The organism is Bacillus sp. Marseille-Q1617 (genome assembly GCF_903645295.1).
GTDB lineage: Bacteria > Bacillota > Bacilli > Bacillales > Bacillaceae_B > Rossellomorea.
On the sequence record NZ_CAHJXM010000001.1, the window covers coordinates 1,405,071 to 1,462,741 of the forward strand.

Consider the following 57,671-nt stretch of genomic DNA (forward strand, 5'->3'; position numbering starts at 1 on the left):
ATCAAAAATCAGCAGCTTTAAACAGAGTCTACTGAAGTAATGTATGGTAGACAGTACCCTTTTTTAAAAAAGATAAAACGTATGAATAAAAAAAGAACAATTCCCGTAGCGGGAATTGTTCTTATGATGAATTATATTTTCACATCAACTTTAGCATTTTTCTTTAGCTCTTCAACGTGCTGTACAAGTTTTTCTTGTTTCTTTTGCTGTTCAAGTTGAGTCTTGATTTGCGGCTTCACTTCTTCAAACTTAGGTGCTTTTTGATCTTTGCCCTGCTGGCTGGCAAATTGGTCATAGAATTTCTTCATTTCTTCTTCTGTTACTTCATCCACTTTAATCTCTTTTTCAACGTAGTTCGTGTATTTGATGTTTTCAGCAACTTGAGTTTTTAATTCATCCATTGAGAATCCGGCGTCTTTCATAGCCTTTTCGAATTCTTTCTCACTCTTGTATTGTTTTTTTACTTCATCAAGCTGTTTGTTGATTTCTTCGTCAGTTGCCTTATACCCTTTCTTGTCTGCCTGCTGCATAAGAAGAGTTTGACCTACAAGGCTGTCGATTGTTTGTTTTTTGATTTGTTCAGCGGCTTTTTCACTCGTCGGGTCTTGTCCCATTTGTTGAAACTGCATTTGAGAGGATGTAAGGATGTTATTATAATCTTCACCCTTCAGCTTCTCGTCATTGACCACTGCAACCACTTTATCTTTGTCCACTTTTTGTTTATCCATTTTCTTTTGCATTTCTTCCATTTGCTTTGCCTGATCTTGTTGTTCTTTACTTTTCTCTTCTGTTTTTGGTTTATCTTCGGATTGCTTTTTTGCCTCTTCTCCATTTCCGCAAGCGGCTAAGGCAATCGTCATAATTGTTATCAATAAAGCGCTCATTAATTTTTTCATGTATCATTTTCTCCTTTCAAAGGCGATATAATTAGGATGCTTTCTATTAGATTGCTATTAGGGCAAGTAAACGATGACCGCTCCTTTCCGCTGCAGACACTTGCTTTCCGCGGGGAGGAACTCGAGCCTACTCGGCGTTCCGCCTGCGGGATCTCGACTTTTCCTCTATATCCCATCGGAGTCAAATGCCTTCTGCTACAATCCACTCTGTATTAACAATGTCGTTTGTATCAGCAATCATAATGAAAACTGCTAATTAAAAAATCACTTAATGCGCATTGTATATGATTCTTATGAATAAATAAACCTTTTTGACTCATTTAATCATATTGTAATCACCCTGAAACACTAGATTCGTTTATTTTATCCCCCAGCATCGCCATTCATTCAAAAAAAGGGGGCTGTTCACATCCGAATTCTTCCGGTGTAAACAGCCCGTCAAATATTGGGGACCAAAGAATACTGTCAAACAACCTTCTAATAGGATTATAGGATTTCTGCTTCCCGGTCTCAAACAACAAATTTCAATGTAATCTCGCTTTACCTCTGTTTTAGTCTTCCGATTCAAAGGTGTTCGCGGATTTTTGATGAAAAAGATAATTATAAGCATATTTGCTTTTAAGTGACGCAATGATTTCTGCTTGAAAAATCATAGGAATTAAATTATGATGAATGGGAACACAATACTTTGTGTTTTATGAGTAAATTCATAACTATATATTGATTAGTTCAATTAAATCTATAAGTACGGTGTCTATTTAGACTTAATAGGGAATCTGGTGAAATTCCAGAACTGTCCCCGCAACTGTAAGTGTGACGAAATAAGGAATTGCCACTATCTTAATAAAGATGGGAAGGCCTTAAAGTAGGTTGAAGCACGAGTCAGGAGACCTGCCGTAGTTATTACGTATGATCTTCTTCGGGAATTGGGAGGATATGCGAGGATAGAATAATAGATATCAATACATACGTCTGTTATATCATATCATCGTTATTCATTTAAGCCCGTCCAATTTAGAGGATGGGCTTTTTTTATATCCTCTCCCGCAGCTTGTATAGTACGAATGAATTGAACAGATCCGGGAGGAATGGAGATATGAAATTGATTGAAACAGAGAAAACATCTGAACTGGCCAGGCAGCTATGCGGGAAGCTAAAGTTGGATTTCCCCGAATTGGACATGGATGGATTTGAAGAGAAAGTGGAAGGGCTTCTTCAAGTGAAAAAGGAATTCTCAGTGGAACAGCTTTATCACCAAATGATCTTGTCCGCTGTCGAAAGAATTTCAGCAGAAGAACCACAATGGACTTATGCTGCTGCATGTCTGTACTTAGAAAGGCTTTATCGCTCCAGCAGTCAATCCAGGGGACTTGATCCTGCAAATCCATACCGCTCATTTTTTGATTTGATACAAAATCTTGTCCAGAAGAAGTTATATAATCCACGCTTACTGGCTGAATACACCCTGGAAGAAATCCAGCATTTGGAGTCCCTTTTGGATCCTTCTAAAGACAAGCTGTTTACCTATATTGGAATTGTTACACTTGCTGAGCGCTATCTAACGAAGTCACATGAAGGAAGAGTATATGAACTCCCTCAGGAGAGGTTTATGGTGATTGCGATGACCCTCATGATGGATGAACCCAAAGGGCAAAGGCTCTCGTTGATTAAAGAAGCTTACTGGGCCCTGTCCAATCTGTATATGACCGTTGCCACACCTACATTAGCGAACGCAGGTAAAAGCTACGGACAGCTCTCCAGCTGCTTCATCGATACTGTGGAGGATGATTTGAGGTGCATCTTTGACAGCAATACGGATGTTTCGACCCTGAGTAAAAACGGCGGGGGCCTTGGTATCTACTTAGGCAAAGTCCGGAGCAGGGGGAGTGACATCAAAGGCTTTAAAGGTGTGGGCTCGGGGGTCATTCCGTGGATGAAGCAATTAAATAATACCGCTGTGTCCGTGGACCAGCTCGGTCAGCGTCAAGGCGCAATTGCGGTTTACCTCGATGTCTGGCACAAAGATATTCATTCTTTCCTGGACGTTCGGTTGAACAATGGAGATGAACGGCAGCGTACCCATGATTTGTTTACAGGTGTCTGCCTTCCTGATTTATTTATGGAAGCGGTTGAAGAAAGAGATGAGTGGCACTTGTTCGACCCTCATGAAGTAAGGAGAGTCATGGGCTTTTCTCTGGAAGACTTTTACGATGAAGAAAAAGGTCAGGGTTCATTCAGGGAGAAGTACTGGCAATGTGTGAATCATCCGGAACTTTCTAAGAAAACAGTACCTGCCATTGACCTATTCAAACGAATTATGATCTCTCAGCTGGAAACGGGAACACCTTTTATGTTCTACCGGGATACTGTAAATCGCCAGAATGCCAATGCTCATAAAGGGATGATTTACTGCAGCAATCTATGTACGGAAATCGCTCAAAATATGAGCCCTACTTATTTAGAGGAAGAAAAGATAGAAGACGGGAAAATCATTACTTCTAAACATCCAGGTGATTATGTCGTGTGTAATCTCGCGTCCCTTTCCCTGGCTAAGGCTGTTCAGCACAAAGTATTATCCCGGACGATCAAGATTGCTGTAAGACTTTTGGATAATGTCATCGACCTTAATAATATACCTGTACTCCAAGCCCAATTGACAAATCAGCGGTATAGAGGAATCGGGCTGGGTACGTTTGGGTGGCATCATTTACTTGCCGCGAAGGGCTTAAGATGGGAAAGCGAGGAAGCCGCAGCGTACTGTGATTCACTCTATGAAGAGATTGCGTATCATACAATTGAGGCAAGCAGCGATCTTGCAAAGGAGAAAGGAGCGTATCCATATTTTAAAGGTTCAGATTGGGATACCGGGAATTATTTCGATAAAAAAGGATATAAAGGTCCGCTTTGGGAGCAGTTGAAAACGGAAGTGTCATACACCGGGATTCGGAACGGGTACCTCATGGCTGTTGCGCCGAACTCATCAACTTCTCTCATAGCAGGCTCAACAGCAAGTATCGATCCTTTATTCAGGCAGTTATACTCGGAAGAAAAAAAGGATTATAAAATCCCAGTTACTGCACCGGATCTTACGGCTGAAACGAAATGGTATTACAAGACAGCATACCATCTGGATCAGCATTGGAGCATCAAACAAAACAGCAGGAGACAGACGCATATCGACCAGAGTATTTCATTCAATCTCTATGTTAGAAATGACATCAAAGCGAAGGACCTTCTGCTTCTTCATCTTGACGCATGGAAATCCGGCTTGAAAACGACCTATTACGTGAGATCCACATCCGATTCTGTCATTGAAGAGTGTGAAAGTTGTCATAGCTAATAAGGGGGAAAAGGAACATGATTACACTGAATAAAAGAGAACTGCTTGATGCAGCAGCTCCAAATAAATCGACTTCCATAATAAACGGGAAGAGCTCCAACGTCTTAAACTGGGACGATGTCCGCTTTAATTGGGCGTATCCCAAATATAAAAGAATGCTGGGTAACTTCTGGACGCCGTTTGAAATAAATATGTCCAAAGACATCAATCAATTTGAATCACTATCTAAAAAGGAGCAGGATACTTTTCTGAAGGTAATAGGTTTGCTTGCCCTGCTTGATAGTGTTCAGACAGATTATGCTGGTAAGGTCGGAGACTTTTTGACGGATTCCAGTTTAAATGCATTGATGATCATCCTCGCTCAGCAGGAAGTGATTCATAATCATTCCTACAGCTATGTGCTCTCAAGCATCGTACCGAAGCATAAACAGGATGAAGTGTTCAATTATTGGAAAACAGAACCGATCCTACAGAAGCGAAATGACTTCGTGGTGAACGGTTATAAGGACTTTGCAGAAGCACCTACAGTTGAAAATCTATTAAAATCGATCGTTTATGATGTCATATTAGAAGGATTATTTTTTTACAGCGGATTCGCTTTCTTTTATAATCTTGCCAGGAATCAGAAAATGGTTGCCACGAGTACAATGATTAATTATATCAATCGGGATGAACAGCTCCATGTCGGCCTGTTTGAAAAAATATTCAAAGAAATCCTAGTGGAGTATCCAACTTATAAAACAGAAGAATTATGGGAATTCGGCCAACAGACATTCATGCAGGCTGCACATTTAGAAATAGACTGGGCAAAGGAAATCATCGGAAATGAAATAGACGGTCTACTCATGTCTGAGCTTGAAAGCTATATAAAGTTCATGGCAAATAAAAGGGCGAAACAGCTTGGGTTCAAGCCTCCCTTTGAAGGACATCAGAACAACCCGTTAAAATGGATCATTGCCTATCAAGAAGTGGATTTGGGGAAAACGGACTTCTTTGAGCAAAAATCAAGGCAGTATACGAAAACGACGGATGTTAATGGTTTTGATGACTTGTGATACCGGCGCCCGTCTCTAATTCATGGATTCCAAAAACTCTCTATTGGTAGTTTAAAGATTCCTCTAACGGGAATATAGAAACTATAGCTAAGAGAGGAGAGATTTAACAAATGGCAAATCAATCTACAGACAGAGTGGAAAACAAAGTAGACGACACATTATCACGGATGTCGGAGGATAAGAAAGAAGATATCCTGTCAAACTTCGATCACTTCAAAGAGTACTTAGGAAACAAAGTGTCCCTCGCTGATAAACTTGGCATGAACGAAGAACAGCAGGCGAAAGCTGCACAAAAAGTAGGGGATTATCTTGCTGCACATGAAGAACCCAAGAACAGGGAAGAAAAGTTATTATATGAATTATGGAAAGCAGGTAACAAAGACGAACAGCATATGCTTTCCCACATGCTTGTGAAGCTTGTGCATTCAGAATCTTAATGGATGAAATCAAAAAGGCGCTTCAAATAGAGGCGCCTTTTTTTATGGTGAAATTCATTCTCCATCAGTTTAATGCATAGGAAGCAGAGTGGGCTCAAGGCGAAGAAACAGATCGGTAATCACTCTGTGCTGTCTTCAATAGATATCGTTTCCTCCAGCTCAACCATTACATTTCCTTTGATTGCCCTAGTGATCATACACGAATGTTCAGCTTTCACAGCAAGCTTCTTAGCTGTGTTGCAGTCTTTTTCTGTACATTCTTTAGATAAAACAAGTCGGGGGCGGTGAATAATTTTCTTGTATGTGATGATTCCTTTTTCACTGTCAACGATTCCTTCAGAATCCATTGTAAGTGATACTTTAGGTATCCTGCTTCTTTCAAGCATCGCAGCAAGTGTGATGATATAGCAGGTCGCTGCAGCGCCGAGAAGCATTTCATCTGGATTTGTCCCAATTCCCGGTCCATCCATTTCATGCGGAATGGAGATTTTTGTATGAATGGTTGCAGAATTCAGACTCCCGATATCATTACGCATTCCGGGCCAATCCGTCTTCACGAAGAACGAGTGTGATGGCATATGACTAATCTCCTTTTGCATCAATTGAGTGTATGTGACTAGAATATCCCAACAGGTGAAAATGGGCAATGGAAAAGACCCTGCAAAGCAGAGTCCCGTTCATCACCTGATATGCTAGAGGCTGGTTCTTACATTCCAAAGCTCAGGGAAGAATTGGTGATCAAGCACCTTCTTAAGATAACTTACACCGCTTGAACCGCCGGTCCCTTTTTTATGGCCGATAATGCGTTCAACTGTTTTCATATGTCGGAAGCGCCATTGCTGAAGCCAGTCTTCCAAGTCGATTAGTTTTTCCGCAAGCTCATATAAATCCCAATATTTTTCGGTATTACGGTACACTTCTGTCCAAGCAGCCAGAACAGAATCATTTTCTTTATAAGGAGTAGTAAAGTCCCGTTTCAATACACTTTCATCAATCTGGAATCCGGCTTTCGAAAGGGCTTGTACAGACACATCATATAAAGAAGCTGACTTGTATGCTTCTTGAAGATGAGATAATAATTCGGGATCCTTCTGATAGATCTTCATTACATGGGGCGTCTTATATCCCAATGCAAATTCGATCATTCTATATTGATAGGATTGAAACCCGGATGCCTGACCCAAGTCATCACGAAATTGTATATATTCAGATGGAGTGAGCGTGGACAACACATCCCATGCGTGTATGATTTGGGATTGGATTTTTGAAACACGAGAAAGCATTTTAAATGCAGGTGATAATTCGCCCGCTTCGATGGATGCGATGCTCGTTCTCAATTCATGAAGAATCAGCTTCATCCACAATTCACTCACCTGGTGAATGATGATGAATAGCATTTCATCGTGATGCCCGGATAGTCTTTTCTGGCTGGATAATAGTGTGTCCAGGTGCAGATAATCTCCATAGGTCATGTTGTTGATAAAATCGGTATGAACACTTTCATTTCCTATGGAATGGTTTTGTTCTTCCTTCTTTGACACGTTCATCTTCCTTTCGGTTTAGCTGAGTATTAATGTGTGGAGTCGTTTACTATTTAACACTTCGAGATAATGAAAGGAAATCCTTTTTTTAAATTGATTCCAAATCTCCTGAACATATATGATTGAATTCAGGAACTTGGGGAAAATAATAGTATCCTTGTTGATTAAGGAGCAAACCGTAATGAAATTATTACATTATCCAAAAGAGGTCGTTGTCCGGTTCTTCAGAGAACGTTTCTTTGATCAATCAGCCCAATTGGCCTACTATTTGCTATTATCCATTTTTCCTTTTTTACTTTTTGTGTTTTCGTTGTTAAGTTATCTTCCTATTTCCGAGACGAATGTATTGCTCTTAATCAAGCCATTCGCCCCAGAGAAATCGTATGCGATCATCCATGACAATATTGAAAGGATCCTCTATAACCAGCGGGGAGACGTACTATCCATCTCTATTTTCTTCACATTCTGGTTGTCTTCGATGGCTGTGCAGTCGATGGTCCGGTCATTAAACCAGGCCTACAAAATAGAAAGAAAAAAACCCTTTTTGATTGCGTTGTTCTACGACTTATTATTAACTGTGGGCTTCATGATCTTGATTGCTTTTTCCCTGGTTGTCCCGGTAGTGGAAGAATACATACGGCATGCGAGGTTTTCCAGTGGAAAGCTTCAAGGGGAATGGAGCGAGGCTTGGGTGATAGGGAAGTGGGGGTTGAGTTCAATATTTATGCTTTTACTATTCATTTTTCTTTATATGGTGGTTCCGAGCAGAAGGATATCGCTGCTCCATGTGCTTCCGGGTGCCCTGTTGGCCACTTTTGGATGGCAGGGGGTTTCTTGGTTATATGGGACTTATGTAAAACTGAATGATTACACTCAATTTTACGGTCAGCTGGGAAGTGTCATCACCCTCGTTGTATGGTTTTATATTTCTTCCACTATTTTGTTGATTGGCGGGTTGCTGAACGGCAGTGTGGCTGAGAGAAATTAAATGACTTCCTATAAAAACATACAATATGAAAAATGCAATGACCTGGAGACGTTCATCTTCAGGTCATTGCATTTAATTCACTGTATTTTCTTCTTTCATCATAGAAACGAGCTTTTTTGAAATAGCGAGAAGGATAAGCCCCAAAATGATCGCAACGGCTCCGATTGTGGCGAATATCTCCAAATAGCCCAAGGTGGCAGTTAATGATGCAAGTTGACCGGCAAGCAGACTCGCCACTCCTATGGCAGCCATCCAGACCCCCATCAGCAGTGAAGCGATTTTCACCGGAGCGACCTTACTGACTAAGGAGAGGCCTACCGGAGATAAGAACAATTCACCCAGTGTATGGAACAAGTAGGTAAATATGATGAACATGATGTTTGCACGAGTGACAATGTTCTGTTCGTCAGAACCAGTCTGCAAAACGGCAGGAATCAATATCATGAACCCCAGCCCCAATAGAATCATTCCGAGTGCCATCTTCGTGGTCATGTTTAAATCTCCTCGTTTCGAATTGGAGAGTCTTAACCAGACCCCTGAAAGGATAGGCGCAAGGATGATGATGAACAATGGGTTGACTGATTGAAACCATGCAACCGGGATCGTATAGCCAAAGATCTCCCTGTCGATAAAGTTCTTTGTATATAACGTAAAGGAACTGCCAGCTTGTTCAAATCCTGCCCAAAAGAATACGACGAAACAAGCAAGGATCAGAATGGCCCTTGTCCTTTGTTTTTCTTTTCCAGAAAGGGGAACGCTCTGATTTTCGTTAGATTCCTCGGCCAATTGTTTATTGGGTTTTAATCCCACCTTTCCTAAATATCTCTTACTGAAGAGGCTGAATATCAATTGACCTGTAATCATCCCCAATGAAGAAGCTAAAAATGCCCATTTGAATCCATAATGCATCGTTCCGTCATCAAGGGGTCTTAAAAACAGATCTTCTGCAAGGAACCCGGCAATCAACGGAGCAAAGAAGGCTCCTAAGTTGATTCCCATATAAAAAATGGTGAAAGCAGCATCTTTACGCTTATCATTTCTGGGGTACAACTCCCCTACAAGTGTTGAAATGTTTGGTTTGAAAAATCCATTCCCAATAACCAATAATGCCAGTCCGATATATAGACCTGCCTGTGAATGGGTGAGGAAGATAGTGAAGTCTCCGCACGCCATTGTAATCCCGCCAATCGTGATGGCTTTCCTTAAACCGATATATCTGTCGGTTAACCACCCGCCCAATATCGGTGTGAAATAAACAGATCCTGTATAAATCCCGTATATAGACAGTGCTTGAGCAGGCTCGACTCCAAGACCGCCGCTTACAAAGGCAGTAGTTAAGTAAAGAACCAGCAAGGCCCTCATTCCATAATAACTGTACCTCTCCCAAAGCTCTGTAAAAAATAAAAGGTACAGCCCTTTAGGATGTTTCCTGCCTTGAGGTAATGAATCCAGCTTTGAAGAATTCATCTCGAATCACTCCCTTTCATTTGAAATTCCAAATCCTAAACTATATCGTTTGTCTTTCTAAATGAAAATATGTTTATCGGTAAATGTTTTTTAGCAAATAAAATTTCAAAGTAATAGACCGCAATATCGATTAGGTTTATTTGTAGAAAAGTCAGAAAAGACGATATAATAAACAAAGGGAGGGAGTCAATATGAGTACATATCCAGACACAAAGAAAACAATTCAATTAATTAAAGAGCTAGTAGAAATTCCAAGTCCATCAGGTAATACGGATAAGATTATGAATTTCGTCGAAGAATATCTTTCAGATTTAGACCTTGACATGACAAGGAATCGTAAAGGCGCACTTATCATTACAATCCCAGGAGAGAATTCAGGAAGCCACCGCATGCTTACTGCTCACGTGGATGCCCTGGGAGCAATGGTTAAAGAAATCAAAAGTGACGGGCGCCTCCGACTTTCAATGATCGGGGGATTCAGATGGAATGCAGTTGAGGGTGAATATTGCCAAATCGAAACGTCCAGCGGCAAAACATACAGCGGGACGATCCTCATGCATCAAACATCCGTGCATGTGTACAAAAATGCAGGTGAAGCAAAGCGTGATGAAACAAACATTGAAGTACGTATTGATGAAAAAGTCAGAAATGCTCAAGAAGTAAGGGAGCTGGGCATAGAAGTGGGAGACTTTGTCTCATTTGACCCTCGGGCTGAAATCACAGGCAGCGGATTCATTAAATCCCGTCATCTAGACGATAAAGCAAGTGTCGGCATGCTCCTTCAAATAATCAGGCAAATCAAGAAACAGGGTATAGTACTTCCATATACAACACATTTCCTTATCTCAAATAATGAAGAAATCGGCTATGGAGGCAATTCGAATATCCCGCCTGAAACAATTGAATATCTGGCAGTGGATATGGGGGCCATCGGGGATGGTCAATCCACTGACGAATTTACAGTTTCGATATGTGCCAAGGATTCCAGCGGTCCATATCATTACGGGTTAAGAAAGCATCTTGTTCAGCTCGCAGAAGAAAATGGAATTGAATACAAAGTGGACATTTATCCTTATTATGGTTCGGATGCATCTGCCGCAATCAGGGCAGGGTTTGATATCGTGCATGGCCTGGTCGGTGCAGGAATCGATGCGTCTCATGCGTATGAACGTACACATGAATCATCCATACTTCATACCGAAAATCTTTTATGGCATTATGTACAGTCTAAAATGGTAATAGAATAACGTTCGAGTAAGTCTTCCTCACAGCTGAATTTAGCATGGGGAAGACTTTTTGTTTTAACATCGCCCGGAACGGGAACAACTGAGATAGATAGGGAATGAATCCAGGCAATTTAGGAGGTATTTCTCTTATCAAAGTCAGATTGATAAGGTAAAATAGAACCATTATCATACTAAGAATTAATGTGAGGGTACGAATAATGAATACATACAACCTTTTAGAAAGTATTAAATTGAAAACTGTATATGGAGAATTACCTTCCGAAGTGAAAGACATTTACGTCGATTCCAGAAAAGTGACGGACGGAAGTGTGTTTGTCTGCACGAGGGGCTACACGGTTGACGGCCATGATTTTGCCGGTAAAGCAGTGGAAAGCGGAGCGAGCCTTATTATTGCAGAAAAGCAGCTTGACATTGATTTGGGGAAGGCTGCCTTGGTCGTGGTGAAAGATTCCTTCAAAGCTCTGGCACAGCTTGCGAATAAATATTATGACTATCCATCAAAGAAATTGAACGTCTTTGGAGTTACCGGTACGAATGGAAAAACGACAGTGACGAATTTGATTCACTCGATTTTGAAGCGGGATCATCAAAAAGCCGCACTCTCAGGTACGATTGGGTTCAATTTAGACGGAGTACTTCTGCCGAGTGAGAATACTACATGCGATAACCTTACCAATCAGCAAATGCTGAACACAGCAGTCGAGAGGGATATCCAACATTTCATTCTAGAAGTTTCCTCTCACGGATTAAGCCTCGGAAGGTTATGGGGGATAGACTTTGACGTGGTGGCATTTACGAATCTCAGTCATGATCACCTGGATTACCATGAAACCATGGAGCATTATGGATATGCAAAAGGCTTATTATTTTCACAATTGGGCCAGGATCTTGAGAATCCTAAATACGTGGTATTGAATGCAGATGATGAGTGGTTCGAGCGTTATCACTATATGACTCCTCATGAAGTGATCAGCTACGGACTGGAAGCAAACGCAGATTTCAAAGCAGTAGATATCCACTATGATAACGACAAAACAACTTTCACCCTGCATTCTCCCGAAGGTTCATACGAGGTGGAAATGAAGCTTCTTGGCAAGTTCAATGTATATAACATCCTTACTGCGATGGCATGTTTATACGCCCGTGGAATGGAAGTAGATAAGCTGGTGGGGATTATCCGCGAATTGCCGCCTGTAAGTGGAAGAATGGAAAAGGTGGAGATGGATGCACCATTATCTGTTTATATCGACTATGCACATACACCGGATGCAATTGAGAAAGCAATCGAATCGGTTAAGCCTTTCAAACAAAATAAAATCATTTTCCTCGTGGGTACAGGAGGCAACCGTGATAAATCCAAGCGGCCGACAATGGCAGAAAAAGCTTCCATCGCAGACTATGTTATCTTGACGACCGATGATCCACGCTATGAAGAATACGACAGCATCCTTGGCGATCTGGAAAAAGGAATGCAGCATGACCAATACGCCCTTATCGGTGATCGTGCGGAAGCAGTAAAGCATGCCATAGAAATCAGCGAACCGGGTGATATCATCATCTTCGCAGGTAAAGGACATGAGGATTATCAAATTATTGAGAACACTAAATACCCGCATAGTGATAAGAATATTGCAATCGAGCAAAGCAAAATAAAATTCGCAGCTGCACGGTAAGCTGACTTTTAAAAGGAACCTGATTTAGGTTCCTTTTACTGTTTTCAACTGATAAAGTTTTCTAGACGGGACAGCAGGTTTTTGCTACATTTATATTATTACTAAATATGGAAAAGAAAGAATGGAAAATATGAAAATATCATTGTATTTAAATGATTATGAAACAGAAAAGTTATTCTCTTACTTAAGATGGCTGTTCCTGCTTGTCTCGGTCATGATTTTCTATGTCCCGCCATTTTCTATAAACCTTCCATCTCAAAAAGAACTGTTTCCTTATCTGCTGACTGCAGGAATTATCTATATGCTCGTCACGCAGGTCGCTCTTTATGGAATGAGGGACAATAAGAAGAACCTGCACTATATATTAAAAGCAGGTATCCTGTTTGATTACATTGCCCTGATCTGGCTTATGGCATTATCAGGAGGTATACATAGCCCGTTATATCCGATTTCAATCTTGTTTGTCCTGCATGCCACTATCTATTGGCGGACGAAAGGGGCTGTCATTTCGCTTTTCGCTTTTAATATTGCGTACATCGGAATGGGACTTCTCTCAGTGGATGTATTTCTCTTCAAACACTATTTCACAGTATTGATGAATTTATTTTTTCTCTGCATCATCGGTGTGTTCGGTGCATTGATTATGTTGAGGGAACGGTCTCATTATGTTCAGAAAGAAGCTTATCACTACCTGGTACATCAAGATTACCTGTCGGGTCTGTCTAATCACCGTTCCTTTCAGGAAAAGTTGAAAGAAAATGCAGCTTCAGGCAATTACTTCAGTCTGTTTCTTGGAGATATTGATGATTTCAAGAAGGTGAATGACAAGTATGGTCATCAAAAAGGGGATGAAGTGATAAAGGAAGTTGGTGAGATTTTTCAAGCTGTATCGTTACGTTATAAAGGGCAGGCATTCCGCTACGGCGGTGAAGAATTTGCCTTGATGCTTCCTGATATTGACGAAGAAGATCTTAACAGTCTTCTGGATGATTTATATGATCAAATGAGGGATGCACGCTCTCTTTCCATTTCGATGAGTTTCGGTCAATCATGTTCTAAAGAAGGAAATGATCCTGCAGAACTGCTTTTGTTTGCTGACCAAAGGCTTTATAAAGCAAAGCAGGCTGGAAAGAATAGAGTATTTCTTCAGAGCGGGGAAGTATACATTGGAAAGTTTGATCAAGACATGAAATTGGCTAAATAAAAAACGAGAGGCGCACTGCCTTCTCGTTTTTTAACTGAATAAGTTTTTTATGAAATGAACATACCTGCAATAGCAGCACTTAGTAATGATGCCAGCGCTCCGGCAATGACTGCTTTGATTCCAAGGCGGGCAATGTCCCCTCTGCGGTTTGGAGCAAGTTTACCAAGACCGCCAAGTAAGATTCCCAATGAAGAGATATTGGCAAATCCGCAAAGAGCGAATGAGATGATCGCAACTGTCTTATCCGAAAGGTTTCCGATTTCAGGTGCAAAAGCAGAGTAAGCAACAAACTCGTTGATGACAAGCTTTTGACCGATGAAGTTACCAGCCGTTACAGCTTCACTCCAAGGAACTCCGATAGCAAAGGCAAGTGGTGCAAACAGGTAACCTAGAATTAATTCAAGCGATAAATTTTCAGCACCGAATAATCCGCCGATACCGCCCAGAATTCCGTTGATCAGTGCAACCAACGCGATGAATGCAAGTAGCATTGCACCAATGTTCAATGCCAATGTCAGACCGACGCTTGCACCATTTGCTGCTGCATCAATGACGTTAGTGGATTCGGAATCCGCTTCCATATCGAATTCTGCAGGTTCTGGCCTATCATCTGTTTCAGGAACAAATAATTTTGCCATCACCAGGCCGGCAGGAGCCGCCATGAAACTTGCAGCAAGAAGGAATTCAAGAGGAACACCGAGCAATGAATAACCGATCAACACAGAACCAGCGACTGAAGCCAGTCCTCCTGTCATGACTGCGAACAATTCTGATTCAGTCATTCGGGAAAGATAAGGACGAACGACAAGTGGTGCTTCAGTTTGTCCCACAAAAATGTTTGCTGCAGCAGACATGGACTCGGCTTTTCGGGTGCCGAGAAGCTTTGAAAGTCCGCCTCCCAGGATTTTAATGAAGAACTGCATGATTTTTAAATAATATAGAACTGATATTAAAGCTGAGAAGAAAATAACAACAGGAAGAACATTAAACGCAAATACGAACGCGATGTTCGATTTCTCTGAATATAATCCTCCGAATAGGAACTCTATTCCTTCATTTGAGTAGTTAATGATCTGATTGACTCCCATTGTCAGCCATTCTAAACTGTTTTGTCCCCAAGATGTCTTAAGGACGAGGAATGCGAATAACAATTGAATCCCAAGTCCCCCTAGGACCGTTCTAAAATTAATTTTCTTTTTATTGGAAGAAAATAGGAAAGCGATTCCGAGAACAACCAATATACCTAAGATACCCCATAAATACTGCATTCTTTTCACCTCATAATAGTAATGTTACAAACTTGATGCTTTCGGTTTTTTATTTTACAATTCTTTCAGAAGTCTGACAACCTACAATTACACGTTTTTTTCAAAGATGTACGGACAAGTTCCTGATTAGTATGCACTACGACAGCGTTTTCATGAAAGGGGATTCAAAAATGAAAATCAGAAAAAATTTTATGGAAGGCTTGGAACAAAAAGTATATATTCACGAAAATAAGAAGGAAGAACTGATTTTAATAGCTATTCCAGAAATCGAATGGTCTTATTCATTTACATATGAGGATGACAATGTTCATAAGAATTTATTTGTTTCATTGAAAGGAAGAGTTTCTGAAGGCGACGCGGAAGTGATCAGCAGCAGAATCTTGCAGTGGACGAGGGAAATGTAAATATTGATTTATCATATTACAAAGCATATGATGAGAAGGGAAGAATGACGAGAAAGGAATTTATGAATGAAAAAAGACTTTAAAGAAGAGGTTCAGTCACGAAGAACCTTTGCTATTATATCTCACCCTGATGCAGGGAAAACGACATTAACGGAGCAGCTCCTATTATTTGGCGGAGCGATCCGCGCTGCAGGTACGGTTAAAGGTAAAAAATCCGGGAAGTTTGCCACTTCAGACTGGATGGAAATTGAAAAACAAAGAGGAATCTCGGTTACATCCTCGGTGATGGCATTTGATTATGATGACTACCGGGTGAATATCCTGGATACACCGGGACACCAAGACTTCTCGGAAGATACGTATCGGACATTGATGGCCGTTGACAGTGCCGTCATGATCATCGACTCCGCTAAAGGGATTGAGGCACAGACGTTAAAATTGTTTAAAGTCTGCCGCATGAGAGGGATTCCAATCTTCACTTTCATTAACAAGCTAGATCGTCAGGGACGTGAACCCCTTGAATTATTGGAAGAGCTTGAAGAAGTGCTGGGGATTCAATCATACCCGATGAACTGGCCAATCGGAATGGGGAAAGAATTCCTCGGGATCTACGATCGTTTTCATAATCGGATCGAACAATTCCGTGTAGAAGACGAGGATCGCTTCATTCCCCTTAATGAAGGTGGGGAAATAGATGGGGATCATTCCATGAAAGATAGTAATCTCTATAATCAGACATTAGAGGATGTGCTGCTCCTTAATGAAGCAGGTAATGAATTCTCCAGGGAACGAATTGCAACAGGAGAACTTTCACCTGTATTTTTCGGGAGTGCTCTGACGAACTTTGGTGTACAGACTTTTCTTGAGACCTATCTGCAATTTGCACCTTCCCCTCAGCCAAGAAGTTCGGACATTGGAGAAATCGATCCGGCAAGTGAAGAGTTCTCTGGGTTTATCTTTAAAATCCAGGCGAATATGAATCCCGCTCACCGCGATCGAATTGCTTTTCTTCGAATTTGTTCGGGGCAATTTGAAAGAGGGATGTCAGTAAATCTTCCCCGTATCGGGAAGAATATCAAATTGGCTCAATCCACTCAATTTCTGGCAGATGACAGGAGTACGGTAAATGAAGCGGTAAGTGGTGACATTATCGGGATCTATGATACCGGTACGTATCAGATCGGTGATACTCTTACAGAAGGTAAGAAATCCTTCCAGTACGAAAAGCTTCCGCAATTTACTCCTGAACTTTTTGTAAGGGTAACGGCTAAGAATGTAATGAAACAAAAGCATTTCCAAAAAGGGATCCTGCAGCTTGTCCAGGAGGGTGCAATCCAGTATTACAAGACGAGAACCGAGGATGTCATTCTCGGAGCAGTAGGTCAGCTTCAATTCGAAGTATTCGAGCACAGAATGAAAAATGAATACAACGTCGATGTAAGAATGGAGCCGGTTGGTTCTAAAATTGCCAGATGGATTGAAAATGAGGAAGATGTAAAAGAGTCGATGTCAAGCTCACGGAGTATGCTTGTAAAAGACCGGCATGAAAATCTGGTCTTCCTGTTTGAAAATGATTTTGCGATGAGATGGTTCTCTGATAAACATCCTGACATCAAACTATACAGCTTGATGTAAGCATAATAAAAAACATCCACCCCCTTCAAAGGCAAACGCCTGTGAAGGGGTTTTTGTATGCAATTTTTCTGAAGCTTATTTACTAGTAATGTATAGGTGAAAAGGTCTATTATGGAAGCAGAGGATTTTTTATAAGGAGAGATGGTTTTTTGAATACATTTTGTGCGAATTGCGGCACCACGATGAGTTTCTACCAATCAGGGAATCTGTATCTATTTAATAACAAGTACAGCGTAAATCCTATCGGGGAGGGAGTGCGCGTAGGCATGCATTCTTATTTATTACCTTATGATAATCTTGACTCCCTTTATAGGAAGCTTGAGGGAACCTCCCGAAAATTGATCGAAGAAGACTGGAAATGCAGCATTTCAGCTACTGAAGTACCAGTTGACTTCTACCCCGCAGAAGAGTTTCTGAATAAGATAAAGCACCGGGATATGATAGGGATGATTCAGACAGGGAATTTTGTGAGCTATTTACAGCCGATAATAGACCTCGATCATTTTGAATTGTTTGCATATGAGAGTCTTCTACGAAATGCTGACCCTTCATTAACGTTTAATCCTGGGGCATTGTTTGAAGCTGCGTTATTGACAGGCTTTCATTCCTTGCTTGATCAGCGGGCAAGAAGGACGGCAATAGAAAGCAGGATCGGTAATGTGGACAAAGGAGTGAAGAGCTTTATCAATTTTCTTCCATCTACCATTTATAATCCTGACTTTTGTCTGAAACATACTTTCGAAATCGTCGATAAATATGGAGTGGACCCTGAGGATCTGGTGTTTGAAGTGGTAGAAACGGAAAAAATAGAAGATGTTAACCATTTAAAGTCTGTTCTCGAAGTCTACAAACGAGAAGGGATGAAGGTTGCACTTGATGATGTCGGATCTGGCTTCTCAACGATAGAGATGCTCTCGTTACTTCAGCCCGATTATGTCAAAATTGATCGCTCCTATATATCAGAATGCGACATGAATACAGACAAACAACAATTTTTGAAGAACGTAATCCATATTGCACGGGAATTGGGGATTTCTGTACTGGCAGAAGGGGTTGAACGAAAAGAGGAATTGACATTCTGTAAAGCAGCCGGAGTGGAGTATGCACAGGGTTACTTGATCGGCAAGCCTGCATTACATGCAGAAAAACCTTTGGTTCCTTATTTTGTCTAAAGGTATATAACCTTCAAAAATTCTATATGGTAATACAAGCTCCATGATTTTATATTATGGAGTTATTTTAATTTTTTATTGACATCCTCGTGCGACATGTTAAAATTACTTATGAATAATACTTTAATGCATAAAAGCTTAAAAGCGTTTAAGTGCGAAACTATATAGTATTGTCTCGAACAAATCAGTAGGATATCTCTTGACAGCAGCCAGAGACTAAGCGGAAGGTGAGAGCTTAGGTCGGTGATGATCTGAATTACATTGTTCATATAAAGTTATGTTGCCGGCGACTTATTCAAATGAGACAAGCCTTTATGAAGCGGGAGTAATCAATTTTTAAGTCCTCATAAGAAGGATGGAGAGGTTGATGCTCCAATTAGGGTGGTACCGCGGAGAAACTCTTCGTCCCTATACCAGGGATAGAAGGGTTTTTCTTTTTTTCCTTAATCCCAACTTAAATGTATATCTCACACTTTAAGGGAGTGACATCCATATGTTAAATATCAAGCCTGTTCAGCAGCCTAAATTGATTGAAGCTATTGCTATTTTATTTATTATACTTGCGACTATCAGTATCAGCATCATCCGTCTGGAAGCAGTTCCGCATATTCCGATTATCATCTCTTTATTCTTACTGATGATTTATGGGTTCTTTCGTAAAATGAGATTTAAAGATATTGAAGAAGGGATGATTTTAGGTGCACAAGGAGGACTTGGAGCGGTACTGTTATTCATATTTATCGGCCTCTTAATCAGCAGCTGGTTGATCAGTGGCACCATTCCGACTTTGATGTTCTATGGTTTTGAGTTTGTTTCTCCTTATTTCTTTTACGCCATTGCATTTCTCCTTACGGCCTTGAGCGGAGTGATGATCGGCAGTTCCTTAACGACAGCAGCAACCATAGGTGTAGCTTTGATTGGGATTGGAGAAGCAATGGGGTTATCCATGGCCATTACTGCCGGCGCAATCGTATCAGGTGCATTTTTTGGCGATAAAATGTCACCACTGTCTGATACGACAAACCTTGCCTCGTCCATTGTGAAAGTGGATTTATTTACACACATCCGTAACATGGCATGGACGACAATCCCTGCATTCATTATTACTCTTCTCGTTTTCCTCCTTTTATCACCAGGGAAACAGGATGTCGATTTATCGAAATTACAAGCCATTCAAGATGGGTTGACTCAGTCAGGACTAATTCATTGGTACAGTTTCCTCCCTGTAGTCATGCTATTGATGTTGATTGCACTTAAGGTCCCTGCCTTGCTTGCTCTGTCTATAAATGTAGCGGTTTCTATAGGGGTTTCCATCTTTCACGTCTCTATGGATGTAAAGGAACTCTTTACCATTCTCTTTGCAGGGTATACTTCCGACACGGGTGTGGAAGCAGTTGATTCACTATTGAGCCGCGGCGGGGTGGAAAGCATGATGTTTACGATTTCGTTAGTCATTCTTTCATTAAGTCTGGGAGGACTATTATTTAAGCTTGGTATCATTCCTGTTCTGCTTTCCAGATTGTCTGTCGTGATCGGTTCAGCAAAACGTACCATTTTTGCTGCAGCTTTCTCTGCAATCGGGATAAATGTTGTCGTTGGTGAACAATATCTATCCATTCTATTGACTGGTGAAGCATTTCAGACTCAATTCAAGAAGCTCGGCCTTCACCCCAAGAACCTTTCAAGGACGCTTGAGGATGCCGGTACCGTTGTGAATCCTTTAGTTCCTTGGAGTGTATGTGGTATTTTTCTCACAGATGTCCTTGGCGTTCCGACTCTGGAGTACCTTCCGTTTGCAGTGTTTTGTATTGTCTCCCCATTGATTACGATTTTGTACGGATTTACGGGGTGGACAATTAAACGTGAAACAAAGGAAATGAATCCTGCAGTCAATCAATAACAAGTTGATCAGATGCATGTTTTAGCAATCAGTGATAATAAAAGACTGCTCCGCATCGAATAGACCAGATTTTAATGAAGTACATGTCTATTCATGCTGGAGCAGTCTTTTTTCTGTTGTTTGTTGATAAAGAGGAAAGTGACGACGGTATACGAACTTCCCCCACTGAATAAAGGTGATGTGGAGTACAGGTAAAACAAAAATGTAGAATGGTTCTCTTAAGTGAAGTATTCCCTGATCCACCATCAAGATTTCGATAGATAGCAGGAATGTGACTGACATGATGGTAAAAGGGAGTTCGCTGTTACGAAAATAAATGATAAGTGAGTACAGATAAGTGGTAAATAACAGATAGATAAAATTGCCTGTAATATTGTTTCTGATTTCTTCACTGAAAAACTGGACGGGTAATTCATATAGGCCCAATAGCGCAGACAATATCCATCCTCCTGTTTGGGTGAGTGTAAGCAGTGCAAAGAAAAGAGTCGTAAAATTGATATAGTGATATGTCACTTTACTCAATGATTTCCACCAAGCCTTTGAAAGGGTAACTGTCAACACCAAAAAAAACGTGGTGTAAGTCGATTTCCACCAATTGTGATGGTAAACATTAAGATATAAGAATAGTGTTTCAATCATAAAGAATAGACCAATAATAAGGAAGATCCATCTATTTCTTAGATGAAAAACCACTATGAAAATGGTTGCTGCAGGAACTGCGAAGGCCTGTGAACTTATAGACCCCAATATATTGTCATTATACTCGTTGGCTAAAATATGCGGATAATACTCATAACTTTCCAACAGGATGAAGATGACAAATTCAAACGAAAAGGCAAGCCCGCATATAAAAAGCCAAAACAGAAAGATCTGAGGAGATTTATCATGATTTTTCATCAACGTATAGGCTAGCAGGAACACACTGATGATCATTAAGGATACAAATGGAATCCAGTTTGGCATGATTTAACTCCTTCGTAAAAGTATAAACTTAGTCTTTACAAAAAGACGTAAATTATTTATTTGGTGACCAATGTGTGAACAATCGAAACACCAGACGCTTTATTATTGAAGGTTAATGGTTAAGGACTTATAGTAAAACTAACTGCAATTTGTCTTACATAGAGGCTTTTTCCATAAAGCGATTGAAAATACCATCGATAAAACAACAAACAAAAGAAAAAGCCTGCCTAGATGACTTAGAAAGGGGAGCAGCATCATTGAAAATCAGTGATTTTTCAATACGTCGTCCTGTATTTACGATTGTGACGATGTTGTTAATATTGATATTAGGGGGAGTGTCTCTCCTAAGGATTCCATTAAAGCTTATTCCAGATTTGAATCCTCCTGTAGGGGTGGTGGTTACCAATTACCCTGGGGCAAGTCCCGATGAGGTAGTGGAGAAAGTTACGAAACCCTTGGAAGAAAACCTTTCTACGTTACCTGGGATGAAAAACATTCAGTCCACTTCAAGGGAAGGCTCTAATTTTATTCTCCTGGAGTTCTCATGGACTACATCCATTGATGAAATTGAAAATGATGTGCTGCAGCGTATTGATCAATCTCCTTTACCAGACGGTGCCCAAGAACCTAGGTTCTTAAAGTTTGATCTCGCTCAGTTTCCCATCATTCAAGTATCCCTGAGAGAAGAAGGAGACGGCAATAATCTAAAGGCTCTTTCTGAGAAATTAAAATTAGAACTGACTCGTGTAGAAGGAGTTGCAAATGTTAATGTCTCCGGTTCCTTCAATGATGAGGTTGTCATAGAATTGGACCAGCAGGCATTAAGGGAAAATCGTATGAAACAGGCTGATATCGTGAATGCGATACGAGCGAACAATATTACATCTCCGGGTGACACCATTGAAACAGATGGACAGACCTTGACGACCCGCGTAATCAGTCAATTGAAAAGTGCAGATGAAATAAAGAAACTTGTAGTCGGAGTGAATCCTCAAACAGGGAAAGACCTTACATTGGAAGATGTTGCAACGGTAGAGCGAAAGGAAGAAAGTACGAACACTTCAACTCGGGCAAATCAGGAGCCTGCCGTACTATTCAGCGTTCTCCAACAATCCGATGCTAATACTGCCTCAGTCTCAAAAGAATTCCAAGAGGAACTGGCCCGGTTGCTGGAACAGGAACAGTATCAATCGATCAAAGCTAATATCCTATTTGATCAAGGAGATTATATATCTGATGCGATCGGGAATATAACCAATTCATTATTGATTGGTGGAGCATTTGCCATGTTAGTCTTATTCTTATTCCTGAGAAATGTAAAAAGCCCGCTGATCATCGGAGTGGCCATACCGTATTCTGTCATTGTCACATTTGTTCTCATGTTCTTTGCTGACTTTACATTAAATATCATGACGCTTGGTGCGCTGGCACTGGGAATCGGGATGCTTGTCGATAATGCTATCGTGGTCATTGAGAATATTTATAGACATCTTTCTTTAGGAAAGGATCCAAAGACATCGGCAAGTGAAGGTGCAAAGGAAGTCGGGGCTGCCATCACGGCCTCAACCTTAACAACCGTTGCGGTCTTCCTTCCGGTTGTGTTCATATCAGGATTATTAGGCGAGTTATTTACGGAGTTTGCACTTACGATATCATTTAGCTTGATCGCATCCTTAGTCGTTGCACTCACAGTCATTCCAATGCTTGCAAGCAGGCTGTTAAAGAAACCGAAAGGAAACCTTGAAGCAAGACGCAGGCGTTCAAAGACCCGCAAGCGATTCATTCAAAGCATTAAATGGTCCTTGCGCCATAGATTCGTCATATTAATGATCACCGTGGTGACCCTTGTGGCAGGCGGCTATGGATTGACTACTGTAGGCACTCAGTTCCTGCCCCCGACAGACGAGGGATTCTTCAATATGAGAGTCGAGTTGGAAAATGGTTCTTCAATTAAAGAAACGAATAAAACCGTAAAAGCGATTGAAAAAAATCTAAAGGGACAAAAAGAAGTAGATGTATTTGTAAGCCTTGTCGGGACGACCCAGGAGGAATCATTCAGGGGCTCGGAGAAAGGAAATATAGCTGAAATTTATGTGAAGATGAAACCACTTGAAGAAAGGGGTCGCTCCATCTTCGAATTTGCAGATGATATTAAACCCGAAATCGAAAAAGCAGCTCAGAGCGTCAATGATTCAGCTGAAATTTCCTTCAATCTGCAGTCTACTTCAGGTACGAGTCCTCAAACATTAACGTTCAATGTGCGGGACACAGACCCTGAACGCTTGGATAAATCAGTGGACCGCTTATTTGACTCACTGAAGGATATGAAAAACGTAACTGCTTTAAGTACTGACAAAATGGAAACGGTGAAAGAAATACAAATGAACGTAAATGAGGATGAGGCTCTGAAACAAGGTCTTACTCCCGCCCAGATCGGAAGTACCGTTCAAGATATTACAAGAGGGGTCATGGCCACTCAAATCGTAACAAAAGAATCGGATGTGCTCAGCGTCTTTGTTCAATATGACCGGAATATCACAGAAAATCTTGACTCATTAAAAAAACTGCTTATTCCAAATGGCAGAGGAGAGTATATTGCACTTGATTCAGTGGTGGACTTCAGTATTGAAGATGGACCTGTCAGTATACAAAGAATTGATCAACAGCATGCCGTTCAATTTGATTTGAAGTATTCATCATCTACCAATCTTGGAACCATATCACAGTCAGTGGATGAAAAGATCGAGGAGCTGAACCTGCCTGATGCAACCCAGGTTTCATTCAGCGGTGACAGAGAGCTGCTGGAGGACTCAATCGATGATATGGCCCTTGCATTGGGACTTGCGATCGTGCTTGTTTATTTGGTCATGGCAGCACAATTCGAGTCATTCAAGTATCCCTTTGTCATCATGTTCACTGTACCGCTCATGGTAATAGGAGTAGCTTTGTCCCTTACGATCACCAGAACGCCGATTAGTATATCGGCCATCATCGGAGTAATTGTTTTAGCGGGTATAGTTGTCAATAATGCGATCGTCATCGTGGATTACATCAATCAGCGTAAAGAAACGGCACCGAATAGTTTTGAGGCGATAGTGGAAGCCGTTCAGGATCGAACACGTCCGATTTTGATGACTGCCCTCACGACTATCCTTGGCCTCCTTCCGTTAGCGCTGGGAATCGGAGAAGGAACAGAAATCAACCAGCCAATGGGAATAGCAGTCATTGGGGGACTCGTCAGCAGTACTCTTTTGACCATTTATGTCATCCCTGTGGTCTACAGTTTCTTCGACAAAGAAACAAGACGTATGAAACGAAAAAATAAATACACATACAAATATTAAAAAATTCACCCTGGTCAATAGATTGAAAACGTCGATGACCAGGGTAAGCTTTTTTCATATTGTTTACATGACCGGAACACGGGTGAAGCCGGCGGGTCCAAAATTCAGTGAATGACTCCAGAATATCACAAGTCCTGACAATAAAAAGAATCCTCGTAATAATTGGGAGAAGAATGGTAAAAATAAACGGAGATACATCTCTAGGAGGACTCTCAAGATGTTACATTCCCTTGATTTACATAACAGCCGACTACAACGTTTTTATACACTACACCTTGTGATCATAAACCTCAAGGCTTACCTGAATAATAGGGGATCCTCATGAAGAAATCCATCACTAGAACAGAAGCGATCCTTTGGAGTATCGCTCTCCCGGGATTTCCTCAATTATTGGCTGGCCTATGGTTTAAGGGAACGTTATTTGTACTGCTTGAAATCATCATCAATGTTCAAAGTAATTTTAATCAGGCTATCATGTACAGTTTTTTAGGAGAAACGCATAAGGCTGCTGCAGTCATTGATTATCAGTGGCTTATGTTTTATCCATGTCTTTATATGTTTGCAATGTGGGATGCATACAAAATAGCCTTGATGGAAGAACAGGAATACGCATACTTACCCTTTGTACTATCAGCCTACTTTGTCACTGTCGGGCTTATGTATTCTCCAAAAGTATATGTGTTCGGGAAATTCATTGGACCCATATTTTTTCCTATGATGTGTGTCATTCCGGGTGTCTTCATAGGTCTTTCACTCCGTTCTCTTTTACTGAAGTTTCGGTGAGGCACAATTCTTTACGGACGTCTATATTTGAGATAACATGAATATATAGATAATATACGTTTTCTACCTGTCAAAGGGGAGTAGCTATAGGCTTCGGCCTAAACAAAGTCGTCATTTCATGGTTTATCCATCGGCTTTGTTGGCATTGTATACAATGCTAAGCAAGACCTTTGCCTTTTTAGGCAAGGGTCTTTTTTATATTTGAAAATTCCTTGCCTTATGGAAAACGAACAGTGAAATAGGAGGGACTTATATACTATGGATGCAACGATGTTATTGGAATACGGGTGGGTATTGCTTATCCTGGTGGGATTGGAAGGAATCCTGGCAGCCGATAACGCTGTGGTCATGGCAGTCATGGTTAAGCATTTGCCTGCAGAACAACGGAAAAAAGCTCTGTTTTATGGGTTGTTTGGTGCATTTTTATTTAGATTTCTTGCTCTATTCATGATTTCATTCCTGGTGGATGTGTGGCAGGTTCAAGCAATAGGGGCAATTTATCTTTTCTATGTTGCCATTCATCATTTTATCAAAAAGAAAAGAGATAAAGGTGTTATTGAGGGAGAGCCGGCAAATGAGAAAGGATCGGGTTTTTGGACTACAGTGCTTAAAGTCGAGCTTGCGGATATTGCATTTGCTGTGGATTCAATGTTAGCTGCCGTGGCTCTTGCCGTAACCCTCCAGCCTGCCGGATGGTTTAAAATTGGGGGAATCGACGGCGGACAATTTGCAGTGATGTTCCTTGGAGGGGTGATCGGACTGGTCATCATGCGATTTGCGGCAACCTGGTTCGTTAAATTACTTGAAAAATATCCGACGCTTGAATCCACCGCTTTTTTAATCGTTGGATGGGTTGGAGTCAAGTTGGCGGTGTTTACTTTAGCTCACCCAGAAGTAGCCATATTAGATCATCACTTTCCAGAATCCAAAGGATGGAAAGCGGTCTTCTGGAGCGTTCTGATTCTGCTTGCTGCAGGCGGATATTTACTATCCAAAAAGAAAGCAAAGAAAACAGAAGTGCATGATTCAGGAACCGGCACCGAATAATTAAAGAAAGCTGATGCAGCGGTCATTCGCAGTATCAGCTTTTTCTGATTCCTCCGTATTTTAAGGGGTTAATCAAAGAGGCAACCTAACACCCAAATGAGAAACTTTTATTTTTTTCTGTCAGCTACCCCCTCAAAAAAAAATACATAAACGTAATTCCTGTAATAAGGCGATCGCTTACAAAAAAATCAGAGGTGCTACATATGACAAAACAAAAACAATTAAAAATCATGAAATCTACACTGGCTGTATTGCTTGCAGGATCAGTTACTTTCTCAGGGACTTCGGCATTTGCTAATTCAGATAGTGAAAGTTATGACACGGTGAATGTAGAACAGAAAGAAACGGAATCCAACACCAACGTACAAGTGAATGATGAGGCGACGATCGACTCAGTGAAAGAAGAAGTCGAAAAATTAGAAGAATCTACTGAAGCGCCATCCTTATTACCTGGTAGTTTCTTTTACTTTGCTAAGCTTGCATTGGAAAAAGTAAAGCTTGCTTTCACAATGGATGACAGCAAAGAAGCAAAATTACTTGCTGAATACGCAGCTGAGCGCTTAGCTGAAGCAGAAGCTTTATTTCAAGCAGGACAAGAGGAAGAAGCAATCGAAGCAATCAACAAAGCAATCGATATGATGAATTCTTTCGAAGATAAGTGGACAGATGAAAATGCTGCAGACGAAGATACCGCTACTGAAGAGAAAGATGATGTAACGGAAGATGAGACTGAGACTGAAGAACAACCTGCGGAAGACACTGAGACAACCGACGAAGATACAACAACTGAAGACTCGGATGGAACTGGTGATTCAGAAGAAGATACAACAGACGAAAATAGAGATACAGAAGAAAATACAGAGGATACAACAACTGAAGATAAAGATGTTGAAGAAATGAAAGAGCTGATGTCTCAAAATATTGTGGCTTTAAGTGCTGCACTTGAAAAAGTGAAAAATCCTAAAGCAAGAGCTGCATTAGAGAAAAATATTGAAAAGAGCTATGCGAAATTAGCTGAGAAGCTTGCTAAGTTTGAAGAGAAATGGGCAAAAGAAGAAGAGACAGAGGAATCAAAAGAAGAAGAAACAACTGAAGTTCCTGAAGAATCAACAGATACTACAACAGAAGAAACCACAACTGGTGAAACTCCAGTAGAAGAACAGCCGGCTGAGGAAGAAGTTGAGCCAGCACCGGCACCGGTAAAGGCAGAGAAAAAAGAAGTGAAAGAAGAGCGTAAAGCAGCTAAGCAAGAGGCGAAGGAAGAGCGTGAAGAAAGAAAGCAGCAGGCAAAAGAGCAGCGTGAAACGATGAAAGAAGAAAGAAAGCAAGGCCAAAAAGAAGAGAGAGGCCAAGCTGAAAAGAATGAAAATAAAGGTCAAGGGCATGAAAAGAACGACCATGATAAAGGGCAAGGTCAAAAAGGGAACGGACATAACTAATTTTGCGGCTGTAAAGAAAAGGATGAAACATCTTGCAGGGTGACCAATCTTAAACATCAGTCTGAAGGGGAAAACTAAGGCGCAATACACCATAATTCAGTAAACTAAGTAATACTTAGTGGAAGCATATTGAGGTGAATTGCAGCTTAGTGGACCCCTTCCTCTCTATTTTCCATTGAAAAAAAGCAGCTTATTAGTATAATAGTTTGCAGGATGGGGTGAGACTGATGCTAAATTTATTACTATTCATACTAACGAAAAAAATGAAGAAGCCATCACTTGAAGAATTGGCAATTGACATTCAAGATGGTGACGAGAAGCTGCTTAATATGGTCATCAATGATTATAAGCCATTTATAAAAAAAACCGTTTCTTCAGTTTGCAAGCGGTATATTTATGAAAGCGATGATGAATTTAGCATCGGTCTTATTGCTTTTCATGATGCCATCTTTAAATATAATAACGATCGAGGAGCTTCCTTTATCAGTTTTGCAGAAGTAATCATTAAACGTAAGGTAATTGATTACATCAGAAAGAACGGGAAATTTCAGGATATCAGTATTGATAAGAATCTAATTGAAGATGAAGAAGATTCGCCAGGATTAACCATCGAACAGGTAGTATCGGTTGAGGAATACGAAAAGCAGGAGGACAGCCTGAAAAGAAGAGAAGAGATAATGGATTTTCAGGACCAGCTTTCTCATTATAACTTGTCATTTACAGATCTTGTTGAGCAGTCTCCGAAACATGAAGATGCGAGAATCAATGCAATTGAAATTGCAAGAACAGTCGTCACGTCGAATGAATTAATGAATTACCTCATAGAGAAAAAACGTTTGCCTATTAAAAAATTAGAAAAACAGGTGAATGTAAGCAGAAAAACAATCGAGAGAAATAGAAAGTACATAATTGCCATTTCTCTGATTATGATTGGTGATTATCTATATTTAAAGGATTACTTAAAAGGGCGGTTAGATATATGAAAAAAGGGATCATTATGGAAATTAGACGTGATGTACTCGTTATGATGACGCCGGATGGACAATTTATGAATGGAAAGAAAACGCCTAATAAGCAGTACTCGGTTGGTGAAGAAATCCCTTTCCATCCTGTAAAGAAAGACAGACGCGTAATAGAGAAGAGGAATTGGAAGGCGGCTGCCTCGATTCTGACAGCAGCAATCCTTATGATCACCCTCTTCTCCACGAGTTTCTTGCAAAGTGATAAAGCCTATGCATATGTCTCAGTAGACATTAATCCAAGCCTTGAACTTTCCTTAGACAGGGAGCAGCAAGTAATTGCCATAACACCATATAATGAAGATGGAAAGGTCCTGATAAAGAAGCTAGAGGATTGGAAGAATGAAGAGGTAAGCGATGTCGCAGAAGAAATTCTTCGTTTGAGCGAAAAGCTCGGTTATTTAAAAAAGGGCCAGAATGTGTGGATCACTTCCACACTTACGGAATTGGCGGAGGATGAAACATATTCAGCGTTGCTAAATGAATTACATGACTTCACTAATGAGTATAACAATCTGCATCCTACTGAAATTATCGTGAACGAAACTACAACTGATATTAGGGAAGAGGCTGTAGAGAAAGGTATGACAGCAGGTACCCTTCTTAAAGAAAAGGGTAAGCGAGACAAAAAAATCATAGTAAATCCTGATGAAAATATAGAAGAACCCGCTGTGAAAAAAGAAAAGGAAGTCATTAAGCCAGAAAATCCAGCAGTGTCTAATCAGTCCGATGAAAAAGAAGAGGCAAACGATGGCAAACAAAATAATGCCGCCTCGATTGAAAAAAGGAAGAATGAGGTTGGAAATGGTAATAATGCCGAAAAAAATAGAGGCAGCCAAGGAAATAACACTTCTAATCGAAATACATCTTCTCAAAAAGAGCGCAGTGAATCCGATAATCGCTCACACGATAATAAAAGAGACACCAATAACAGATCGTCAGATAAGCACCGGGAAAAGAATAGTAAGAACGAAGATAAATCAAACCGCAGCGATAATAAAAATCACGGTAACGGTTATGATACTGACATACCACGCAAAAAAGGAAATGAAAACTAAGATCGGATTAAATGCTTAAATACTCTAATCAATTAAGTACGGAAGGCTCATTCACCCCGAATGAGCCTTTCGCCGTTTACTTATATGTAATGTAATAGCCAGCCGGCGATTTCCGGCTAGCTTATCCATTTTATTTAGTTTGTCCGCCTGAAAGCTGAGATTGAGCTTGCTTTACAAGACGCTTTGTAATTTCTCCTCCAACTGAACCGTTAGAACGAGAAACAGTGTCAGACCCAAGCGTCACGCCAAATTCCTGAGCAATTTCATATTTCACTTGATCAAGATATTGTTCAACACCAGGCACTAATAATTTGTTACTGCTTCTAGCCATAATGAGTCTCCTCCTTTTAATAAAACGTGAAGCCATTTGCTTCCGTAATAGTAGTATTTGTATATCCACGGTCTTCATTAGTGGTAATATTTATTTCGGATACCAGGAATTTCTCGATTTAAATGCAGATGAGTATGCGGAAAGAGCTTGAAAGAAAGAATAAAATAAGGGAATCTGCTTTTTTTCCTTTCTTTCCATCTTCATTTTATTTAAGATAGAGAAAGTAAATGATTATTGTCTTTGAAAGGGAAGTACATATGTGGTTATTATTACGTTCTAAACTGAATAAATTGACACCTGCACAGGTGATTGTCACCTATTATCTGCTTGCAGTAACGGTGGCAACTATATTATTAAGCCTGCCCGCTGCCCATAAGCCCGGGGTGGACTGGAAGTTCATCGATGCTTTATTTACTTCTGTAAGTGCTGTGAGTGTGACTGGCTTGACTGTCGTGAGTACTGCCGACACGTTCAGCACCACAGGGATCTTCCTCCTGATTTTCGTCCTTCAGTTTGGAGGTATTGGCGTCATGGCGGTAGGGACATTTTTTTGGCTGCTGGTAGGGAAAAAAATCGGCTTAAAAGAACGCAGGCTGATTATGACAGATCAAAATCAGACCAATTTAGCAGGTCTGGTAAATCTTTTGAAACAGATATTGCTTCTGATAATCATAATTGAAATAATCGGAGGGCTCACTCTGGGTGTATACTTCCTGAGTTATTATCCCACTTGGCAGGAAGCGTTCATTCAAGGGTTATTCGCTTCGGTAAGTGCGACAACGAATGCAGGATTCGATATAACGGGGCAGTCGATGATTCCATTTAAACATGATTATTTTGTCCAATTCATAACGATCATCCTCATTACTATGGGAGCTATCGGATTTCCAGTTCTTATAGAGACTAAGGATTTCTTGATGAACAGTAAAAGGAGTAAGCATCATTTTTCTCTTTTTACGAAAATCACGACTCTGACGTTTGCTTGTTTATTAGTGTTCGGTACAGTAATGATCATCATCCTCGAATACAATCATTTCTTCAATGGTATGGTATGGCACGAATCTTTCTTCTACGCACTGTTTCAGTCAGCTTCTACAAGAAGTGGAGGACTTGCGACGATGAATGTTGCAGAATTCTCAACTACGACTTTATTGTTACTTAGCGGCCTGATGTTTATAGGGGCGTCTCCTAGTTCTGTGGGAGGCGGTATAAGAACAACTACATTCGCTTTGAACCTTTTATTTCTCTTCCATTTCGCAAGAGGTAATCAAACGATTAAAATCTTTAGAAGGGAAATTCATGAGCAGGACATTATCAAATCCCTTGTAGTTACGATTGTAGCAACAATACTGTGCTTTTGCTCAATCCTCATTTTGAGTTTGACGGAAAGTCATTCTTTGATTGAAATCATTTTTGAAGTTTCTTCAGCCTTTGGAACCACAGGTTTATCATTGGGTATTACATCAGAACTATCCACCATTGGTAAATGCGTCATTATGATATTGATGTTCATCGGACGTGTGGGCATCCTGTCCTTCCTCTTCATGATCGGAGGCAAGGAAAAAACGGCGAACTATCATTACCCAAAAGAGAGGGTAATCATTGGATGACAAAAAACGGTGTTGAATTTCAACACCGTTTTTTATATATAGAAAAACGTCATATTTATATGAGCCTTATTTTAAAACAGAATAAGGGACGTCAAAAATAATCCATAGGCCGACGATGACCGGGAAGGATGCGATCCAGGCATAAATCGGTTTTTTATGATGAATGACGAGCATGGTAAGCATCATAATGTTAAAGACGAGGTCCCAACCGAAATGCCAGCCATGGTGATAGGTCATCATGCCAAGAAGAAATGACAATCCCTCGGTTGTTCCGTAAATACCCGTCCATAAAAGGACCCATAGAATCCTTTTTGGCAGGGTCTCGGGGAGCCTTCCAATAAAGATAGCAACCGTGACTGTATATTGAATCATCATTTTTAACAAGGCAATGATGGTATGATTTAGTTTTAAGCTCTGTGAAAATGGATCGGCAGCATGAAATTTCCACATCGAGTATTCAAAAAGGAGGAATTGCGATAGTAAATCCCCAATAATAAAAAATAGTAATGTCGGATAGAAAGAGTGGAACTCCTTCCAATTACCGAACTTCCATCCTGCCAATGCATATGTGAGTAAAAAAACAATGGTCATTTTATTTCCTCATTCTATTTTTTTTTAGTCTTTGGTAATTACCTGCATTTATTCATTTTCTATGGTTATTGTTTCTAAAACAGATTCCTGAATGAGCATAAATACAAGTGGGAAAAGTAATCTCATAAAGGAGATGATATACATGGCAAAACGTAAAGCACAACATGATGCTGCTGAAAAAAATAATAAGACTCCATTAAAGAATAAACAAGAATCTGAATTTGCTGCAGAATTCACCCACGGTGAAGATGCAAGCAAAGGTAAAAACAGAAATTCCGCCAAAGGCATGAAAGGCAGAAGTTGATGAAGAAGAAAAAGGAAATTGTCCGGGAAGAATTTGGCCAGGAGTTTGGGGATATGAACGCAGCAAAGCTAATAGAAGCTTCACTAAAAGATAACAAGAAACAAAAAGAAGATAAGAAAAAGTGCTAGGCGGAATGCCGCTTAGCACTTTTCTTATTATCTATACGCTGTTTTAGACAGTTTCCTGACTAGTTTGATACATATTCCTTCTCAAACAAAAAGAGGGAGGAATGCCCGGTTGAAGGTTCAAAGTAGGCCAATACATATTGATTCCTTCCATCTTTTGAAATGATGGTTTCGAGCAGTGTGTGTTTATAAATTTCTTTTTCAGAAAGATTCAAATCAGTGAAGTCCGTTCCGGCAATATGGGGAAATTGTAAGAGCTCCTGATAAATGGCTGATCGCTCTTCCTTCGTCATTTCATGTATCCACCAAGGTTTACGCGGCTTGTATTTTTGATTTCTTAGGTAATCCACTTTCATTAGTCCTTCAATCACATTCATATCAAGCCTTTCGTGAGAAGAAAGGAATTCGTATAATCTTTTGAAAAGATCCTCGAGCTGATGGCCGATTCTGGACCATCCGCGTCCTTCCCAATACGACCCGAATTGTTGAAAGAAATCAAAAGGTGTTTCAAAACAAGTAGTGACAAGATATTCAATCGTTTCGTCCATCCTGTGGTCATTCCAATATTTCTCAAGCACATCCTCCACCTGTTTGATTCTTACGATATCATCAAATGATAATACATTATTGCCAAGGATTTCATATGGAGAGTGCTCCATGTAGGTGTATTGATGATCATTTGCACGTATTCTTAAACCGGTACCGCGTAGCATTTTAAGAAAACCTAATTGAAGCTCTTCAGGACGCAGTTCAAAAACATCGTTAAAGGTTTTTCGGAAAGAATGATAATCTTCTTCAGGAAGGCCGGCTATCAGGTCTAAATGCTGATCGATTTTCCCGCCGTCTTTTACCATGGTTACCGTTCTTGTAAGCTTTTTATAATTTTGTTTCCTCATGACTAAGTCGTTGGTTTCATCGTTGGTGGACTGCACACCGATTTCGAATCTGAATAAACCCTGAGGTGCTTCTCTATTTAGGAATTCAATGACCTCAGGCCTCATGATGTCTGCAGTGATTTCGAACTGAAAGACAGTTCCGGGTAGATGCTCGTCTATCAGGAATTGGAACATTTCCATCGCATAACTCCGGCTGATATTAAACGTCCGGTCAACAAACTTTATTGTCTTTGCTCCGTTCTTCATCAAGTAACGGATATCTTCCTTTACCTTTTCGCGGTCAAAGTACCTTACGCCGACTTCTATCGATGATAGACAGAATTGGCATCTGAATGGGCAGCCTCTGCTCGTTTCGATGTATGTCACCCTTTTTGACAAATAAGGTAGGTCTTCTTCAAATCTGAATGGGGAAGGAACATTGCGCAGGTCAATTTTGTTTTGCTGCGGCTTAATCACCGGTTTTTCATTTTTCATATAAGCAATTCCATGCACCTTGGACCAATCTTCCTCACCATTAACTTGTACAAGGAGCTGTTTAAAGGTTTCTTCCCCTTCACCCAGCACAATGAAATCCACATCGCCTTTTAAGCGTTCCAGCCAGTAAGGAACGTCATAAGTGACTTCAGGACCGCCAAGAACAATCTTTACTTCCGGGAGGATCTTCCGAAGTACTTGAATGACCTTGATGGTCTCCTCAATATTCCAAATATAACAACTGAATCCAATGACATCCGGCTTTTTGGAAAACAGGTCAGTGGCGATATTCAGGATCGGGTCTTTTATTGTGTATTCAGCCAGCTCAGCTTCATAGTCGGGTTCTATATAAGCTTTCAGGCAGCGAATGGCGAGATTTGTATGAATATATTTTGCATTTAACGTACTCAATACTACTTTCTTCATTAAAAATAACTCCTTTTTTACTTCACAATCCACGTTCGATGGATGATTTCTCTTCTTGATCCATTCTGTAATAACTTTTATCTGCGTATATGCAACTGCTCTACCCATTTTATCCGAGGTGGAGAGAAAGCTCAATATTTGTCTAAAAGTAATTCAAATTTATTGTTTAAATAAGAAGGATTTTAGAGGAAAGTTCCGAATATTATAGAGTATAATCGTAAGTTTGGACGAAATGTGTCTGAATAGATAAAATCATTCATTAATATGTATAAAAAAGGGACTGACCCATTGTATGTGGGGTCAGCCCTTTATCGGTGTAGGGTTAATACCATCCAGTTGTTATTACCTGGTTTTCATCTCTCTTTTTGAGAGGAGTTTTTGAAGTTTTGTTGATTTCAGTTCAATGATGGGCTGGGTAATGGATGTAAACAGCTTCGTTGAAAACACCATCGTCAATACGAGCGACACCGCCAGCAGCAGAATCAGACTCGAAGTGGGATCGATGTAATCCTTAATCTCACTTACCCTGAACAAACGGATGATAAAACCGTGAAGCAAGTATACGTAGAGTGTATTCTTTCCCCAATTCGTAAAGAATTGCTCTTTGCTTGGTACAAGTGTATAGAAACTGAAAATCATCACGATGTTAAGAGAATATACAATTGCCCTGACTCCTAAGCTGATGACATCATTCCATTCGAAATCTCCATAAGGCTTTGATCCAAGCAGCCATTTGTCTGAAAACTCCGGAACGAAGTACATCCCTAAGAAAACCAGTATGAACATGATCCCTGCAAATATACGAGCCTTGGCAGTTTTGAAGTATTCAAAATGCTCTTTCTTCATATAGTAGCCCAATAAGAAGAATGGGAAGAAAACGAATGTTCGCGATAAACTTAAATAAGTAGAGATTTCATCTACAAAACCGATCAACAGACCCAGGGTGAACGCTACAGATAATCCCATTAACGGTTTGAATTTAAACCATTTAATAAACACATACAACAGTGCATTCCAGCAGAACAGACTGATCAGGAACCATAATGACCAATGAGGATTCAATGGATCAAGTTCAAATGTTGATTTATCATATAGGAAATAGTAATAAATCGTATAAATCAGCTGGAATACGATATAAGGCAGAATCAGCTTTTTAGCGAGTTTTCCTATATAGCCTTCCTTATAAAATCCTTTCGCAAATAAACCTGCGACCAATATGAAAGCAGGCATATGGAAGGTGTAAATCGTTTTGTAAAGCGAGAGGATAATCGGATCGCTCTCAATATATGAACGGATTAAGTGACCAAATACCACTAAAAAGATCAAAATAAATTTTGCATTATCAAAATATGAATCACGTTGTTTCATTTATCATCACCGTCTTTTTGTCATAGGTATACGCTAATTTAATTTCTACCCTAGGATACAACGTGTAAAACATGAATTTCATTGTTAATTATCACCAATAACAGGCGGTACTATTCAAGCAAAACAGTAGTTAAGCCGAAAGTCGTCTTTTAACAAAATAGGGGGATGTAGAAATGACTAAAAGCAGCAAGCTGGAAAATCAAATATACAAGGAAGAATGTCATCCCATTGATAGGGAAATTTGCTTAGCATCACCAATGGCAATGTTTGTCATAAATGATGAAATGAAAATTTGTTACGCGAATGATCAAGCATGCCAGAAACTGAAGACTGAACTTTCATCGTTGACCGGCCAACTGTTCAGCAGCTTCTTTACTTCTGTACCATCCCCTATTGTTGCTCACTATCAGGAGGTATTGGAGTCTGGAAAATCTCTTGAAGACGAGACGTTAATGAATACTAAAGACGATAAAATCATACATGTTGAATTGATACTTCAAAAATCCACCGTTTCTACTAATGCATACCTGTACTTTAAAGATGTGACCACGTCCAAAGAGAGTGAACGGAAAGATCACCTGAACGTTCACCTGCTTTCGAATATCTTTCAGAATGCTTCCGAAGGGATCATCCTTTTCGATCTTGAAGGGAACATCAATGATGTGAATCAAGCGTTCTCAAAACAAGTTGGACTATATAAAAAGGAAATCATCAGACGGAACATCCGCTCGTTCATTCCTGAAAACTCTCATTATAAAATCGAAAAGATTAAAGAGCTTCTTTCAAAGAATAGAAAAGCGAGGGGAGAAATTCCGATTAAAAGGGAAAATGGAATCTCCATCGTAGAATTTACAACAAGTCCATTTGTTCACCATAAGCTTCATATGGCAATCCTCAGAGATGTGACGGAAAGAAGGCAAATGGAGATACAGGTGAAAAGAAATGAAGAATTATTCAAAGGTTTGTTTGAAGAAGCGATCGATGCCATCGTCCTATGGGACCAAGACGGGAGAGTTCTAAAAGCAAATGCCTCGGCTCTCAAGATTTTCGAGTGCTCCTTATCCGAGCTTTTATCAAAAAGAATAAAAGACTTTGTCTACCCGTTAGAAACACAGAAGTTCGATCTTGTGATGGATCATCTGTACAAAAGCGGGGCAGTAAGAGATGAAGTTCTCTTTCTGATGCCTAATAATCAATTAAAGCATCTGGAGTTCACATCTAAGCTTCATTCCGTTGATGGATATAATATGACGATCTTCCGAAATGTAAGTGAGCGATATCAGATGGAAAAGGAATTGAGGGAAAGTGAAGAGAGGTTCCGGAAAATTTTCGAAGGGTCATTAGATGGCTTATTCCTGACGAATCATAATTATGTAGTGGTTGATGCAAACCCTGAAGCAAGCAAAATACTGCATCTCGATAAAGATCAGTTAATCGGGAAAGATGTGCGCGAAATATTGAGCATCGAAGCCGATGACGACGCTTATCATGATTATTTGGTACAATTAAAAGAAGAGGGGCAGTCAAGTTTCTTGAAAACATTCCGCTCCCATGATGACAGGCTGCATTATATCGAATTATCATCTAAATATAATCTGCTGTCCAATCTCAATTTGACAATCATCCGTGACATCACTGAACAAATAGAGATGCAGGAACAATTGAGAAAGTCTGATACCCTGAGTGTGGTGGGGGAGCTGGCAGCAGGCATTGCACATGAAATCCGTAATCCAATGACTGCGTTAAAAGGATTTATTCAGTTGTTGGAAAATAGTGTGGGTAAAGATCATGAAATGTACTTTAATGTCATTACATCAGAATTGCAGAGAATCGAGTCGATCATAACGGAATTCCTTGTCCTGGCTAAGCCGCAGGCTGTCCAGTATCAGGAAACGAATCTAATAAAAATCATGAAAGACACCGTTGAGCTGTTAAGTGCACAGGCAACCATGCATAACGTTCAATACAATGAATTGTACCAGGAAGGGCTGCCGCCTATATTCGCAGAACCCAACCAATTAAAGCAAGTGTTTATCAATATCATCAAGAATGCCATTGAAGTTATGACGCAGGGAGGGGTCATAACCATTGCCATTCATGAAACCGATGATGATTTGATTCATATTGAAATTAGGGATCAAGGAAGCGGAATTTCTAGAGATAAGATCAAAAAGCTTGGTGAACCCTTTTACACGACGAAAGAACGTGGAACTGGACTGGGGCTGATGGTCAGCTTCAATATTATCAAAGAACATAATGGAAGAGTGGAAGTGGAAAGCAAAATAGGTGAAGGCACTGTTTTTCATATCTATTTACCAAAGATGTAAGGAGGTGAGCGTTCATGTCAGTCTGTTCGCTGTTTATGGAAAGTCCGATTGGAGTCTTGGAGCTCCGGGCAGATGAAGAAAAGTTGGTATCAGTAGAATTTGCTTCTGAAAATCAAGCTGCCACAGAGTCAGATCACCCATTATTGATAGAAGCTGAACGACAATTGAAAGAGTATTTCAGAGGACAGAGAAAAGAATTTACACTTCCTCTGAAAATAGAAGGAACTGAGTTTCAACAGGAAGTCTGGAAAGCATTAAGTGAAATACCATACGGGTCCACCTGCTCTTACGGGGATGTAGCGGCACGTATTAATAGACCAACAGCGGTCAGGGCAATCGGACAAGCCAATAAAGCAAATAAGTTCCCTGTCATCATACCTTGTCATAGAGTAATAGGTAAGAATAAATCATTAACCGGTTATGCAGGGAAGCAAGTAGATAAGAAAGAAATTCTGTTGACCCTTGAACAGTAATAGTATGAAGCATTTTTCTTCGGGAAAATGCTTTTTTTATTTGTCTCTGTGAAAGAAAGGCTGTTGCATATTTCACCTAATTAGATTAATATCTAATTAGATAAGTATCTAAGTAGGAGGTATTTAAGTTGCAGCTGGATAAACAAGTCGCATTTCATAAGACCATGGGCGATCCCACCCGTATCAAGATTGTTCATCTCCTGTCAGTTGATTCGCTGCATGCCGGCGCGATTGCGGGTAAACTGGGGTTGACAGCCCCTACCATTTCACATCATCTAAACAAACTGAAGGAATGTAATCTAGTTTACTCCAGAAGGGAAAAAAATACGATTTACTATTTTTTAAACAAAAAAGTGATAGCGCATCATGCAAGTGTTCTTGATCGCTTCACGAATCAAAGGGAAGGGGATTCTGAAATGCAAGAGAAAATAATGAAAGAGAAACAAAAAGTGATGAATAACTTTGTGGAGAAGAATGGGCGGTTTAAATCCATACCCGCTCAACAGAAGAAGAAGCTTTTCCTGCTGGAGCACATGGTGGAAGGATTAAAGATTGGAAAGAGGTACAGTGAAAAGGAAATCAATGAATACATCAAGCATTTTCATGACGATTTTGCCACATTAAGAAGAGAGTTTATCATCCATCAATTCATGTTCAGGGAAAATGGTATTTATGAAGTGAACCCAAGGGAAATGTGGGGATCCACTCCGTTATATAAGGGATGATTGCATGTAAAAACTTCCGGTGAGGGTAACGGGTTCTGTTTTGGAGTACAAAATGCAATCTACACCTCAAAATGTGGTAGTAATTGAAGTTGCATGTACATGTACAGCTAATCTTACCCGACAAAGTGAACAAAAGCGGGACTTCTCGAGTCAGATGAAAGGAACAGTAACATTGGATGATTAATTAAGGGGAGAAATTTCCCTTAATGAAGAATTTGAACTGAAAACCGTTAAAGTAAAGGAAAGTTTTACTTCTATTTACTTGAAAAACATTAAAATTAGGGATCTGTGCAAGATTTGAAGTAAATTTTCCCCTTATTTACCCCTATCCAAGCGAGCTTCAGCAGATTAACGGGATAATGTCCCCTTATTTATATTTTTAGTTACACTATAAAAGATAAGGTATCTGTTAATCTAAAAATCACCAGCCTATTCCTTGTTTAATAGGGATTTACCTAATTTTCACATCTTTCAACTTTGGAGACAACTAACACATTAGCCAGATTATAAAAAACATTGTAATTGAAGCGTTACAGAAAGTTCTGTAACGCTTTAATTTTAGTGCAGTTTCGGTAACAAATTAGAACACGAATTCCTTAAAACCCTTTTTCCAATGATTTTTATAGTTTATACCTTAAAACAGAACCCGTTACGGTGAGGGTAGGTTTTCTTTTAGGTATGGCAGATGGAATGTCTAATGCTTTCCTTATATGAAGGATACAGGATTCCCTTCTCAGTAATGATTCCAGTTATTAATTCATGTGATGTTACATCAAAAGCAGGGTTGTATACAACTGTTTCCTGAGGTGAAATCCTGTAACCATTAAGTTCAGTAAGTTCTTCAGGCGCGCGCTCTTCAATGGGAATAGCGTTCCCTGAAGGAAGGGTAATATCAAAAGTAGAAGAAGGAGCTGCCACGTAAAAAGGGATATCATAGTGCTTACACAAGATGGCGAGCATGGATGTCCCGATTTTATTTGCTGTATCCCCATTTGCAGCTATCCTGTCTGCCCCAACTATAACGGCTTCTACATTTTTCTCTTTTAACGTATGAGCGGCCATGCTATCTGCAATAAGTGTTACGTTTACACCTGACTGCTGCAATTCCCAAGTTGTCAAACGTGAGCCCTGAAATACCGGGCGTGTTTCACAGGCATAGACATGGAACGTTTTCCCTTTTTCACTTCCTAAATGAAATGGTGCCAATGCTGTTCCATATTTGCTGGTTGCAATAGATCCTGCATTGCAAATCGTCATGATGGTTGTCTTTTCATTTAGTAATTGAAGACCATATTCTCCGATTCGCCTGCACGTCACTTCATCTTCAGTATGAAGTTGAATCGCGGAGTGCAGAAGGATGGTTTTTGCTTCATTCACAGACTGTGCCCGTTGAATTGCATTTTCCAATGAATCCAATGCCCATCCCAAGTTTACTGCAGTGGGTCGGGAGGAAAATAAATATGCTTTATCCGCTTTAAATCTAACCATGAAATCAGACAGACAGTCTGTATCAAAATGATTCATAGATAATGCTATTCCATAAGCGGCCGTAATTCCGATTGCAGGCGCGCCCCTTACCTTCAACGTGACGATAGCGTCATAAAACTCATTTAAAGTATAAAGTTGTAGGTACTCGATTTTATGTGGAAGCTTTTGCTGGTTTAATATTTCTAAATGATCATCCCGAAACTGTAATGACGTCGGGATTGTGGGTGTTGTGCGTGTCATGATTGGCTCCTTAAGATGTATGACTTCGAATGAATTCTGTGAATTCTTCAATTGTTGAGTACGTTCGTCTTTTTAAAATCAATTCTCTCCCTAAAGAAAGACAGCTTCTTTTAGCCCGCAGCCTCTTTTCTTTATCTGAAATGGAATCCAGATCTGCAACATGTGCAAGACCGACAGTTCTCCTGATAAGCTCACATCCACTGAATCCTATACTGTCTTTAAAGGCTTTATCCAGTACATAATCCAAGTAGCCATCAACCTTAGTGTACGCATCTCCGCTTTCCTGCCAATGATTCGAAAACGTTTCTGAGAATACGTTCCATGTATTGGTGATATGCCGGATGATTTCATCTTTTCCTTTATCGTCCTCCCTTGCTATTACCTGGAATGTCAGGTTTGCAATAAATTGACCGATATCGAAGCCGATAGGACCATAAAAAGCAAATTCAGGATCAATCACCTTGGTTTGAAATTCATCAGCAAAAATACTTCCAGTATGCAGGTCGCCATGCAATAGCGCCTCACTCTCTGTAATAAAGCATTTCTTCAGCTTCGCCACTTCAAGTTTCAGACTGAAATCATTCCACAAATCTTTGAGCAGAGGGAGCAGTTCTTCTTCATAATCATTCGTTTCACTGTTGAAAAATGGATCGGTCAAAACAAGATCCTCCGTAATCTTGCAGAGTTCAGGGTTGGAAAAGGTTTTGACATATTCTTTTTTCTTAAAAGGATGCAGGGCATAGTCAGAAGTATGATAAAGAGTATTTGCCAGGAATGTTCCGATATGTTCAGATAAAAGTGGATAGGTGTCTCCTTTTATCAGTCCTGAACGGACAATTCCAAGGGAACTTAGATCCTCCATTATGGTAACAGCAAGTTTATCATCACTATAGAATACCTCGGGGACAAATTCACCGGCATATGTTTGCTGCAGTTTCAATGCATTTGCTTCGATTCTGGCACGATCGACCGTTAATGGCCAGCTCTCACCAACCACTTTTGCATAGGGCAATGCCTGCTTAATGATAATTCCTTTCTTTCCTTTTTCACTTATTTGAAAAACCAGATTTAAATTTCCATCCCCAATTTCACGGCAGGTCAATTCCGCTCCTTTTTCAAAAAAGTTTAAACTGATTGCTAAATCCAATGCGGTTTGTTCATTTAAAGATTGATAGCTCGAGACAGGAATGGTTGACATAATGGTTCCTCCTAAAATATTGAATTTTGGAGGCTTTTCATAAGTATAATAAGAAAAGCCTCTTTCATTGACGGAAAGAGGCTTAAAGATTGGATCTTATTCGCCTCTTATCTCTCAGAAAGGTGTTCTTTCTGTTGGAATTAGCACCGTGCCTTATGGAGTGAATCATCCGGCGCATAGTGCGCCCCGTTTCTCAACGGTATTACGGTCGGTTGCTGGGCTTCGCAGGGCCAAATCCCTCAGCCAGCTCTTGATAAGAGAATATTTAATTTTGTGAATATCAGCTGCATGCTGTTTGATTTGAATAGTACCATTTTTAGAAATAGTGAGTCAATGAATTTTTAGAAAAATATAAAATTAATAGAAATCTGGACGTCGATCTTGAAAAATAGGTATTTTTTTCCTGACTTCTTCGACTTCATTCAAATCGATTTCTGCGGTAAGCAATTCTTCGTAAAGGGTTCCTTCCGCTATGATCTCCCCCCATGGGCTTATGATCAGCGAGTTCCCCCCAAACTCATTCTTGGGGTCGCTGCCTGAACGATTACAGGCAATGACGAAACACTGATTTTCAATGGCCCTTGCCAATAAAAGGGTCTTCCAATGAGTGATTCTTTCTGCAGGCCACTGAGCAACCACGAACACCACTTTCGCACCATCGATGACATGTTTCCGGAACCATTCCGGGAAACGGATATCATAGCAGATCATACCGGCCATCTGAGTATCCATCAATGTGAATGAGCCATCTTCTTTACCGGGCAGCAGGTAGTGATGTTCATCCATCAATTTAAAGAGATGGAGTTTATTATACTGTTTGATTATTTTCCCGTCACAGTCAGATACGAGAAGGGTATTCGAAATACCCTCTTTTGTTTTGCTCGCAATCGATCCTCCGACAATATGAATGTTGTAGCGAGAAGAAAGCTCCGAAAGAAAGGCAGAAATGTCATGAGCATCTTCATCGGCGATTTCCCCGATTCTGGTTAAATCATAACCGGTCGTCCACAATTCAGGAAATACGACGATATTACAGCCTGCTTCACTCGCTTCTTTTACCCATTGATGAACTCTTTTCTTATTTTCGGTAGGAGCACCAAATGTAATATCCATTTGCGCTAGTCCAATTTTCGTTGACAAAGTAACACCTCTTTTTTAAGTCTGAATAAGATTATACTTTACAATCATTACTTTACGTTATATCATTTGTGACTAGAATTTGAAAGTAAATAATTTTCAAAAAAGTGTAGAAGGTGAAAAGATGACAACCTTTAAAAAAGCAGAACGCATTGACTCGCTGCCGCAGCAATTTTTTGCATCATTGACAGCAAAAGTCCAGAAAGTGCTGAAAGAAGGATTTGATGTGATTAACTTGGGGCAGGGGAACCCCGATCAGCCTACACCCCCGCATATCGTGGAAGCGCTGGTGAAAGCATCAAAATCACCAGGAAATCATAAATATTCCCCTTTTCGGGGTTTGGATTCCTGCAGGGAAGCCATATCTGTTTTTTATGAACGGGAATATGGTGTGGACATCGATCCTCATGAAGAAGTTGCAGTCCTGTTCGGAGGGAAGGCAGGGCTGGTGGAGATACCCCAATGCCTGTTGGACCCCGGTGAGACAGTATTGGTTCCGGATCCGGGGTATCCGGATTATTTGTCAGGGGTATCCCTTGCGGAAGCACGGATGGTAACGATGCCGTTGAAAGAAGAGAATCATTTTCTCCCGGATTATGAGAGGATTGCAAGAGAGGACATTGAAAAAGCAAAGCTCATGTTTTTGAACTATCCCAATAACCCTACAGGAGCGGTTGCCTCCCGTTCATTTTTCGAAGATACAGTATCATTCGCGAAACAAAATGATATCTGTGTCGTCCATGATTTTGCCTACGGTGCAATCGGCTTCGAAGGGAAAAAGCCTGTCAGCTTTTTGGAAGCAGAAGGGGCAAAGGACACAGGCATTGAAATCTATACGCTTTCAAAAACCTATAATATGGCCGGTTGGAGAGTGGGCTTTGCAGTCGGGAATAAAAGTGTGATCGAAGCCATTAACATTCTTCAGGATCACATGTATGTAAGTCTTTTCGGGGCTGTCCAGGAAGCTGCAGTGGCTGCTTTACTCGGATCTCAGAAGTGCGTCGAAGAACTTGTCGATACTTATGAATCCAGAAGAAAAACATTCATAAACGGGCTGCAAAATATCGGATGGGAGGTTAAAGCACCAGCAGGTTCTTTCTTTGCATGGCTTAAGGTTCCCCCCGGCTTTTCCTCTGTGGAGTTTGCAGATTACCTCCTTGAAGAAATTAAAGTCGCTGTAGCACCAGGTGTAGGGTTTGGAGAACATGGTGAAGGATATGTCCGCGTAGGTTTATTGACCAGTGTAGAACGTCTGGAAGAAGCTGTGCGCAGGATTGAAAATTTGAAATTGTTTGATAAAAAAGATTGACAGAAATGAAAAATGATGCCATAATCCAACTGAAATAAAATGTAATAGCATATGATTTTTCTTATCAAGAGCAGGCGGAGGGACCAGCCCGATGAAGCCCGGCAACCGACTTTTTTAAGCACGGTGCTAATTCTTGCAGCAATTTACTTGCTGAGAGATAAGACAGAGTACTAGACAAACCTCTTCTTATCGAAGGGGTTTTTTATGTTGTATCTACGAAGAACATTTAAAAGCAATCAAGATGGGAGGCATCTCGAGTGGGAGAAGTTATTGCTACATATGTCATGACAGGAAAGATCGGGACCTTTGAAAAAAAAGCGGAAGGAATCGCGCTTGGACTAACTGTCGGTTCTTGGACCGATCTTCCATTACTGGAGAAAGAACAATTAAGAAAGTACAAAGGCAGGGTAGTGGAGGTTAAAGAAAATGAAGGCAGAGATGGGGGAAGGGCGGAAATACAGATCGCCTATCCATCCGGAAACTACTCTAATGATATACCGGCGATTCTTACAACTGTCTTTGGAAAACTGTCTCTTGATGGGCAAGTGAAGCTGAAGGATCTTCAATTTTCAAGAGAATTAAAGAAGGAGTATCCGGGTCCCCGATTTGGGATTGAAGGAATCAGGGAAAAAGTGAAAGTTTTTGAGAGGCCGCTATTAATGAGCATTTTCAAAGGGGTGATCGGTAGGGATCTGGAATACCTGCAGTCCCAGCTTAAAGCCCAGGCTTTGGGCGGAGTGGATTTAGTGAAAGACGATGAAATCCTTTTTGATAACGAATTGACTCCATTTGCTGACAGAATCAAAACCGGACATAAAGTACTCCGTGAGGTCTATGAAGAAACGGGAAAACGAACTCTCTACGCAGTCAACTTATCTGGAAGAACCAAAGGCTTGAAAGAAAAAGCGAGGAAAGCAAGAGAGCTTGGGGCGGATGCCTTATTATTTAATGTATTTACCTACGGCCTGGATGTACTGCAGGAGTTAAGGGAGGATGATGAAATCGGCCTTCCTATAATGGCGCACCCTTCTTTTTCGGGGGCTGCAGCTGCTTCTCCGCAATACGGGGTGAGTTATTCTTTATGGCTTGGTAAGTTTCTAAGAATGACAGGAGCTGATTTCTCTTTATTTCCATCACCATATGGGAGTGTGGCATTAGAAAGAAAACAAGTGATGGCCATCAGGGATGAATTGATAAATTCAGATCGGTTTAAGGAGACGTTTCCAGTCCCTTCAGCGGGGATCCATCCCGGGCTGGTCCCCCAATTGATGAAAGATTTTGGGGACGATTGCGTCATCAATGCAGGTGGAGGAGTGCACGGACATCCTGATGGTGCAGTGGGAGGCGGGAAAGCGTTCCTGCAGGCAATCGATAGTGTATTGAGAGGTACTTCACTGGCAGATGCGGCTGTACATCATGCAGAACTGGATCAGGCTCTGCAATTATGGGGACAGGAGGTTAAAGTAAGTGGCTAAGCCCATTATCTTTTGTGACTTTGACGGCACGATCACGGAAACAGACAATATCATTTCCTTGATGAAGCAATTCGCTCCGCCGGAATGGGAGAGTATAAAAGATGAAATCCTTTCTCGTGATATGTCTATCAGGGAAGGAGTCACAAGATTGTTTGACCTTATTCCTTCTTCAAAAAAGGAAGAACTTCTTGGTTACTTACAAGAGACTTCAGTTATCAGGAAAGGATTTAAAGAATTTGTGTCATTTGCAAGAGAGAAAGGGATTCCCCTGTATATTCTGAGTGGCGGAATGGATTTTTTTGTTCATCCGCTTCTAAAAGAGTATGGCCCTTTTGACGGGATATATTGTAACCAAGCAACGTTTGAAGATCAGACAATCAAAGTCCGCTGGCCGCACCCTTGCGATTCTCAATGCGGCAATGGGGAATGTGGATGTTGTAAGCCGTCCATTATCAGAAGAATGAATCTTTCGGAAGATGATGAAATCATTGTGATTGGCGATTCGGTTACAGATATCGAAATGTCCAGATATGCAAATACGGTTTTTGCGAGAGATTATCTCGCCGAAAAATGTGAAGAAGATTCTATCCCTTATAAGAAATTTGAGACATTCTATGATTGCTTGGAAGTTTTGAAAATGGAGGTGCCGGTATGATGGACTATAAAGCTCAATGGGAAGAACTTGCTGCAGTAAAAAAAGAACTTGCGGAACGTGACTGGTTCATGGGGACAAGTGGAAACCTTGCCATCAGGGTCAGCTCTTCTCCAACGAGTTTTTTGGTTACGGCAAGCGGAAAGGATAAAAGAAAGCAAACAGATGAAGATTTCCTGCTCGTCGATCAATATGGAGTTGCGCTTGAAGATACCAATTTGCGTCCCTCGGCCGAAACGCTGCTGCACTGCAGTATATTTCGCAAAAGCGGGGCGGGCTGCAGTCTTCATGTCCATACGGTCCCCAATAATGTAGTGAGTGAGCTTTATGGCGACAAAGGTGAAGTTACTTTTAAAAACCAGGAATTGATTAAGGCTTTTGATAAGTGGGAAGAAGGTGACACGCTAACCATCCCTATCATCCATAATCATGCCAGCATTCCCGATTTATCCGAAGAATTTTCCCGCCATGTCCGGGAAGATAAAGGAGCCGTTTTAATCCGCAATCATGGCATCACTGTATGGGGACAAAACGGCTTTGAGGCTAAAAAGCTTCTGGAAGCTTGCGAGTTTCTATTTCAATATCAATTGTCACTGCTATCGTTAAAGAATACCATTCAATCAGCATAGGAGGAAAATAATCAATGGCGACAATTAAGATCCAAGGAACAAATGAAATATTGGACAATCAGGAAGAGGTCAGTACTTTTCTAAGTGAACAAGGGGTTATTTATGAGAATTGGAAACTATCAAAATTAGATCCGGAATTACAGGGGAAGTACCAATTATCGGATCACGATAAAGAAAGAATCATTGAATCATTCAAAGATGAAATACAAGATATTTCTGAGAGAAGGGGTTATCAGGCATGGGATGTCATTTCTCTATCATCTAAGACTCCTAATCTTGAGGAACTGCTAAAAAATTTTCAACAGGAGCATCATCACACAGACGATGAAGTCCGTTTTATTGTAAGTGGGCATGGTGTTTTTATCATTCAAGGAAAAGATGGAAACTTCTTTGAAGTTCATCTGAATCCGGGAGATTTAATTTCAGTTCCTGAAAATATTCGACACTACTTTACATTGAGTGAGGACAAACAAGTGGTGGCTGTTCGCATATTCGTTACACAAGAAGGATGGGTGCCGATATATTAAAGGAGTAAGGAGAAAAAGACAATGGGTCTTTTTCTCTTTTTGTTTTGAGGGAAAGGTCTTTGTCCAAATCCCTAAAGATATGGAGGAAGGACTTCGCGGATGTGATTATACAAAATGAATTAATGACGAATTTTGTCAAATAAGCAGACTTAACTAGTTATTTTGTCTTGTTTTGCGAATCTATTTACTTTTCTGTTAATAGTTGCGATACTAACTGAGTAATGTCTTTATTAGTAGATTTAAATTAATTGAAACAAGGGCAAAATAAATCTTCCCGGGACGTGCAACCGAATGCATGGTTTGTCTCATGATTCTCAGTTGGATTAACCGCCTTGCCGACACAAAATGAAAAAGGAGTTAGTTTGAAATGGGTCAATATCTTAAAAAGAAATGGTTACTAGTAAAAATCAATCAAAAGCGTGCTGAAATGATCTCCCTTGGAGGAAGGTTGGGGTTGGGAGCAAAGGAAACCATTGATTGCAGTCAGCAATTAGATCAATTATTGAATCAATATCAGCAATGTGATAAAAGCATTTATACTATTACTATTCAAGAAGTACCATACGAATTGAGTCAGGTAATAAAAAATTTACTAAAAAAGACAGCTTCTTAATCATTTATAGATATCCTCTTAATACCTTTTAAAATGATAACTACCTCACAGAATGACCACTAATTTAGAAATCATCAATTTGTCGTTATATACATTACAATCATATAATCTTCCAAACAAAAACCTCCATAAATGGTCTTTAGACCATTTATGGAGGTTTTAAGTGTTCTGTTTGGGAGATTGACTTTAGTCCTGAATCCTAGTATAATATTTTGAAACTGAGATATTAGTTTAAAGGAATGAAGACTATGAATGAAAACCAGGGTACAAAACAATCATTGAAGCTGTTTATTGTTCTTTCCCGTGCATTTAAAGCATTGAACGAAGAAATTAACAAGAATATACAAGAAAACGGTTTGAACCCCACGGAATTTGCTGTATTGGAGCTCCTCTATCATAAAGGGGACCAGCCTCTTCAGCAAATCGGCGGTAAGATTTTATTAGCTTCCGGCAGCATCACGTACGTGGTGGATAAACTGGAGCAAAAAGGCTACCTTAAGCGTGTAGCCTGCCCTAAAGATCGACGGGTGACCTATGCGCAAATTTCCGAACCGGGCAGAAGCCTGATTGACAAGATCTTTCCTAACCATGAAGACAGGATCCATGAATTGATGTCATCTCTTTCACCTGAAGAAAAGAAAGACGCAATAGAGCTGCTGAAAAAACTGGGACTATCCATCAAAAACTTATCGTATTGAAGTATATAAGAGCCTTCCTTGGAGGCTCTTTTTTCTATTAACATTCAATGGTAAGGAAAGTAACCAAGCTTACAGGAGAATCAAGAGAAGGAGTCGAATACACTATATGGACGTTGAAAAAAGGGGGAATACTAATGAAGTTTGAACAATTTACATATGAGCGGCCAAATATTACAGAGATCGAAAATGAATTTAAACAGGCATTGACTGATTTTAAACAAGCTGATACACCAGATGATCAAGTTACTGCAATGAAGGAATTAAATAAAATACGCCTTCATTTTGATACAATGCAGAACATCTGCTATATCCGTCATTCGATTGATACGAATGATGACTTCTATAAAGGTGAACAGGATTATTTCGATGAAGTCATGCCCGATTTTCAAGGACTCGTCACTGAATATTATAAAGAATTACTGAATTCATCCTTCCGCGCGGAGCTGGAGCAGCGGTGGGGCAAGCAGCTGTTCGCGCTGGCAGAGAGTGAAATCAAAACCTTCTCGCCAAAAGTGATAGCGCTGCTTCAGGAAGAGAATAAACTTTCCTCTCAATACACAAAGTTAATGGCTTCTGCAAAAATATCATTTCAGGGTGAAGAAAGAACCCTTGCCCAAATGGGGCCATTCACTCAATCTGTTAACAGAGAAACCCGGAAGGAAGCTTCTCTTGCTTCTGTGCGTTTCTTTGAAGAGAATCAGAGGGAATTAGACCGTATCTTTGATGATCTCGTGAAGGTAAGGCATCGAATTGCCGTTAGTTTGGGATATGAAAATTTCGTAGAACTTGGTTATTACCGAATGACACGAACAGATTATACCCCAGATATGGTAAAGGTGTTCCGGGAAGGCGTGAAGAAACATGTGGTGCCTCTGGTGCAGAAATTGAAAGAGAGGCAATCTGACCGAATTGGTATCAGCCCCATGAAATTTTATGATGAAGGATTTAAATTCACCTCAGGGAATGCTGTGCCTAAGGGGGATCCTCAATTCATCATTGAAAATGGCAATAAAATGTACGAAGAGTTGTCGGAGGAAACAAAAGAATTCTTTCATTTTATGATCGACCGCAATCTTATGGACCTCGAAGCAAAGAAAGGGAAAGCCGGAGGAGGGTATTGCACATACATCGCAAATTATGAATCTCCGTTTATCTTTTCCAATTTCAACGGGACTTCGGGTGATATCGATGTCCTGACTCACGAGGCGGGACATGCTTTTCAGGTATATAGCAGCAGGGGATTCGATATTCCTGAGTACCAATGGCCGACATATGAAGCATGTGAGATCCATTCCATGAGTATGGAGTTTTTTACGTGGCCATGGATGGAGCTCTTCTTTAAGGAAGACACGGATAAATATAAGTTTTCCCATTTAAGTGATGCTCTTCAATTCCTTCCATATGGAGTTGCAGTAGATGAATTTCAGCATTTTGTATATGAGAATCCTGAAGCTTCCCCGTATGAGAGAAATGCGGAGTGGAGAAAAATAGAGGAAGAATATTTACCTGGCAGGGATTATGACGGAATCAAATATCTTGAAGCAGGGGGCTTCTGGCAGCGTCAATCACATATTTATAACTCTCCGTTCTATTATATCGATTACACCCTTGCCCAGATCTGCGCGTTCCAATTCTGGGTGAAAATGAATGAAAACAGGGAGGAAGCATGGGCTGATTATGTGGATCTGTGTAAACTGGGAGGCAGCCTTTCATTTACAGACCTGGCAGCTTCAGCTAAGCTGGAATCCCCTTTCAAAGAAGGTGCAGTTGAAAAGGTGGTCAAGCCTATTGCGACGTGGTTAGATCATATCGAAGATAAGACCTTATAAGCGTAAAAGGCAGCCGGATATCGGCTGTTTTTTATGTGGGATTTGCGAAAGAACTTATAGTCAGCGTAGTCCGTTGAAAAAGGTAATTTATTGTCATTTGCTTCTGAATTCTTCTGCTTGTACATAGAGTGAAGTAGAAGAGGTATGAGGTGAGTGAATGAAAAGATTATCAGGGGCATTTCAAATTGCAGCCGTCTATGTCGGCACGGTCATTGGAGCAGGCTTTGCTACAGGCAGGGAAATCGTGGAATTTTTTACCCGGTTTGGGTTTATAGGCTTTATTGCCATCTTATTTAGCGGATATTTATTTATCACGATGGGAACGAGAATTATGATTAAATCTCATGATTTGAAAGCTAAATCATTTGAACAATTTAACGAATATTTATTTGGTAAGTGGTTTTCAAAGTTCATGAATATTATGATGATGGTCATGTTGATTGGAGTTTCCGCTGTCATGTTGTCAGGGGCCGGGGCAGTATTCCAAGAGCAGCTCATGATGCCTAAACAGCTGGGCGTCCTGCTGACGATCTTACTCGGATTCCTCACCATGATGGTCGGGATGAAGGGGCTTTTTGCAGTCAACACATTTGTTGTGCCGATTATGATTCTGTTCAACTTATTTTTGATGGCATATTCAGTAACGGATAGTCGGTTTTTAGAAGCGTTCTTGACCATTCCTCCTGTAGACGACGGGTGGAAATCGGTTGTTGCCCCTTTTTCCTATGTTGCGTTTAATTTAGCGATGGCTCAAGCGGTGCTTGTACCGGTAGCAAGTGAAGTGAAAGATCGTCAGGTAATAAAGTACGGCGGTTATTTAGGCGGTTTCTTTTTAACGCTTATCCTCATCTCGAGCCATTTGACCCTTGTGATGATCCCGGATGTGACATTGTATGAAATTCCTATGGCGGTCGTCATGAAATCTTTTGCAGCAGGCATTTATTATCTTTACATTTTAATCATATACGGGGAAATTTTCACCTCTGTCATAGGCGGTGTATTTGGGGTGGAGAAACAGCTTGCGGGCTATTGGAAAGGTCCTCCGATCGCAACATTTATCGGAATCTTTACAGTCATCTACTCGCTGAGCTTTTTTGAATACAGCGAGTTGCTGTCTTATTTGTATCCATTGTTTGGTTATCTGAGTTTAATGTTTTTAGTGCTGTTATGGATGAAGCATGAGGATAAGAAATGAATGTATGGGATTTCAACTTAAATCTTATATGAGTAATTCTTCGTTTTTTGCTCATTATATAAGTGTAACTGGTAAAAGGAGGCTGTATGATGACAAAATCGAAGCATGAGAAAGAAAGACAATGGGATGTAAGAAAAAAGGATCAAAAACCTCATGGCAAGGTACCTTCATTTAAGGAATTATCACAGGATGCTAAACAGAAGTAAGCGAATGAGGGATGGCAGCAGCCATCCCTCTTACTCTATCTGTGTTCTATCCTTTTTTCTTAAAATTCAATGCATCAGCGGTCCTATATTTCTTAGGGAAAAAAGAATTTCTGACTTCGTCGTGGTCCCAATCAGTCTTATCACAGCTTGAGGCCAGCTCTTCAATGTAGTGCATCAAATACTGCATATCAAGGTTTTGCAAACGATCATAATCTATTCCTTCCAAGATGTAATCCTTAAACGTCCACACAATCTCCTTAGTGTCTTCCTTATTATTTTCGGCTATCATTCGGAGGGACCTGAGTATTTCAGTTGTCACTGAGATATCCTGCCTGCCGTAATGTCTCAGCTGATAAAAACTCTTATACAGATAATCTACAAATGCGGGCTGTTCCAATATGATGCGGATGGTGTCTTCTTTGTCGGTAATATAGGAACCAGGAAGCTTGTGTCTGGCTAATTTTGATAAGATGATCCCTATTTCTTCAATACAATTCTTGGCTGTATTAGGGTCATTTATAGCGGGCGAGATGGCTCTCAGCGCGATCTCTACCAACTTTCGTATTCCAAGATCTATGTCTTCGATCGGCTCCTTATCCGGTCCGAGGATGATGTAGTTCAAATATTCTTCCGGCTTGATTTCTTCATGAATGGACCAAATCGTCATCGCCGCGGTTCCTTCTAATAAATATTCCCCTGGAGTTTTGATCATCCGTACAATGCAATCATCGCTAATCGCTTTATTGAGCAGACCTTCAATCTCAATGTGCTGCAGATAGCCTGATTCATTACTGTAAACGTAACATGGTTTTGTATCTTCAAATGAAAGGGGATTAATTCCACTTTGCGACTCGACTTTATCTTTTTTTCTGTATAGTGGGCTGGTCTCTATTTTGTTGTTGGTTTTAATCGTAATATTATGTATCAGTTTGCTGACTTTCACCCAGTTGGAAACATGGTGAACAAAATACACAAATACAAAGAGGCAGAAGATCGCTACCAGGGCAGCGAATGCAGCTGAAATAAATAGTTCCTGGCCTGACTCATCCTTCAATAGTATGAGAAGGGTGATACAGTACACAACGCCTGCCACGAATATCGCAAGAACGCGTTGAGTGGGGCGGTCATTAATGAAATTTTGGAGTGTCCTGGGCGAATACTGTGATAAAAAGGTTGTGAGGACAACCATGATTGTGGAGAAGGTAATGGTCGTCATGGTCATGATGGAGGATGCGATTGTACTGATGATCATCATGCTCAAGTCGAAGTTGGCAAATAAAACTTTAGGCAGAAGAGGATAGTTGTGCTGGCTTAGCCACCAATCAAAAAAGAAGGTGGCGATGGCGAGGGCCAATGAAATCAGTGAAAAAATTAATGGGACAAACCAAAAGCTCTTCTGAGCCTTTTTGAAGATATGGACATTCAGATGCATCGTCGATGAGCCACCTTTTAAAATAATATGCTATAAGAATATCCTGAACGAAAGAAAAGAAACTATTCATTCTCCTTTTAAATGACTATAGCTTTGAGTACTTCGATTATAAAATCGATTTGTTTTATTGCTAAATCACCTTTTTCTCTATCATCTTCAAATTAAGATGGAGGGCGGCCGGGAATACTCACTCATGTAGTTAATATTGGTGCTGAAATGTATACACTATGATGAAGAGCTTTGCCCGGCCTGTACTTTATGTAGTGAACAGAAATATTTATTGCTCAATAATTGTATAGTTTTTGTGATTGACGACGGTCTTTTCTTCCAGTTCAAGTTCTCTGTAATTTTTCATGTATGTGAGATCGACAATTACAGAATTCTCATTTACTTTTTCCACAATCCCTTTTAATCCTTCTTTAAATTCGATTACGTTTCCGATTTCTGCTTTTTTCATTCGAGGTCTCTCCTTTTTGCCAAAATTCTACAAACAATTACTAATATTTTGACTTAAACAGCCTAAAAGGTAAAGAGTTTTCTAACAATTTAATAAAAAAACTAATACTTGTAGTTTTTTTATAGTCAAATAAAATAGTAGTAGACAATCTATGGAGGGGGATACTTACATGATGGAAAGCGACATTTTGCAGCTGATGGATTCATTAAGGAATAAAGAAACAGAAGAAATACGAATTGAGAAAGAAGACTTTCTCTCATTCAGAGCGGTCTTGGTTAAACAAACAGACTTCAAGCATTTCAGAGGAATCGCCGAGCATGGAGGCAATATCCGCTACCAATATCTTGATACACCAAGAAGTTGAAAGATAAAACGGATGTGTAATCATTATGATGAAAAGGAAAGTTTGTTTAGCTGAGGTAACCATTACCGGGTGAATTCCTGAACATCCCTTGTTAATGTATAGGGTGAATACCGTAAAGGGGGAATTCAAGTTGAGAAAACAACTGCTTTCAGGATTGGCGGCACTCGGCATGCTTGCTTTTTCTACTTCCGCCGCAGCTGCAGAAGATGCTCATACCGTTAAAAAGGGTGAGTCGCTGTGGGAAATAGGTAAAGAAAATTCAGTTCCTGTACTTCAATTGATGGAAGCTAACGGTTTGAAGTCACATGAGATTCATCCCGGACAATCCATCAGCCTGCCGGAAACGGATATTTCAGAGGAAGAAAAAGAATTGCTTGCGAAGCTTGTCCATGCGGAGGCTGAAGGCGAGCCTTATTCAGGCAAGGTAGCTGTAGCGACTGTTGTGCTGAACAGAGTCGATTCAAATGAGTTTCCTGATTCTATTAAAGAAGTAGTTTATCAAGTTGCCCAAGGGCATTATGCGTTTTCACCTGTACAAAATGGAGAAATCAATAATACGGCATCCGATGAATCCAGAAATGCCGTTAATGAAGCCTTGGCATTTAGAGGCCAGGGACAGGGTTCATTGTTCTTCTATAACCCGGATACATCAACCAGTTCTTGGATTACATCGACCGATACCACGATGACGATCGGGAACCACGTGTTTGCGAAATAATGGGATAAGGGATGGTTATAAAGTTTGAAAATATAAGGATTAACCAGCCATTTTTAAAATGGCTGGTTAATCCTTTTTGCCTTTGGGGCTATTGTAGTTCATGACTCCTGTTTTTGAACCTGCCAAAAAAGGGTAGTCTAATAATATCTTGGAAGGAGAGATGGAATATGGCTAAGCGCATTTTCTGTATTACAGGGGGAGCAAATGGAATAGGGAAGTCTTTGGTTGAGCGATTTGCAGTACAAGGTGAATTTGTCCATTTCTTTGACAAGGATCGGGAAGGCGGGGAAAGGCTGGAGGCGGATTTGATTAACAGTGGATACGAAGCCCAGTTTCATGAGATAGATGTTGCTTCCTATGAAGAAATCAAAAGAGGTTTTCATACCATCCGAAATAAACATGATTCACTCCATGTCCTTATTAATAATGCGGGAATCTCTAAATTCATATCATTTTGGGATATGACCCCGGAGGAATGGAATACCATTATTTCTGCGAACTTAAGCAGTGTATTTTACTGTTCGAGGGAAGCGGCAGAACTCATGAAGGATAATGGGGGATCGATCATCAATATTGCTTCTACAAGAGCACTCATGTCTGAGGCTGATACGGAAGCATACTCAGCTTCCAAAGGAGGTATCTCAAGCTTGACGCACTCGCTGGCGATTACGCTGGGTGAGTACAGAATCAGAGTGAACTCTATAAGCCCCGGGTGGATTGAAACAGGTGATTACTCATCCTTGCGGGAGGTTGATCATAGTCAGCATCCATCTCGGCGGGTCGGCAAGCCTGAAGATATAGCAAGAGCCTGCCAGTTTTTAGCTCATCCCGATAACGATTTCATAACCGGTGAAAATCTGGTTGTTGACGGGGGCATGACCAGAAAAATGATGTATGAGCATTGATGAGCCGCTTTTTTGAAGAAAAACATAAATTGACGAGCCAGATCCTTGCAGGGATCTGGCTTAAACCCGTTTGTCGTCTATCTGTTCATTTACATACTGTTTTAGTTCTTTGATGATCATCGTCTTCGTTTTTTCATCTTCTGATGCTTCAATACCATACACGTACCGACCAAAGACTATTTTTTTCCATACCGGCTTTCCGAGCATTGTGATCACAGAGTGATTTAATTTGAAATGAAGATCCAAAAGATAGGTGCCGTGTTCTACCGGCAAATCGAGCGCAGTTTTCATTTTTGCACCATTAGGGCTTAAGTCAATCAGCAGCGCGTCAGACTGTTTGGTTTCAATTAAGATCCCATTTTTTTCTACAATCAGTCGGTAAGTTGCATGTATGGGTTCGTTAAATGTATAGCGGAAGGGTTCATGACGTTTGTACTGCATACCCATCACCTTTTTAAAAATATATTCTTATTATAATTCAAGAAGAAAATGTCTTACAAGAATCTATGAAATTAAATATCTATTATGAGAATATTTGCTAAATTTTTACTATTTTATTATAATAAGAGCTTAGAAAGAGGGGATGAGTATGACTCGTTTAAGAAATATAAAAAGAGAAATAAATAAGGTGCTTGTTGGAAAAGACAAAGAAATTGACCTACTTTTGATCGCATTACTTCAGGGAGGACATGTGTTACTTGAAAGTGTCCCCGGGACGGGTAAAACGTTACTTGCAAAAACATTTTCGCAGTGTATCGAAGGATCATTTAAACGAATCCAATTCACACCGGATGTCCTGCCGAGCGATGTGACCGGGATCCAATTTTTCAATCCTAAAACTCAGGAATTTGAACTTCGGACCGGTCCAGTCGTTGCAAATGTATTACTGGCTGATGAAATCAACCGTGCCACTCCGAGAACGCAGGCAAGTTTACTCGAAGTAATGGAGGAGAAACAAATTACGATAGATGGTGAAACGGTACCATTAAAACCGCCTTTCATCGTTGTTGCCACTCAAAATCCGATTGAATCACAGCAGGGGACATTTCCGCTTCCAGCAGCCCAGCTG

At 40.4% G+C, this 57,671-nt stretch carries 53 protein-coding genes and 4 riboswitches (1 of these 57 only partly in view); of the genes, 37 read left to right on the top strand and 16 right to left on the bottom strand.

What is annotated here, in order from left to right; translation table 11 throughout:
• Positions 1 to 131: 131 nt before the first annotated feature.
• A complete protein-coding gene (locus HWX64_RS07040) occupies positions 132 to 896 on the bottom strand; it encodes a SurA N-terminal domain-containing protein (protein ID WP_175988523.1) in 765 nt (254 codons plus the stop codon).
• A 731-nt stretch (positions 897 to 1,627) separates the two neighbouring features.
• Positions 1,628 to 1,810, top strand: a riboswitch (cobalamin riboswitch).
• Between the two features lie 182 nt (positions 1,811 to 1,992).
• On the opposite strand from HWX64_RS07040, the gene HWX64_RS07045 reads away from it, so the two are divergent.
• The 3 genes from HWX64_RS07045 (at position 1,993) to HWX64_RS07055 (ending at position 5,728) form a co-directional block, all read left to right on the top strand.
• Positions 1,993 to 4,236, top strand: coding sequence for a ribonucleoside-diphosphate reductase subunit alpha (locus HWX64_RS07045; protein WP_175988525.1), 2,244 nt, complete (start codon positions 1,993 to 1,995; stop codon positions 4,234 to 4,236).
• Between the two features lie 17 nt (positions 4,237 to 4,253).
• The gene (locus HWX64_RS07050) at positions 4,254 to 5,291 is read left to right on the top strand and encodes a ribonucleotide-diphosphate reductase subunit beta (protein WP_175988526.1); all 1,038 of its coding nucleotides are present in this window, start codon (positions 4,254 to 4,256) and stop codon (positions 5,289 to 5,291) included.
• Positions 5,292 to 5,401: 110 nt separating this feature from the next.
• The gene (locus HWX64_RS07055; protein ID WP_175988528.1) at positions 5,402 to 5,728 is read left to right on the top strand and encodes a DUF3243 domain-containing protein; all 327 of its coding nucleotides are present in this window, start codon (positions 5,402 to 5,404) and stop codon (positions 5,726 to 5,728) included.
• A gap of 119 nt (positions 5,729 to 5,847) precedes the next feature.
• Here the strand turns inward: HWX64_RS07055 and HWX64_RS07060 are convergent, their stop codons facing one another.
• Positions 5,848 to 6,306, bottom strand: a complete 459-nt coding sequence (locus tag HWX64_RS07060) for an OsmC family protein (RefSeq protein WP_175988530.1) — start codon at positions 6,304 to 6,306, stop codon at positions 5,848 to 5,850.
• A gap of 114 nt (positions 6,307 to 6,420) precedes the next feature.
• Complete coding sequence (kynA, locus tag HWX64_RS07065; RefSeq protein WP_303049477.1) at positions 6,421 to 7,239, bottom strand: tryptophan 2,3-dioxygenase; 819 nt, start codon at positions 7,237 to 7,239, stop codon at positions 6,421 to 6,423.
• Positions 7,240 to 7,450: 211 nt separating this feature from the next.
• Here kynA and HWX64_RS07070 point away from each other — a divergent pair, with 211 nt between their 5' ends.
• On the top strand, positions 7,451 to 8,257 hold the full coding sequence (locus tag HWX64_RS07070) for a YihY/virulence factor BrkB family protein (RefSeq protein ID WP_175988535.1): 807 nt from the start codon (positions 7,451 to 7,453) through the stop codon (positions 8,255 to 8,257).
• A 72-nt stretch (positions 8,258 to 8,329) separates the two neighbouring features.
• On the opposite strand, the gene HWX64_RS07075 is transcribed toward HWX64_RS07070, so the two are convergent.
• Positions 8,330 to 9,724, bottom strand: coding sequence for a peptide MFS transporter (locus tag HWX64_RS07075; RefSeq protein ID WP_175988538.1), 1,395 nt, complete (start codon positions 9,722 to 9,724; stop codon positions 8,330 to 8,332).
• A gap of 191 nt (positions 9,725 to 9,915) precedes the next feature.
• Here HWX64_RS07075 and HWX64_RS07080 point away from each other — a divergent pair, with 191 nt between their 5' ends.
• The 3 genes from HWX64_RS07080 to HWX64_RS07090 all read left to right on the top strand — a co-directional run bounded on the left by HWX64_RS07080 (position 9,916) and on the right by HWX64_RS07090 (position 13,848).
• Complete coding sequence (locus HWX64_RS07080) at positions 9,916 to 10,971, top strand: M42 family metallopeptidase (RefSeq protein ID WP_175988540.1); 1,056 nt, start codon at positions 9,916 to 9,918, stop codon at positions 10,969 to 10,971.
• 197 nt (positions 10,972 to 11,168) lie between these two features.
• A complete protein-coding gene (locus HWX64_RS07085) occupies positions 11,169 to 12,644 on the top strand; it encodes a UDP-N-acetylmuramoyl-L-alanyl-D-glutamate--2,6-diaminopimelate ligase (protein WP_175988542.1) in 1,476 nt (491 codons plus the stop codon).
• A 130-nt stretch (positions 12,645 to 12,774) separates the two neighbouring features.
• Complete coding sequence (locus tag HWX64_RS07090; protein WP_175988544.1) at positions 12,775 to 13,848, top strand: GGDEF domain-containing protein; 1,074 nt, start codon at positions 12,775 to 12,777, stop codon at positions 13,846 to 13,848.
• Between the two features lie 47 nt (positions 13,849 to 13,895).
• Here HWX64_RS07090 and HWX64_RS07095 read toward each other — a convergent pair whose 3' ends face one another.
• Entirely contained in the window at positions 13,896 to 15,116 is a 1,221-nt protein-coding gene (locus tag HWX64_RS07095) for a NupC/NupG family nucleoside CNT transporter (protein ID WP_175988546.1), read from the bottom strand.
• 170 nt (positions 15,117 to 15,286) lie between these two features.
• Between HWX64_RS07095 and HWX64_RS07100 the strand changes: the two genes are divergently transcribed.
• From HWX64_RS07100 to nhaC, 4 genes are all read left to right on the top strand, one after another.
• The gene (locus tag HWX64_RS07100; protein ID WP_175988548.1) at positions 15,287 to 15,520 is read left to right on the top strand and encodes a YueH family protein; all 234 of its coding nucleotides are present in this window, start codon (positions 15,287 to 15,289) and stop codon (positions 15,518 to 15,520) included.
• Between the two features lie 66 nt (positions 15,521 to 15,586).
• Positions 15,587 to 17,155: a peptide chain release factor 3 gene (locus tag HWX64_RS07105; protein ID WP_175988550.1), complete on the top strand. Its 1,569-nt coding sequence runs from the start codon at positions 15,587 to 15,589 to the stop codon at positions 17,153 to 17,155.
• Positions 17,156 to 17,304: 149 nt separating this feature from the next.
• Positions 17,305 to 18,327: an EAL domain-containing protein gene (locus tag HWX64_RS07110; protein ID WP_254871061.1), complete on the top strand. Its 1,023-nt coding sequence runs from the start codon at positions 17,305 to 17,307 to the stop codon at positions 18,325 to 18,327.
• Positions 18,328 to 18,820: 493 nt separating this feature from the next.
• Positions 18,821 to 20,227, top strand: coding sequence for a Na+/H+ antiporter NhaC (gene nhaC / locus HWX64_RS07115; RefSeq protein ID WP_175988552.1), 1,407 nt, complete (start codon positions 18,821 to 18,823; stop codon positions 20,225 to 20,227).
• 87 nt (positions 20,228 to 20,314) lie between these two features.
• Here the strand turns inward: nhaC and HWX64_RS07120 are convergent, their stop codons facing one another.
• Entirely contained in the window at positions 20,315 to 21,190 is an 876-nt protein-coding gene (locus tag HWX64_RS07120) for a hypothetical protein (protein WP_175988554.1), read from the bottom strand.
• Between the two features lie 257 nt (positions 21,191 to 21,447).
• Between HWX64_RS07120 and HWX64_RS07125 the strand changes: the two genes are divergently transcribed.
• The 6 genes from HWX64_RS07125 to HWX64_RS07150 all read left to right on the top strand — a co-directional run bounded on the left by HWX64_RS07125 (position 21,448) and on the right by HWX64_RS07150 (position 29,880).
• Positions 21,448 to 24,534 carry an efflux RND transporter permease subunit gene (locus HWX64_RS07125; RefSeq protein WP_175988557.1) on the top strand — a complete coding sequence of 1,029 codons (3,087 nt, stop codon included), beginning with the start codon at positions 21,448 to 21,450 and terminating at the stop codon, positions 24,532 to 24,534.
• A 321-nt stretch (positions 24,535 to 24,855) separates the two neighbouring features.
• The gene (locus HWX64_RS07130; protein WP_175988559.1) at positions 24,856 to 25,317 is read left to right on the top strand and encodes a hypothetical protein; all 462 of its coding nucleotides are present in this window, start codon (positions 24,856 to 24,858) and stop codon (positions 25,315 to 25,317) included.
• A 63-nt stretch (positions 25,318 to 25,380) separates the two neighbouring features.
• Positions 25,381 to 25,476: riboswitch (yybP-ykoY riboswitch) on the top strand.
• Positions 25,477 to 25,575: 99 nt separating this feature from the next.
• A complete protein-coding gene (locus tag HWX64_RS07135) occupies positions 25,576 to 26,364 on the top strand; it encodes a TerC family protein (RefSeq protein ID WP_175988561.1) in 789 nt (262 codons plus the stop codon).
• Between the two features lie 203 nt (positions 26,365 to 26,567).
• Positions 26,568 to 27,803 carry a hypothetical protein gene (locus HWX64_RS07140; RefSeq protein WP_175988563.1) on the top strand — a complete coding sequence of 412 codons (1,236 nt, stop codon included), beginning with the start codon at positions 26,568 to 26,570 and terminating at the stop codon, positions 27,801 to 27,803.
• Positions 27,804 to 28,030: 227 nt separating this feature from the next.
• Positions 28,031 to 28,786: an RNA polymerase sigma factor SigI gene (gene sigI, locus HWX64_RS07145; protein ID WP_175988565.1), complete on the top strand. Its 756-nt coding sequence runs from the start codon at positions 28,031 to 28,033 to the stop codon at positions 28,784 to 28,786.
• Positions 28,783 to 29,880 (top strand): anti-sigma factor domain-containing protein, encoded by a 1,098-nt coding sequence (locus HWX64_RS07150; protein ID WP_175988567.1) that lies wholly within the window; start codon positions 28,783 to 28,785, stop codon positions 29,878 to 29,880. The genes sigI and HWX64_RS07150 overlap by 4 nt, the downstream gene beginning before the upstream one ends.
• A gap of 130 nt (positions 29,881 to 30,010) precedes the next feature.
• On the opposite strand, the gene HWX64_RS07155 is transcribed toward HWX64_RS07150, so the two are convergent.
• The gene (locus HWX64_RS07155; protein WP_032089084.1) at positions 30,011 to 30,211 is read right to left on the bottom strand and encodes an alpha/beta-type small acid-soluble spore protein; all 201 of its coding nucleotides are present in this window, start codon (positions 30,209 to 30,211) and stop codon (positions 30,011 to 30,013) included.
• Positions 30,212 to 30,468: 257 nt separating this feature from the next.
• Between HWX64_RS07155 and HWX64_RS07160 the strand changes: the two genes are divergently transcribed.
• Positions 30,469 to 31,821: a TrkH family potassium uptake protein gene (locus tag HWX64_RS07160; RefSeq protein WP_175988569.1), complete on the top strand. Its 1,353-nt coding sequence runs from the start codon at positions 30,469 to 30,471 to the stop codon at positions 31,819 to 31,821.
• Between the two features lie 66 nt (positions 31,822 to 31,887).
• Here HWX64_RS07160 and HWX64_RS07165 read toward each other — a convergent pair whose 3' ends face one another.
• Positions 31,888 to 32,412, bottom strand: coding sequence for a CBO0543 family protein (locus HWX64_RS07165; protein ID WP_175988571.1), 525 nt, complete (start codon positions 32,410 to 32,412; stop codon positions 31,888 to 31,890).
• 142 nt (positions 32,413 to 32,554) lie between these two features.
• On the opposite strand from HWX64_RS07165, the gene HWX64_RS07170 reads away from it, so the two are divergent.
• The gene (locus HWX64_RS07170) at positions 32,555 to 32,716 is read left to right on the top strand and encodes a hypothetical protein (RefSeq protein WP_175988573.1); all 162 of its coding nucleotides are present in this window, start codon (positions 32,555 to 32,557) and stop codon (positions 32,714 to 32,716) included.
• Positions 32,716 to 32,844, top strand: a complete 129-nt coding sequence (locus HWX64_RS22085; RefSeq protein WP_303049465.1) for a hypothetical protein — start codon at positions 32,716 to 32,718, stop codon at positions 32,842 to 32,844. Before HWX64_RS07170 ends, HWX64_RS22085 begins: the two co-directional genes overlap by 1 nt.
• A 59-nt stretch (positions 32,845 to 32,903) precedes the next feature.
• Here the strand turns inward: HWX64_RS22085 and HWX64_RS07175 are convergent, their stop codons facing one another.
• Together HWX64_RS07175 and HWX64_RS07180 are read right to left on the bottom strand one after the other, a co-directional pair.
• Positions 32,904 to 34,637, bottom strand: coding sequence for a B12-binding domain-containing radical SAM protein (locus HWX64_RS07175; protein WP_175988574.1), 1,734 nt, complete (start codon positions 34,635 to 34,637; stop codon positions 32,904 to 32,906).
• 342 nt (positions 34,638 to 34,979) lie between these two features.
• Positions 34,980 to 36,005 (bottom strand): acyltransferase family protein, encoded by a 1,026-nt coding sequence (locus tag HWX64_RS07180; protein ID WP_175988576.1) that lies wholly within the window; start codon positions 36,003 to 36,005, stop codon positions 34,980 to 34,982.
• Between the two features lie 173 nt (positions 36,006 to 36,178).
• Between HWX64_RS07180 and HWX64_RS07185 the strand changes: the two genes are divergently transcribed.
• The 3 genes from HWX64_RS07185 (at position 36,179) to HWX64_RS07195 (ending at position 39,530) form a co-directional block, all read left to right on the top strand.
• On the top strand, positions 36,179 to 38,332 hold the full coding sequence (locus HWX64_RS07185; RefSeq protein WP_175988578.1) for a PAS domain S-box protein: 2,154 nt from the start codon (positions 36,179 to 36,181) through the stop codon (positions 38,330 to 38,332).
• 14 nt (positions 38,333 to 38,346) lie between these two features.
• The gene (locus HWX64_RS07190; protein ID WP_175988580.1) at positions 38,347 to 38,805 is read left to right on the top strand and encodes a methylated-DNA--[protein]-cysteine S-methyltransferase; all 459 of its coding nucleotides are present in this window, start codon (positions 38,347 to 38,349) and stop codon (positions 38,803 to 38,805) included.
• A 128-nt stretch (positions 38,806 to 38,933) separates the two neighbouring features.
• Positions 38,934 to 39,530 (top strand): metalloregulator ArsR/SmtB family transcription factor, encoded by a 597-nt coding sequence (locus HWX64_RS07195; RefSeq protein WP_175988582.1) that lies wholly within the window; start codon positions 38,934 to 38,936, stop codon positions 39,528 to 39,530.
• A 672-nt stretch (positions 39,531 to 40,202) separates the two neighbouring features.
• Here HWX64_RS07195 and mtnA read toward each other — a convergent pair.
• The 3 genes from mtnA to HWX64_RS07210 form a co-directional block, all read right to left on the bottom strand.
• Positions 40,203 to 41,258, bottom strand: a complete 1,056-nt coding sequence (mtnA, locus tag HWX64_RS07200) for an S-methyl-5-thioribose-1-phosphate isomerase (RefSeq protein WP_175988584.1) — start codon at positions 41,256 to 41,258, stop codon at positions 40,203 to 40,205.
• A 10-nt stretch (positions 41,259 to 41,268) separates the two neighbouring features.
• Positions 41,269 to 42,456 (bottom strand): S-methyl-5-thioribose kinase, encoded by a 1,188-nt coding sequence (gene mtnK, locus HWX64_RS07205; protein WP_175988586.1) that lies wholly within the window; start codon positions 42,454 to 42,456, stop codon positions 41,269 to 41,271.
• 104 nt (positions 42,457 to 42,560) lie between these two features.
• Positions 42,561 to 42,716: riboswitch (SAM riboswitch) on the bottom strand.
• Between the two features lie 97 nt (positions 42,717 to 42,813).
• Positions 42,814 to 43,596, bottom strand: a complete 783-nt coding sequence (locus tag HWX64_RS07210) for a carbon-nitrogen family hydrolase (protein ID WP_254871062.1) — start codon at positions 43,594 to 43,596, stop codon at positions 42,814 to 42,816.
• Between the two features lie 121 nt (positions 43,597 to 43,717).
• On the opposite strand from HWX64_RS07210, the gene HWX64_RS07215 reads away from it, so the two are divergent.
• The 10 genes from HWX64_RS07215 to HWX64_RS21890 all read left to right on the top strand — a co-directional run bounded on the left by HWX64_RS07215 (position 43,718) and on the right by HWX64_RS21890 (position 52,726).
• Complete coding sequence (locus HWX64_RS07215) at positions 43,718 to 44,902, top strand: pyridoxal phosphate-dependent aminotransferase (protein ID WP_175988589.1); 1,185 nt, start codon at positions 43,718 to 43,720, stop codon at positions 44,900 to 44,902.
• 58 nt (positions 44,903 to 44,960) lie between these two features.
• Positions 44,961 to 45,066, top strand: a riboswitch (SAM riboswitch).
• A gap of 93 nt (positions 45,067 to 45,159) precedes the next feature.
• Positions 45,160 to 46,377 (top strand): 2,3-diketo-5-methylthiopentyl-1-phosphate enolase, encoded by a 1,218-nt coding sequence (locus tag HWX64_RS07220; RefSeq protein ID WP_175988591.1) that lies wholly within the window; start codon positions 45,160 to 45,162, stop codon positions 46,375 to 46,377.
• Positions 46,370 to 47,032: a 2-hydroxy-3-keto-5-methylthiopentenyl-1-phosphate phosphatase gene (locus HWX64_RS07225; protein WP_175988593.1), complete on the top strand. Its 663-nt coding sequence runs from the start codon at positions 46,370 to 46,372 to the stop codon at positions 47,030 to 47,032. The genes HWX64_RS07220 and HWX64_RS07225 overlap by 8 nt, the downstream gene beginning before the upstream one ends.
• Positions 47,029 to 47,658: a methylthioribulose 1-phosphate dehydratase gene (locus HWX64_RS07230; RefSeq protein WP_175988595.1), complete on the top strand. Its 630-nt coding sequence runs from the start codon at positions 47,029 to 47,031 to the stop codon at positions 47,656 to 47,658. Before HWX64_RS07225 ends, HWX64_RS07230 begins: the two co-directional genes overlap by 4 nt.
• A gap of 14 nt (positions 47,659 to 47,672) precedes the next feature.
• A complete protein-coding gene (locus HWX64_RS07235; RefSeq protein ID WP_175988597.1) occupies positions 47,673 to 48,185 on the top strand; it encodes an acireductone dioxygenase in 513 nt (170 codons plus the stop codon).
• Between the two features lie 367 nt (positions 48,186 to 48,552).
• Positions 48,553 to 48,798 carry an aspartyl-phosphate phosphatase Spo0E family protein gene (locus HWX64_RS07240; RefSeq protein ID WP_175988599.1) on the top strand — a complete coding sequence of 82 codons (246 nt, stop codon included), beginning with the start codon at positions 48,553 to 48,555 and terminating at the stop codon, positions 48,796 to 48,798.
• Between the two features lie 248 nt (positions 48,799 to 49,046).
• Complete coding sequence (locus HWX64_RS07245; RefSeq protein WP_175988601.1) at positions 49,047 to 49,496, top strand: MarR family winged helix-turn-helix transcriptional regulator; 450 nt, start codon at positions 49,047 to 49,049, stop codon at positions 49,494 to 49,496.
• Between the two features lie 134 nt (positions 49,497 to 49,630).
• Positions 49,631 to 51,325 (top strand): M3 family oligoendopeptidase, encoded by a 1,695-nt coding sequence (locus HWX64_RS07250; RefSeq protein ID WP_175988603.1) that lies wholly within the window; start codon positions 49,631 to 49,633, stop codon positions 51,323 to 51,325.
• A 157-nt stretch (positions 51,326 to 51,482) separates the two neighbouring features.
• Positions 51,483 to 52,520 (top strand): hypothetical protein, encoded by a 1,038-nt coding sequence (locus tag HWX64_RS07255; RefSeq protein WP_175988605.1) that lies wholly within the window; start codon positions 51,483 to 51,485, stop codon positions 52,518 to 52,520.
• Between the two features lie 89 nt (positions 52,521 to 52,609).
• Complete coding sequence (locus tag HWX64_RS21890) at positions 52,610 to 52,726, top strand: DUF6254 family protein (protein ID WP_254871119.1); 117 nt, start codon at positions 52,610 to 52,612, stop codon at positions 52,724 to 52,726.
• 46 nt (positions 52,727 to 52,772) lie between these two features.
• Here HWX64_RS21890 and HWX64_RS07260 read toward each other — a convergent pair whose 3' ends face one another.
• Positions 52,773 to 54,158, bottom strand: a complete 1,386-nt coding sequence (locus HWX64_RS07260) for a DUF2254 domain-containing protein (protein ID WP_175988607.1) — start codon at positions 54,156 to 54,158, stop codon at positions 52,773 to 52,775.
• Positions 54,159 to 54,435: 277 nt separating this feature from the next.
• A complete protein-coding gene (locus tag HWX64_RS07265) occupies positions 54,436 to 54,615 on the bottom strand; it encodes a DUF2187 family protein (RefSeq protein WP_175988609.1) in 180 nt (59 codons plus the stop codon).
• A 169-nt stretch (positions 54,616 to 54,784) separates the two neighbouring features.
• Here HWX64_RS07265 and HWX64_RS07270 point away from each other — a divergent pair, with 169 nt between their 5' ends.
• The 3 genes from HWX64_RS07270 (at position 54,785) to HWX64_RS07280 (ending at position 56,602) form a co-directional block, all read left to right on the top strand.
• Entirely contained in the window at positions 54,785 to 54,979 is a 195-nt protein-coding gene (locus HWX64_RS07270) for a hypothetical protein (protein ID WP_175988611.1), read from the top strand.
• A 130-nt stretch (positions 54,980 to 55,109) separates the two neighbouring features.
• Positions 55,110 to 55,697, top strand: coding sequence for a cell wall hydrolase (locus HWX64_RS07275; protein WP_254871063.1), 588 nt, complete (start codon positions 55,110 to 55,112; stop codon positions 55,695 to 55,697).
• A gap of 167 nt (positions 55,698 to 55,864) precedes the next feature.
• Positions 55,865 to 56,602, top strand: a complete 738-nt coding sequence (locus HWX64_RS07280) for an SDR family oxidoreductase (RefSeq protein ID WP_175988613.1) — start codon at positions 55,865 to 55,867, stop codon at positions 56,600 to 56,602.
• 60 nt (positions 56,603 to 56,662) lie between these two features.
• On the opposite strand, the gene HWX64_RS07285 is transcribed toward HWX64_RS07280, so the two are convergent.
• Positions 56,663 to 57,043, bottom strand: a complete 381-nt coding sequence (locus HWX64_RS07285; RefSeq protein ID WP_175988615.1) for a PilZ domain-containing protein — start codon at positions 57,041 to 57,043, stop codon at positions 56,663 to 56,665.
• Between the two features lie 148 nt (positions 57,044 to 57,191).
• Here HWX64_RS07285 and HWX64_RS07290 point away from each other — a divergent pair, with 148 nt between their 5' ends.
• On the top strand, positions 57,192 to 57,671 hold the 5' portion of the coding sequence (locus HWX64_RS07290; RefSeq protein WP_175988617.1) for a MoxR family ATPase. The gene runs 453 nt beyond the window's last position; only the first 480 of its 933 coding nucleotides appear in the window; it begins with the start codon at positions 57,192 to 57,194; its stop codon lies off the right edge, out of view.

What these genes read in the sequence shown, in the direction of transcription:
- HWX64_RS07040 (WP_175988523.1), bottom strand. Translation starts at nt 896, where the DNA reads ATGAAAAAATTAATGAGCGCTTTATTGATAACAATTATGACGATTGCC.
- HWX64_RS07045 (WP_175988525.1), top strand. Translation starts at nt 1,993, where the DNA reads ATGAAATTGATTGAAACAGAGAAAACATCTGAACTGGCCAGGCAGCTA.
- HWX64_RS07050 (WP_175988526.1), top strand. Translation starts at nt 4,254, where the DNA reads ATGATTACACTGAATAAAAGAGAACTGCTTGATGCAGCAGCTCCAAAT.
- HWX64_RS07055 (WP_175988528.1), top strand. Translation starts at nt 5,402, where the DNA reads ATGGCAAATCAATCTACAGACAGAGTGGAAAACAAAGTAGACGACACA.
- HWX64_RS07060 (WP_175988530.1), bottom strand. Translation starts at nt 6,306, where the DNA reads ATGCCATCACACTCGTTCTTCGTGAAGACGGATTGGCCCGGAATGCGT.
- HWX64_RS07070 (WP_175988535.1), top strand. Translation starts at nt 7,451, where the DNA reads ATGAAATTATTACATTATCCAAAAGAGGTCGTTGTCCGGTTCTTCAGA.
- HWX64_RS07075 (WP_175988538.1), bottom strand. Translation starts at nt 9,724, where the DNA reads ATGAATTCTTCAAAGCTGGATTCATTACCTCAAGGCAGGAAACATCCT.
- HWX64_RS07080 (WP_175988540.1), top strand. Translation starts at nt 9,916, where the DNA reads ATGAGTACATATCCAGACACAAAGAAAACAATTCAATTAATTAAAGAG.
- HWX64_RS07085 (WP_175988542.1), top strand. Translation starts at nt 11,169, where the DNA reads ATGAATACATACAACCTTTTAGAAAGTATTAAATTGAAAACTGTATAT.
- HWX64_RS07090 (WP_175988544.1), top strand. Translation starts at nt 12,775, where the DNA reads ATGAAAATATCATTGTATTTAAATGATTATGAAACAGAAAAGTTATTC.
- HWX64_RS07095 (WP_175988546.1), bottom strand. Translation starts at nt 15,116, where the DNA reads ATGCAGTATTTATGGGGTATCTTAGGTATATTGGTTGTTCTCGGAATC.
- HWX64_RS07100 (WP_175988548.1), top strand. Translation starts at nt 15,287, where the DNA reads ATGAAAATCAGAAAAAATTTTATGGAAGGCTTGGAACAAAAAGTATAT.
- HWX64_RS07105 (WP_175988550.1), top strand. Translation starts at nt 15,587, where the DNA reads ATGAAAAAAGACTTTAAAGAAGAGGTTCAGTCACGAAGAACCTTTGCT.
- nhaC (WP_175988552.1), top strand. Translation starts at nt 18,821, where the DNA reads ATGTTAAATATCAAGCCTGTTCAGCAGCCTAAATTGATTGAAGCTATT.
- HWX64_RS07120 (WP_175988554.1), bottom strand. Translation starts at nt 21,190, where the DNA reads ATGCCAAACTGGATTCCATTTGTATCCTTAATGATCATCAGTGTGTTC.
- HWX64_RS07130 (WP_175988559.1), top strand. Translation starts at nt 24,856, where the DNA reads ATGAAGAAATCCATCACTAGAACAGAAGCGATCCTTTGGAGTATCGCT.
- HWX64_RS07135 (WP_175988561.1), top strand. Translation starts at nt 25,576, where the DNA reads ATGGATGCAACGATGTTATTGGAATACGGGTGGGTATTGCTTATCCTG.
- HWX64_RS07140 (WP_175988563.1), top strand. Translation starts at nt 26,568, where the DNA reads ATGACAAAACAAAAACAATTAAAAATCATGAAATCTACACTGGCTGTA.
- sigI (WP_175988565.1), top strand. Translation starts at nt 28,031, where the DNA reads ATGCTAAATTTATTACTATTCATACTAACGAAAAAAATGAAGAAGCCA.
- HWX64_RS07150 (WP_175988567.1), top strand. Translation starts at nt 28,783, where the DNA reads ATGAAAAAAGGGATCATTATGGAAATTAGACGTGATGTACTCGTTATG.
- HWX64_RS07155 (WP_032089084.1), bottom strand. Translation starts at nt 30,211, where the DNA reads ATGGCTAGAAGCAGTAACAAATTATTAGTGCCTGGTGTTGAACAATAT.
- HWX64_RS07160 (WP_175988569.1), top strand. Translation starts at nt 30,469, where the DNA reads ATGTGGTTATTATTACGTTCTAAACTGAATAAATTGACACCTGCACAG.
- HWX64_RS07165 (WP_175988571.1), bottom strand. Translation starts at nt 32,412, where the DNA reads ATGACCATTGTTTTTTTACTCACATATGCATTGGCAGGATGGAAGTTC.
- HWX64_RS07170 (WP_175988573.1), top strand. Translation starts at nt 32,555, where the DNA reads ATGGCAAAACGTAAAGCACAACATGATGCTGCTGAAAAAAATAATAAG.
- HWX64_RS22085 (WP_303049465.1), top strand. Translation starts at nt 32,716, where the DNA reads ATGAAGAAGAAAAAGGAAATTGTCCGGGAAGAATTTGGCCAGGAGTTT.
- HWX64_RS07175 (WP_175988574.1), bottom strand. Translation starts at nt 34,637, where the DNA reads ATGAAGAAAGTAGTATTGAGTACGTTAAATGCAAAATATATTCATACA.
- HWX64_RS07180 (WP_175988576.1), bottom strand. Translation starts at nt 36,005, where the DNA reads ATGAAACAACGTGATTCATATTTTGATAATGCAAAATTTATTTTGATC.
- HWX64_RS07185 (WP_175988578.1), top strand. Translation starts at nt 36,179, where the DNA reads ATGACTAAAAGCAGCAAGCTGGAAAATCAAATATACAAGGAAGAATGT.
- HWX64_RS07190 (WP_175988580.1), top strand. Translation starts at nt 38,347, where the DNA reads ATGTCAGTCTGTTCGCTGTTTATGGAAAGTCCGATTGGAGTCTTGGAG.
- mtnA (WP_175988584.1), bottom strand. Translation starts at nt 41,258, where the DNA reads ATGACACGCACAACACCCACAATCCCGACGTCATTACAGTTTCGGGAT.
- mtnK (WP_175988586.1), bottom strand. Translation starts at nt 42,456, where the DNA reads ATGTCAACCATTCCTGTCTCGAGCTATCAATCTTTAAATGAACAAACC.
- HWX64_RS07215 (WP_175988589.1), top strand. Translation starts at nt 43,718, where the DNA reads ATGACAACCTTTAAAAAAGCAGAACGCATTGACTCGCTGCCGCAGCAA.
- HWX64_RS07230 (WP_175988595.1), top strand. Translation starts at nt 47,029, where the DNA reads ATGATGGACTATAAAGCTCAATGGGAAGAACTTGCTGCAGTAAAAAAA.
- HWX64_RS07235 (WP_175988597.1), top strand. Translation starts at nt 47,673, where the DNA reads ATGGCGACAATTAAGATCCAAGGAACAAATGAAATATTGGACAATCAG.
- HWX64_RS07240 (WP_175988599.1), top strand. Translation starts at nt 48,553, where the DNA reads ATGGGTCAATATCTTAAAAAGAAATGGTTACTAGTAAAAATCAATCAA.
- HWX64_RS07245 (WP_175988601.1), top strand. Translation starts at nt 49,047, where the DNA reads ATGAATGAAAACCAGGGTACAAAACAATCATTGAAGCTGTTTATTGTT.
- HWX64_RS07250 (WP_175988603.1), top strand. Translation starts at nt 49,631, where the DNA reads ATGAAGTTTGAACAATTTACATATGAGCGGCCAAATATTACAGAGATC.
- HWX64_RS07255 (WP_175988605.1), top strand. Translation starts at nt 51,483, where the DNA reads ATGAAAAGATTATCAGGGGCATTTCAAATTGCAGCCGTCTATGTCGGC.
- HWX64_RS21890 (WP_254871119.1), top strand. Translation starts at nt 52,610, where the DNA reads ATGACAAAATCGAAGCATGAGAAAGAAAGACAATGGGATGTAAGAAAA.
- HWX64_RS07260 (WP_175988607.1), bottom strand. Translation starts at nt 54,158, where the DNA reads ATGCATCTGAATGTCCATATCTTCAAAAAGGCTCAGAAGAGCTTTTGG.
- HWX64_RS07265 (WP_175988609.1), bottom strand. Translation starts at nt 54,615, where the DNA reads ATGAAAAAAGCAGAAATCGGAAACGTAATCGAATTTAAAGAAGGATTA.
- HWX64_RS07270 (WP_175988611.1), top strand. Translation starts at nt 54,785, where the DNA reads ATGATGGAAAGCGACATTTTGCAGCTGATGGATTCATTAAGGAATAAA.
- HWX64_RS07280 (WP_175988613.1), top strand. Translation starts at nt 55,865, where the DNA reads ATGGCTAAGCGCATTTTCTGTATTACAGGGGGAGCAAATGGAATAGGG.
- HWX64_RS07285 (WP_175988615.1), bottom strand. Translation starts at nt 57,043, where the DNA reads ATGCAGTACAAACGTCATGAACCCTTCCGCTATACATTTAACGAACCC.